At 66.6% G+C, this 57,671-nt stretch carries 39 protein-coding genes, 1 tRNA gene and 1 pseudogene (1 of these 41 only partly in view); 26 read left to right on the top strand and 15 right to left on the bottom strand.

Annotation, left to right across the window (positions count from 1 at the left end):
• The 3 genes in view from AB0J40_RS08355 to mdlC are tightly spaced (at most 7 nt apart) and all read right to left on the bottom strand, a layout consistent with a single transcriptional unit that may run on beyond the window.
• Positions 1–710: the 5' portion of an aromatic acid/H+ symport family MFS transporter gene (locus tag AB0J40_RS08355; RefSeq protein WP_364449328.1), read on the bottom strand. 514 nt of this gene lie to the left of the window's left edge; only the first 710 of its 1,224 coding nucleotides appear in the window; it begins with the start codon at positions 708–710; its stop codon lies beyond the left edge, outside the window.
• Between the two features lie 7 nt (positions 711–717).
• Positions 718–2,145 (bottom strand): aldehyde dehydrogenase family protein, encoded by a 1,428-nt coding sequence (locus tag AB0J40_RS08350; protein ID WP_364449325.1) that lies wholly within the window; start codon positions 2,143–2,145, stop codon positions 718–720.
• Positions 2,146–2,147: 2 nt separating this feature from the next.
• Positions 2,148–3,722, bottom strand: a complete 1,575-nt coding sequence (gene mdlC, locus AB0J40_RS08345) for a benzoylformate decarboxylase (RefSeq protein ID WP_364449322.1) — start codon at positions 3,720–3,722, stop codon at positions 2,148–2,150.
• Positions 3,723–3,819: 97 nt separating this feature from the next.
• Between mdlC and AB0J40_RS08340 the strand changes: the two genes are divergently transcribed.
• The 3 genes from AB0J40_RS08340 to AB0J40_RS08330 are packed head-to-tail and all read left to right on the top strand — an operon-like array spanning position 3,820 to position 6,032.
• On the top strand, positions 3,820–4,710 hold the full coding sequence (locus tag AB0J40_RS08340; RefSeq protein WP_364449319.1) for a LysR family transcriptional regulator: 891 nt from the start codon (positions 3,820–3,822) through the stop codon (positions 4,708–4,710).
• 59 nt (positions 4,711–4,769) lie between these two features.
• The gene (locus tag AB0J40_RS08335) at positions 4,770–4,922 is read left to right on the top strand and encodes a tryptorubin family RiPP precursor (protein WP_364450059.1); all 153 of its coding nucleotides are present in this window, start codon (positions 4,770–4,772) and stop codon (positions 4,920–4,922) included.
• Between the two features lie 57 nt (positions 4,923–4,979).
• On the top strand, positions 4,980–6,032 hold the full coding sequence (locus tag AB0J40_RS08330; protein WP_364449316.1) for a cytochrome P450: 1,053 nt from the start codon (positions 4,980–4,982) through the stop codon (positions 6,030–6,032).
• On the opposite strand, the gene AB0J40_RS08325 is transcribed toward AB0J40_RS08330, so the two are convergent.
• The gene (locus tag AB0J40_RS08325) at positions 6,004–6,777 is read right to left on the bottom strand and encodes a cellulose-binding domain-containing protein (RefSeq protein WP_364449314.1); all 774 of its coding nucleotides are present in this window, start codon (positions 6,775–6,777) and stop codon (positions 6,004–6,006) included. The two genes, AB0J40_RS08330 and AB0J40_RS08325, sit on opposite strands and share 29 nt — an antisense overlap.
• A 462-nt stretch (positions 6,778–7,239) precedes the next feature.
• Between AB0J40_RS08325 and AB0J40_RS08320 the strand changes: the two genes are divergently transcribed.
• Positions 7,240–7,323: transfer RNA gene (locus AB0J40_RS08320), tRNA-Leu, on the top strand.
• Here AB0J40_RS08320 and AB0J40_RS08315 read toward each other — a convergent pair.
• The 7 genes and pseudogenes from AB0J40_RS08315 to AB0J40_RS08285 all read right to left on the bottom strand — a co-directional run bounded on the left by AB0J40_RS08315 (position 7,305) and on the right by AB0J40_RS08285 (position 12,860).
• Positions 7,305–9,059 carry a recombinase family protein gene (locus tag AB0J40_RS08315; protein ID WP_364449312.1) on the bottom strand — a complete coding sequence of 585 codons (1,755 nt, stop codon included), beginning with the start codon at positions 9,057–9,059 and terminating at the stop codon, positions 7,305–7,307. The two genes, AB0J40_RS08320 and AB0J40_RS08315, sit on opposite strands and share 19 nt — an antisense overlap.
• Positions 9,049–9,213: a hypothetical protein gene (locus AB0J40_RS08310; protein ID WP_364449309.1), complete on the bottom strand. Its 165-nt coding sequence runs from the start codon at positions 9,211–9,213 to the stop codon at positions 9,049–9,051. The genes AB0J40_RS08315 and AB0J40_RS08310 overlap by 11 nt, the downstream gene beginning before the upstream one ends.
• Positions 9,210–11,345 (bottom strand): cell division protein FtsK, encoded by a 2,136-nt coding sequence (locus AB0J40_RS08305; protein ID WP_364449306.1) that lies wholly within the window; start codon positions 11,343–11,345, stop codon positions 9,210–9,212. The genes AB0J40_RS08310 and AB0J40_RS08305 overlap by 4 nt, the downstream gene beginning before the upstream one ends.
• Positions 11,338–12,029 (bottom strand): annotated as a pseudogene (locus tag AB0J40_RS08300) (hypothetical protein). The gene AB0J40_RS08305 and the pseudogene AB0J40_RS08300 overlap by 8 nt, the downstream one beginning before the upstream one ends.
• Positions 12,026–12,355, bottom strand: coding sequence for a hypothetical protein (locus tag AB0J40_RS08295; RefSeq protein ID WP_326952242.1), 330 nt, complete (start codon positions 12,353–12,355; stop codon positions 12,026–12,028). The pseudogene AB0J40_RS08300 and the gene AB0J40_RS08295 overlap by 4 nt, the downstream one beginning before the upstream one ends.
• Positions 12,352–12,684 carry a WhiB family transcriptional regulator gene (locus AB0J40_RS08290; RefSeq protein WP_364449303.1) on the bottom strand — a complete coding sequence of 111 codons (333 nt, stop codon included), beginning with the start codon at positions 12,682–12,684 and terminating at the stop codon, positions 12,352–12,354. Before AB0J40_RS08290 ends, AB0J40_RS08295 begins: the two co-directional genes overlap by 4 nt.
• Positions 12,660–12,860: a helix-turn-helix domain-containing protein gene (locus AB0J40_RS08285; protein WP_326952244.1), complete on the bottom strand. Its 201-nt coding sequence runs from the start codon at positions 12,858–12,860 to the stop codon at positions 12,660–12,662. The genes AB0J40_RS08290 and AB0J40_RS08285 overlap by 25 nt, the downstream gene beginning before the upstream one ends.
• 155 nt (positions 12,861–13,015) lie before the next feature.
• Between AB0J40_RS08285 and AB0J40_RS08280 the strand changes: the two genes are divergently transcribed.
• From AB0J40_RS08280 to AB0J40_RS08270, 3 genes are all read left to right on the top strand, one after another.
• Positions 13,016–13,396, top strand: a complete 381-nt coding sequence (locus AB0J40_RS08280; RefSeq protein WP_364449300.1) for a helix-turn-helix transcriptional regulator — start codon at positions 13,016–13,018, stop codon at positions 13,394–13,396.
• A gap of 123 nt (positions 13,397–13,519) precedes the next feature.
• Positions 13,520–15,067 (top strand): transcriptional regulator, encoded by a 1,548-nt coding sequence (locus AB0J40_RS08275; RefSeq protein ID WP_364449298.1) that lies wholly within the window; start codon positions 13,520–13,522, stop codon positions 15,065–15,067.
• Positions 15,064–15,414: a signal peptidase I gene (locus AB0J40_RS08270; protein ID WP_020640047.1), complete on the top strand. Its 351-nt coding sequence runs from the start codon at positions 15,064–15,066 to the stop codon at positions 15,412–15,414. Before AB0J40_RS08275 ends, AB0J40_RS08270 begins: the two co-directional genes overlap by 4 nt.
• Here the strand turns inward: AB0J40_RS08270 and AB0J40_RS08265 are convergent.
• Complete coding sequence (locus tag AB0J40_RS08265; protein WP_364449296.1) at positions 15,403–16,503, bottom strand: transcriptional regulator; 1,101 nt, start codon at positions 16,501–16,503, stop codon at positions 15,403–15,405. The two genes, AB0J40_RS08270 and AB0J40_RS08265, sit on opposite strands and share 12 nt — an antisense overlap.
• On the bottom strand, positions 16,422–16,871 hold the full coding sequence (locus AB0J40_RS08260) for a helix-turn-helix domain-containing protein (protein ID WP_364449293.1): 450 nt from the start codon (positions 16,869–16,871) through the stop codon (positions 16,422–16,424). The genes AB0J40_RS08265 and AB0J40_RS08260 overlap by 82 nt, the downstream gene beginning before the upstream one ends.
• Before the next feature lie 169 nt (positions 16,872–17,040).
• Between AB0J40_RS08260 and AB0J40_RS08255 the strand changes: the two genes are divergently transcribed.
• The 3 genes from AB0J40_RS08255 to AB0J40_RS08245 are packed head-to-tail and all read left to right on the top strand — an operon-like array spanning position 17,041 to position 18,088.
• The gene (locus AB0J40_RS08255; RefSeq protein WP_364449290.1) at positions 17,041–17,490 is read left to right on the top strand and encodes a hypothetical protein; all 450 of its coding nucleotides are present in this window, start codon (positions 17,041–17,043) and stop codon (positions 17,488–17,490) included.
• Complete coding sequence (locus tag AB0J40_RS08250) at positions 17,487–17,732, top strand: hypothetical protein (protein WP_364449287.1); 246 nt, start codon at positions 17,487–17,489, stop codon at positions 17,730–17,732. Before AB0J40_RS08255 ends, AB0J40_RS08250 begins: the two co-directional genes overlap by 4 nt.
• Positions 17,729–18,088: a MarR family transcriptional regulator gene (locus AB0J40_RS08245; protein WP_364449285.1), complete on the top strand. Its 360-nt coding sequence runs from the start codon at positions 17,729–17,731 to the stop codon at positions 18,086–18,088. The genes AB0J40_RS08250 and AB0J40_RS08245 overlap by 4 nt, the downstream gene beginning before the upstream one ends.
• Before the next feature lie 464 nt (positions 18,089–18,552).
• On the opposite strand, the gene AB0J40_RS08240 is transcribed toward AB0J40_RS08245, so the two are convergent.
• A complete protein-coding gene (locus tag AB0J40_RS08240; RefSeq protein ID WP_364449283.1) occupies positions 18,553–21,588 on the bottom strand; it encodes a tetratricopeptide repeat protein in 3,036 nt (1,011 codons plus the stop codon).
• 1,264 nt (positions 21,589–22,852) lie between these two features.
• Here AB0J40_RS08240 and drmD point away from each other — a divergent pair.
• From drmD to drmC, 5 genes are read left to right on the top strand one after another with little or no spacing between them, the layout of a single operon-like run.
• The gene (drmD, locus tag AB0J40_RS08235; RefSeq protein ID WP_364449280.1) at positions 22,853–25,978 is read left to right on the top strand and encodes a DISARM system SNF2-like helicase DrmD; all 3,126 of its coding nucleotides are present in this window, start codon (positions 22,853–22,855) and stop codon (positions 25,976–25,978) included.
• Positions 25,975–30,009 carry a DNA methyltransferase gene (locus tag AB0J40_RS08230; protein WP_364449278.1) on the top strand — a complete coding sequence of 1,345 codons (4,035 nt, stop codon included), beginning with the start codon at positions 25,975–25,977 and terminating at the stop codon, positions 30,007–30,009. The genes drmD and AB0J40_RS08230 overlap by 4 nt, the downstream gene beginning before the upstream one ends.
• Positions 30,009–33,830, top strand: a complete 3,822-nt coding sequence (gene drmA / locus AB0J40_RS08225; protein WP_364449276.1) for a DISARM system helicase DrmA — start codon at positions 30,009–30,011, stop codon at positions 33,828–33,830. Before AB0J40_RS08230 ends, drmA begins: the two co-directional genes overlap by 1 nt.
• The gene (locus AB0J40_RS08220; protein ID WP_364449274.1) at positions 33,830–35,728 is read left to right on the top strand and encodes a DUF1998 domain-containing protein; all 1,899 of its coding nucleotides are present in this window, start codon (positions 33,830–33,832) and stop codon (positions 35,726–35,728) included. The genes drmA and AB0J40_RS08220 overlap by 1 nt, the downstream gene beginning before the upstream one ends.
• Positions 35,725–36,486: a DISARM system phospholipase D-like protein DrmC gene (gene drmC, locus AB0J40_RS08215; protein ID WP_364449271.1), complete on the top strand. Its 762-nt coding sequence runs from the start codon at positions 35,725–35,727 to the stop codon at positions 36,484–36,486. The genes AB0J40_RS08220 and drmC overlap by 4 nt, the downstream gene beginning before the upstream one ends.
• Positions 36,487–36,802: 316 nt before the next feature.
• Here drmC and AB0J40_RS08210 read toward each other — a convergent pair whose 3' ends face one another.
• On the bottom strand, positions 36,803–38,122 hold the full coding sequence (locus AB0J40_RS08210; RefSeq protein ID WP_364449268.1) for a recombinase family protein: 1,320 nt from the start codon (positions 38,120–38,122) through the stop codon (positions 36,803–36,805).
• Positions 38,123–39,271: 1,149 nt separating this feature from the next.
• Between AB0J40_RS08210 and AB0J40_RS08205 the strand changes: the two genes are divergently transcribed.
• The 11 genes from AB0J40_RS08205 to AB0J40_RS08155 all read left to right on the top strand — a co-directional run bounded on the left by AB0J40_RS08205 (position 39,272) and on the right by AB0J40_RS08155 (position 57,614).
• Complete coding sequence (locus tag AB0J40_RS08205) at positions 39,272–40,801, top strand: hypothetical protein (protein ID WP_364449265.1); 1,530 nt, start codon at positions 39,272–39,274, stop codon at positions 40,799–40,801.
• Positions 40,798–41,565: a hypothetical protein gene (locus AB0J40_RS08200; protein ID WP_364449262.1), complete on the top strand. Its 768-nt coding sequence runs from the start codon at positions 40,798–40,800 to the stop codon at positions 41,563–41,565. The genes AB0J40_RS08205 and AB0J40_RS08200 overlap by 4 nt, the downstream gene beginning before the upstream one ends.
• The gene (locus tag AB0J40_RS08195; protein ID WP_364449260.1) at positions 41,562–45,977 is read left to right on the top strand and encodes a hypothetical protein; all 4,416 of its coding nucleotides are present in this window, start codon (positions 41,562–41,564) and stop codon (positions 45,975–45,977) included. The genes AB0J40_RS08200 and AB0J40_RS08195 overlap by 4 nt, the downstream gene beginning before the upstream one ends.
• Positions 45,974–47,032: a hypothetical protein gene (locus AB0J40_RS08190; RefSeq protein WP_364449257.1), complete on the top strand. Its 1,059-nt coding sequence runs from the start codon at positions 45,974–45,976 to the stop codon at positions 47,030–47,032. The genes AB0J40_RS08195 and AB0J40_RS08190 overlap by 4 nt, the downstream gene beginning before the upstream one ends.
• Before the next feature lie 40 nt (positions 47,033–47,072).
• A complete protein-coding gene (locus tag AB0J40_RS08185) occupies positions 47,073–48,767 on the top strand; it encodes a hypothetical protein (protein WP_364449254.1) in 1,695 nt (564 codons plus the stop codon).
• 793 nt (positions 48,768–49,560) lie between these two features.
• On the top strand, positions 49,561–50,058 hold the full coding sequence (locus tag AB0J40_RS08180) for a hypothetical protein (RefSeq protein WP_364449251.1): 498 nt from the start codon (positions 49,561–49,563) through the stop codon (positions 50,056–50,058).
• The gene (locus tag AB0J40_RS08175; protein WP_364449249.1) at positions 50,055–52,382 is read left to right on the top strand and encodes a hypothetical protein; all 2,328 of its coding nucleotides are present in this window, start codon (positions 50,055–50,057) and stop codon (positions 52,380–52,382) included. The genes AB0J40_RS08180 and AB0J40_RS08175 overlap by 4 nt, the downstream gene beginning before the upstream one ends.
• Positions 52,383–52,531: 149 nt before the next feature.
• A complete protein-coding gene (locus AB0J40_RS08170) occupies positions 52,532–53,185 on the top strand; it encodes a hypothetical protein (RefSeq protein ID WP_364449246.1) in 654 nt (217 codons plus the stop codon).
• Positions 53,186–53,363: 178 nt separating this feature from the next.
• Positions 53,364–53,765 carry a hypothetical protein gene (locus AB0J40_RS08165; protein WP_364449243.1) on the top strand — a complete coding sequence of 134 codons (402 nt, stop codon included), beginning with the start codon at positions 53,364–53,366 and terminating at the stop codon, positions 53,763–53,765.
• Between the two features lie 6 nt (positions 53,766–53,771).
• On the top strand, positions 53,772–56,399 hold the full coding sequence (gene fxsT / locus AB0J40_RS08160) for an FxSxx-COOH system tetratricopeptide repeat protein (RefSeq protein ID WP_364449240.1): 2,628 nt from the start codon (positions 53,772–53,774) through the stop codon (positions 56,397–56,399).
• A gap of 204 nt (positions 56,400–56,603) precedes the next feature.
• Positions 56,604–57,614 carry a hypothetical protein gene (locus tag AB0J40_RS08155; protein ID WP_364449238.1) on the top strand — a complete coding sequence of 337 codons (1,011 nt, stop codon included), beginning with the start codon at positions 56,604–56,606 and terminating at the stop codon, positions 57,612–57,614.
• Positions 57,615–57,671: the final 57 nt, after the last annotated feature.

The raw sequence follows: 57,671 nt of genomic DNA, 5'->3' as shown, positions 1-57,671 counted from the left end.
CACGTGTTGAGCCCGTAGACCAACAGCAGGCCCATGAACGACCCCGTCCACACCGCGATGCTGATCCGCCGGAACCGCGTGCCCAGCAGGTCGCGCAGCCCGACGCGCTCGGTCTCCGGCTGCTCGCGTGCCGCCAGGTACGCCGCGGATTCGGGCAGCTTCCACCACATCAGCGGCACGGCCAGCAGCCCGACGATCCCGCCGCCGTAGAACAGCACGTGCCAGTCTTCCTTCGCCGACAGGGCGAGGATCGACGTCAGCACCGCGCCGACGTGGTAGCCGGTCATCGTGAACGTGCTAGCGCTGGCGCGCCGCCGCGCGGACAGGTTCTCCGACATCACCGTCAGCGCCACCGGCATGCACGCGCCGAGCCCGAGGCCGGCGACGAACCGGAAGACCCCGAACGTCGCGACGTTCGGCGCGAGCGGCGTCAACAGGGTGAACAGCGAGAACAGCAGGACCGAGCCGATCAGCATCACGCGGCGGCCGAACCGGTCGGTGAGCGGGCCGAGGCAGGCCGCGCCGACGGCCACGCCGACCAGCGACACGGTGGCGACCGCGGTCGCGCCGGCCGCGGTGAAGCCGAGGTAGCCGCTCTTGAGCAGGGTCGGGATGGTGGCGCCGAGCGCGACCAGGTCGTAGCCCTCGAGCAGGACGGTCAGCCAGCAGAGCACCGCCGTCCACACGGGACGGGAAGACGTCGTTGTCATGGTTTCCTCAGAACGGGTAGCCGGCGATGTCCGCGCGGACGGTCAGCCACTGGGTTTCGGTGAAGGCCTCGATGTTGGCCTGGGCGCCGCCGAAGCGGGAACCGTTGCCGGAGTCGCCGACCCCGCCGAACGGCGCGGTGGGCTCGTCGCCGACGGTCTGCTCGTTGATGTGCACCTTGCCCGAGCGGACCTCGTCGGCGAGTGTCATCGCGGTGCCGACGTCGCCGAGGATGCCGACCGACAGGCCGTACTCGGAGGCGTTGACCAGCCGCGCGGCCTCGCCGAGGGTGCGGTAGGAGCGCACCGGCGCGACCGGGCCGAAGATCTCCTCGCGCCAGGCCGGGGTCTCGTCGTCGAGTCCGAAGAGGACGGTCGGAGGGTAGAACGGCGCGTCGGGCTTGCCGCCGGCGAGCACCCGGGCGCCGGCCGCGACGCTGCGGTCGACGACGTCGGTGACGTGCGCGAGCTGCCGGTCGTCGATGATCGGGCCGAGCGCGACGTCGCGCTCGGCCGGGTTGCCGACGGGCAGCCGGCGTGCTTTCTCCGCCAGTGCCTCGACGTATTCGTCCACTTGGGACTCGTGGACGAGGTGGCGGCCGGTGGTCATGCAGATCTGGCCCTGGTGCAGGAAGGAGCCGAACGCACCGGCGGACGCGGCCTTGGCGACGTCGGCGCCAGGCAGCACGACGAGCGCGTTGTTCCCGCCCAGTTCGAGGTGGACGCGCTTGAGCGAGCGCGCCGCGGCCTCGCCGACCTTGCGTCCGGCCGCCGTCGAGCCGGTGAACGACACGACCGACACCTCGGGCGCGTCGACGACCGCGGCGCCCACGGCGGCGTCCCCGGGGAGCAGGTGCAGCAGGCCTTCGGGCAGGCCGGCCTCCTCGAGGACGCGCAGGATGCTGACCCCGCCGGACACGGCGGTGCGCAGGTCCGGCTTGAGCAGCACGGCGTTGCCGAGCGCCAGTGCGGGCGCGACCGACCGGATCGCCAGGATCAGCGGGAAGTTGAACGGCGAGATCACCGAAACCACGCCGGCCGGGACGCGCCGGGCCAGCGACCAGCGCGGCTCGCCCGTGCTCAGCACCTCACCGCGCGGGTGGGTCGGCAACGCCGCGGCCTCGAAGCAGATCCCGGCGGCCATCTCCGTCTCGATCGCGGCCTTGGGCCGTGTCGAACCGGCTTCGCGGACGATCCAGTCCTGCACCTCGGCGGCGTGTGCCTCCCACAGCTCGCCGGCGCGGCGCAGCACGGCGGCGCGCTCGGCGGGCTTGCGCCGCGCCCAGTCGCGCTGGACCTGCGCCGCCGAGGCCGCGGCGCTCGCGACGTCCGCCGTCGTCGCGATGCCCACGCTGCCCAGCGTTTCCCCGGTCGCCGGTTCGACGACGGCGTGGGTCCCGCCGCTGCCGCGGCGGAACTCGGTGTCCAGCAAGGTCATGATCACTCCGGTGTGGTCGGTTCGGTGTCGACCTGGATCAGCCGGGGGCCGTCCGGGGTCGTCTTGAGCTGGGTGCGCAGGTGGTCTTCGTCGGCGACCGTGGTGGCTTCGACGCCGTACCCGGCGGCGATCGCGGTGAAGTCGAGGCCGGGGATCTCCGTGCCGGGGACGTCCGGGGTGCCGAGCAGCTCGCCGAACCACCGCAGCGCGCCGTAGACGCCGTTGCGCAGGATCACGAACGTGACGGGGACGCGGTAGTGCGCGGCGGTCCACAGCGCGGTGATGCCGTAGTTGGCCGAGCCGTCGCCGATGACGCCGACGACCGGGCGGTCCGGGCTGCCCATCGCGACGCCGACCGCGGCGGGCAGCCCGAACCCGAGCCCGCCGGCGGCGGGGAAGAAGTAGGAACCCTCGCGGCGCAGGTCCAGCTGCCGCCACCACGCCGAGTTCGTCGACGTCGATTCGACGACGTACCGGGTGCCGTCGGCCTGCGTTTCGCGCAGCGCCGCGAAAACCTGCTCGGGGTGCAGCGCCTTTTCGGCCGTCTTGGGCTCGGGACTCTCGACAAACTCGGCCTTCGACGTTTTCGCCGGCACCTTCGCCAGCAGCGCCTCGATCACCGGTGCCGGGTCGGCGACCAGCGCCTCGCCCATCGGCGCGCGGGCCGCGGCTCCGAAGTCGTCGGTCACCTGGACCAGCCGCGTGCCCTCGGGCAGGTAGGCGCCGGGCACGTGCTGGTGGTAGCGGAAGACGGGCGCGCCGAGCACGAGCACGAGGTCGTGCCCGGTCAGCGCGGCCGAGACCGGCGCGATGCCGGCCGGCAGCACGCCGCGGAAGAGCGCGTGCCGGTTGGGGAAGGGCAGCCGGTGCGGCGACGGCGCCACCCACGTCGGCAGGCCGAGGTGCTCGGCGAGGGCGACAGCGCGGTCGAACAGGCCGAGGGCGTCGATGTCCCCGCCGAGGACCAGCGCGGGGTTCTTCGCGGTCTTGACGCTCTCGGCGAGGTCGTCGAGCTGGGCTTCGCTCGGCGTGAGTCCTCTTTGGACGTTCCGGTCCAGTGTCACGGCGGCGTTGGCGTCCAGCTCGACGGCCCAGTCGTCGTAGGGCACCGAGAGGTAGCTCGGGCGCCGGTGCAGCTCGGCCTCGAACACGGCCTGGGCGAGCGAGCGCGGGACGTCCTCGGCGCAGCTCGGCTCGCCGGACCAGGCGGCCAGGGGGCGCATCAGCTGCGTGGCGTCGACGTTGGCGAGCATCGCCTCCAGCCCGATGGCCGCGCGGACCTGCTGGCCGGCGGTGAGCACCAGGGGAGAGCGCGAGTAGACGGCGTTGGTCAGCGCGCCCATGGCGTTGCCCGAGCCGGCGGCGGCGTGCAGGTTGACCAGCACGGGGCGCCCGGTCGCCTGGGCGTAGCCGTCGGCCATCCCGACGACGGCGCCTTCGTGCAGCCCGAGGACGTACCGGAAGTCACCGGGCAGCTCGGCGAGGAACGGCAGCTCGTTGGAGCCGGGGTTGCCGAAGATCGTGGTCAGGCCGCGGCGGTGCAGGAACTCGTGGGCGAGCCGGCGGGCGGTGGGCATGCGCTGTCCTCTCGGGCGGGTTGGACCAGGACCCTAGGGAGACCGCGGCACGTGTTCCAATAGATGTTGCCTCGGTGGTTCATAGAGGGGATCGATAATGCGGGACTTCGACCTCAACCTGGTGCGCACGTTCGTGCTGCTCTACGAGACCCGCAGCGTGACGGCGACGGCCGAGTCCCTGCACGTCACGCAGCCGACGATCAGCTACAGCCTGCAGAAGCTGCGGCGCCGCTTCTCCGACGAGCTGTTCCGCCGCACGGGCGGCGGCCTGGTCCCGACGACGACGGCCCGCGCGCTGTACGAGCCGCTGCACAGCGCGCTGTCCGGCATCGAGACGGCGGTCAGCGGCGCGTGGTCGTTCGACCCGGCGACCGCACGGGCGGCGTTCACGCTGTGCCTGTCGGACCTGGGGGAGATCTCGCTGCTGCCGCGCTTGATGGCGGCGTTGCCCTCGGCGGCCCCCGGCGTGACGCTGACGGTCCGCCCGCTGGACGTGGACCGCGCGGCCGACCAGCTGGGCCGCGGCGAGATCGACGCGTTCATCGCCTCCCCGCTGATCGGCTCCCAGCGCGTGGCGCGGGTCCCGCTGTTCTCGGAGGGGTACCTGGGCATGGTGGCCCGGGACCACCCGCGCCTGGGTGCTTCGGTGGACTTCGCCGCACTGGCGGCCGAGCGCCACGTGACGGTGTTCGGCCCCACCGGCCACGACGGCCCCCGCCGGGCGCTGGAGGCGCACGGGCTGCTGGACCGCGTGGTCCTGGAGGTGACCCGCTTCGCGGCGCTGCCGTATCTGGTCCAGGACGGTGAGCTGGTGGCGATGGTGCCTCGCCTGGTGGCGGAGATGTTCGCGGCCCAGCACGAGGTCCGGCTGTTCGAGCTGCCACTGGAGGTGGAGCCGGCCCAGGTGTCGGTGTACACGCGCCACACGCACGCCCGCAGCCCGGCGCAGCACTGGCTTGTGACATTCATGCGCGAAGTGCTCAGCTGATTTAACACGCATTTTTCTTGGCGCCCGTTTCCCGCCGAAAGGTCTGGACCGAACGTGTAGTGCTTGGTGCTGAACCGATCCCGCTGTGCCTAGTGTCGATCACGGTTCTGACAACCGCACTAGGGAGGAATCCGGTGAAGCTCGTCCGCCTGGTCAAGAAAGCGCTTCCCAAGAAGAGCCTGAAGGCTTACGCCTGGTACGGCTGGATCTGATCGCGCGGCCGGTCCCGGTCACCGGGACCGGCCCGTTCCCGTGGAGGAGTGCCGAACGTGGTCATCGCCCCCGCCCGCCGCACCGTCGTCTTCGCGCCCCGCCTGGCGGAACTGCTGCGCGAGCACCGCGACAGCGGGCTCTTCCGCCTCGAGCCGGACACGGTCGGGATCGCCGATCCCGGACTGATGGACGCCGTGCTGCGCGCCCGGCCGGCGGGCGCGCAGGAGCGCCCGACGTTCAAGCCGGTGCTGGGCCGTGAGGTCACCCGCGCCGAGTCCGCCAGCCTGATGCAGGCGCTGGGCGCCGACGTCCGCGCCGCGCTGAAGCGGCCCGCCGACCGGCCCGATCTCACCGGGGCGTGGCCGGCCGTGCCCCACGATTACCTGCGCCGATTCGTCTTCGGGCCGGAGACGCGCCGGTTCCGCGTGCTCGTCGACCGCCGCCTGGAGCTGACGCCGAAGCTGACGTGGTCGGCCGTCGCAGCCGGGGCCGCGCTGGCCCGCCGGCCGGGTCCGGCCGCGGAGCTGTCGACGCTCGCCCGCCAGGTCGTCGCGGCCGAAACCCTGGCCGAGCGGCGGTTCCGGATGTACCTCTACCGCCGGGTCGCCGCGCCGATCTGCTTCACCGTCGCCGCGCTGGTGACCAACGCGGTGTGGCTGGGGGCGCCGTTCGACGACGACGTCCCGAACGAGTACGTCATCAACGAGGCGCTGCGGCTGCTGCCGCCGTCGTGGAACATCCTGCGGGTGCGCTCGCCGCAGTTCACCGAGGTCGACGCTCGGATCACCCCCGGCGACGACGTGCTGCTGCTGCCGCTGCTGAGCCACCGTTCACCGAAGCTGTGGGAGGCCCCGGACGAGTGGCGGCCGCGGCGCTGGGCCGGGCTCGACGCCGACCGGCACCCGGGTTACCTGCCGTTCGGGCACGTCAGCGAGCGCTGCTGGGGCCGGCACCTGGTGCTGCCGCTGGCGAGCCGCCTGCTCGACGTCGTCCGCGCCGAGGGGTTGGTGCCCGACCCGCGCCGGACGTCCGCGCGCGTCGAGCTGGACGGCCTGCTGGAGCTGGCCGACGTGCGGATGGTCAGCCCGCGTCGCAGCGGGCGCCGTTGAGGGTGAACGCCGTCGGCGGCGGGTTCCCGTGGTCGAAGGCCCCGTTCAACCCGGTGCTGACCGTCGCCCCCGGCGCGAGGGTGGCGTTGTAGGACTCGGCGTGCACGGTCACCCGGCTGCCGCTCTGGCTGTACTTGCCGTCCCAGCCGTGGGTGACCTGCTGCCCGGCGGTGAAGGTCCAGGCGAGCGTCCACGGCAAGAGCGTCTGGCCGCTCTTGTTGGTGATGGCGACGCCCGCGGTGAAGCCGTCGTTCCACTGGTCGGTCACGGAAAAGCGCACAACGCACGTCGCGGGTTCGACTGGTGGAGGCTTGGCCGCGCTCGAAGTCGGCGTGGACGTCGGCGTCGGCGTCGCGGACTGCCGCAGCACGGTCGGGATGGGCGTCGGACTCGGCCGGGTCGACGCAGGAGCCGGCCGAGGAGTCGTCGCGGGCGCGAGCGGTTCCTGCGGCCTGGCCTCCCGCTGCTGCGCACTCCCGGAGGTCACGGCGATGAGGACGAGGCTGCCGAGCACCACGACAGCGCCGGCAAAGGCGGAGATCCACCGAATCCGCCGCCCGGCCCGCTGCTGAGCGGCGGCGGCCGCACGGGCCCGCTGCTCGAGCCGTTCACGGTATCCATCACCGGTGTCCTCGTCGCGGGGCACCGCAGCCACGGACGGCCCGCCGAGCGAGCGCGGCGTCGCTCCGGTCTCCCGGAGCAGCTCGGCGACGGAGATCTCGTCGTCGTCCCGCCGCCGACCCATCCAAAGTCCTCCTGTTCCGCGGCCCGAGCGGCGAATCCTAGGAAGCGCCGGCGACCTTGTAAACCACGTGCACGCGGCGTACACCGGCTGTGCACGAGACGCTGATACCCGACCCGAGGAGCATCGCCATCGTCGGCGGAGCTTCGGGAAGGCCCTCGAAGGCGCGTACGGCGGTTACCTTGTCAGGGCGTTTGGGAGTACAACTCCGTTGAGCGCGCAGCAAGCGCGATGCCGAGGCGGCGAAGGCGGCACGTGATCTGGTCGACGCTGCCGGACACCCGCCTGGACCTGCGTGACAGCCGCATCCCGACGCTGCACGAGCGGTACAAGGTCCCGTGCTGCTGGCTCGCTGAATCGATGCAGATAGGCTGAAACTTGCCGATCATGCCAGAGGGGCGGAGAGGCGGATCCAGACCCCCCTGAACGAGGCCGGGGAGGCGCCGTATACTCTTTCTTCAGCAGGTCCGAGTGGCGGAATGGCAGACGCGCTAGCTTGAGGTGCTAGTGCCCTTAACGGGCGTGGGGGTTCAAGTCCCCCCTCGGACACACGCACTATCTACACCCGGGCTGGTCGTCGCATAGACGGCCAGCTCTTTTGGTTCGTAGCGTAGCTCTAGGTTCAGCGCTCGGTACAGGCGGCTCAGGCCGGACGTCGTTGCGTCTGCCAGCGTTCCGCAGACGTCGCCGAGCTGATCGATCCTCGCGTAGACCTCGGCTGTCGACACGCTCGTGCCTGCCGGAAGGCTCTCGATCTGTGCTCTCGCGGTGGCTCGCTCGGCCTGTGCCTGGTTGATCGGGTCGACGAGTGCTTCGGGCTCCACTCCCGCCGCGATGGCGGCCTGATAACGCTGAAGCCTTGCCTCCGCGTCCGCCAGCCTGTTCCTCACCGCGTCCAACGCACCACCGCCGGCCTGATTGCCGTCCGACCCGAGTAGCGCGGCCGCCGTCCGGTCGCGGTTGTCCGGGTGGAACAGCTCGTGAAGCCATCCGCTGAGCGCCTCGACGACCACGCCTTCGCGCAAGTTGACCGTCTTCGGATGATCCGCCAGCGTCAGTGAGCCGGGCGCCATGGTCCGCGAGGTGCAGCGGTAGTAGGCGCCCTTCCGGATCGTGGCGCCTTGCATCTTCCGGCCGCAGATTCCACATCGGACCAGTCCGCGCAGGAGGTAGGACCGCGCGGTCTTCCGGGCGCCTCGCTCGGCCTTGCGTGCCGTCTTCAATCCGCCCGCCGACTTCGACCGACGCAGAAGCTGTACCTGCGTGAAGGTCTCCACGGATACGATCGCTGGATGCGCCTGCTCGCGCGAGCGTACGATCCGGTTCGGCGCCGCGCGCTTGTACCGCACCACGTGGCCCGCGGCGACGTCTTCCGGGTCGAGCAGCGTCTCCTGTTTCGTCCAGCGCCCGAAGATCGCGTAGCCGGTGTATCGCGGGTTGTCCAGGATCGCCCGCACCGAGCTGCCTTGCCAGCCGTCCGCGAGCCGGTGCCGGTTCTGGTCCGGCCGATGCGCGGAGGGACAGGGAATGCCGTCGCGGTTGAGCAGGTTGGCGATCGCGCGATCGCCGTTTCCGTCGAGGTACTCGGCGAAGATCCGGCGGACCACGTCCACTGTCGTCTCGTCGAGCGCCAGTACCCGCAGCTTGAACCCTTCCGCAGCTTTTCGCGGGTTCGGATGCGGACCGCTGTCGACGACGACGTAGCCGTACGGCGCCCGGCCACCCTGGTGCCGTCCTTCGTTGATCACCTGCGCGTCCATTGCCGCACGGACGCGAGCCTGAACGTGCTGGCGTTCGGACTCGCTCATCCCGCCGAGCACGCTCATCAGCATCTTGTGCGACGGGTTCCGCGCGTCGTACTTGCCGCCCAGTTCTGGGACCCACAGATCCACGCCGTACGCCGCGAACTTCGGCGCGATAAGCGAGAACTGATTGCCGAACCAACACCGCGTGCCCTCACCGACGACGATCCCATCCCATCCGCGGCGCGGATTCTTCAACTCGGCGAGCAGCCGCGCGCCCTCGGTTCGTCGTTCCCACGGGACAGACCGGGACTGCCCGACGTCGAAGAACTCCGCCACGATCTGCCCGCCGAGCGGCTCGACGAACTTGCGAGCGTTCCCGAACTGCCAGCCGCGCGAGGTCTCCGGGTCCTGATTGTCCTCGGTCGAGCACCGGCCGTAGCCCGCCAGGTTCCCGATCCCGTCGTCCGCCACGTCGGCGACCTCAAGGCCCAGAAGATCGTCCAGCGTTGCCCACGGGTCGCTGATGATTTCAGCTTTCACGGTTCATCCCCTCCGCCGGCATGTCCAGCATCGGCACCTCAGTAACCTCGATCAGAACAGCCAGCAGTGCGCGCGCGACGGCAGGCGTCAACTCGGGCAATCCCGCAGGTAGGATAACCCGGATCTGCGGTTCTTCGGAACGAGCGGCGCTCATGGCCGGTCGTCCTTGTCTGTCGCGCCGGTGTCAGTGGTTACGCGGCCGATGGCGCTCCTGATTTCAGCCGTCAAGTACCCGCGTACCTGCCGAACCTCGCCGTCTTCGCCGGTCACACGGTCGCGCGTAGGCCGGCATCCCAGGTTGGTCATCTCTTGCGCGAACGTCTTTCGGTCGATCTCCAGAGCGCCCAGCAGCTCAGCAGTGGGCACGAACTCCCTGCCATCCGGGCCCAGGTCGTCGCCCAGGTACTCGACGAGCGACGCGAGCAGTTCAGGCAGCTCACCTGGCGACGGAACCGCGTCAAGGGGATGACTTGCACCGATCGCCTTGACCGCCGCAGCGTGGTCGAGCACCGGCGTCGCGTCCTGGCCGGCCGCGTGCCCGGTGAGCGTCCCGGCCGCCTCGCGCAGTGCCCGGCCCTGCTCACAGATAGTCCGCCAGTCCTCGTTCGGCATGTAGTAGGTCCGGACCGTCATGGCCAGCACGTCCGCCCCGGCCGCCGTGTCGCCGTCCGGCCGCAGGACGCCCACGCCCTTGTGCGAGGGCAGAAGCCTGGATGAGTCGAACCCGCGCGTGTTCATCTGCTCGCCAAGGACGATGTTGGAGTCGCGCCAGTCCATCACCCGCAGCGCGAACCGCGAACCGAGCACCGCTCGCAGCCCGGACGGGATCGTCTTGGAGTCCGGCCGCTGAGTGGCGAGCACGAGCACGATCCCGGCCGCCGGTCCCTTCTTCGCCAGCCACGTCAGCAACTCGCCGACGTACTCACCCGCAGGAAGCTTCTTTCCCTGAACGTCAACGGGCGTGCGGTCCTCCAGCGGAACCTGTACCTCATCGATGAAGATCGCCGTAATCGGCATGTCCAGCGCCTTGTCGCGGGACATCTCCGGCGTGACCTTCGACTCCGGGCACGTCAGGTCGTCCAGGTCGCGCATCCGCCGGAACCGCGTCTGAACCTCGCCGACCAGCTCGATCAGCCAGTCCACCAGGGCCAAGACGTGTTCGGGTTCGTCGCCGGACATGAACCGGTGCGCCACCAGGCCAGCCGCGTCCCAGTCCTTTCCGGCCTTGAAGTCCGCGACGTACAGCCGTACCCACGCGTCAAGGATGAGTCCAGCCGCCGCGAGCCGGGCGGCAAACGTCTTGCCCTGCCGCGGAATCGCACCCACAAGCAGCGACGTCCACACCAGCGGCAGGTCGATCCGCCGGTTGCGTGCGTCCCGTCCGAACGGGATCGGCCGCCACGCGTCCCACTGCGTCACGCCGAGCAGCGGCGTCCGCAACGGTGGCGAGCTGTACGGGTCTTCGTCGGCTACCCACATCGATACCCGTCCGGCGTGTCCGCCGTTGCCGCGGACGCGCTCCACGATGAGCTGTACCTCATCGACGGCAAGCGCCGACGCGAGCGCGTCCCGGTTCTTCACCACGTCGGCCGCCTTGCGGGTGGCAGGGAGATCGACGGTGACGGCCCAGCCGTCTCCGACGCGCGTCGCACGTTCGACGAGCCGCAACGTCTCGTCCTTGCCGATCAGCTTCGCGTCCCGGAACGCGTCCACCAGGACCTGCGGGTCCATCGTCCATGTCAACGTTCGCGGACCGGCGAGCGCCGGCTTACGCCCAGGACTACCGTCCTTCCTTCGCCCGAGGATCGCGAGCGCCACTGAGGCAGCGCCGCCGCCGATCCACAAAGGATCGGTTCCGTACACGAGATCGACAATGGCGACCGCCACAGCCGTCACGACCACAACCGCACCGGTGACCTTCCACCGGAACAACGTCAGCGCCCGAATCTCGGTGAACTTGTCGGCAAGCTTCTCCGACTCCTCGGCGGCCGTCCGATAGTCCCGGACAGTCACCCAGCCGCGCCACCACCGCGCGCCGACCACGACACCGCGCACAACGGCACCGAGGAACCGCAACGGCGACAGCACCAGCCACACCACGGCATCCTTAAGTGCCTGCCTCGCCTGCGGCTTGCTTTTCAGCCACAGCGGCACGCGCGGCGAGTGCAGCCACCACAACACGAAGCGATTCCTCTTCGGCGCACGCGGGCGCGGCTGCGGCAACGTGTCGTCGATCAGCTCGCCGTCGAGCACGGGATCGGCCTTGACCGGCAACGAGTCAGTCATGACCCACCTCCGCCCGCAGCGCGCGCGCCAGCCGGGGTGACAGGCCACGTGAGCACCCGGTTGCCCGCCGCACCCACGCCGGCGTGATCTCGACGTCCGGCGTCCACATTTCCCGAGCGACGGCGAGATAGTCGGCGAACAGCACCCGCCGCCCGCCGGTCTCCTGCTGAACGGGAGGCCGTTCAGCAGCTACCAGCACGGCATCGGTCAGCTTGTCCCGCAGGTCGGTGATCGCCTCGACGGCGACGAACACGACGAGCGGCGGCACCGAATGCAGCACGATCGAGGCGGCCTCCCCGGCGGCAAACGACGTCCAGGTGTTCATCACGTAGGTAGCCGCGAGCGTGAACCACTTCGCCCGCCGCACCCACGCGCCCGTCTTGACCTGATACCGCGCGGTCACCTGCTCCGCTCGCAGGATCGCCAGCAGCACGAGCGAGACGGTCGGGTCCAGCACCCACGCGGCCAGCCACGGCAGTGACCCCGGCCGTGTCCCGGCTGACGCGAAGCCCTGAACATTGGTCATCGTGAACGCAGTCCGAGCACGATCCCGGACCAGCACATCCAGTCGACCTGCCGCCGCACGCGCTCGATCCGCAGCGCGACGACGTCCGGATCGGTCTGATAGGCGCGCACCTCGGCGGCCTCGGCCGCGTCCTGCGCGAGCCGTTGCGCCCGATTCATCGTCGACCACCCCGCTTCGAGGTGTCGACGGTGGTCACGGTCATGGCGCGAGTCAGCGCGTAGGACGCAAACAGCGCCGGCAACCCGAGCACGGCGAACAGCAGCCACGGGCTACCCGGGTGAGCGATCACCACCCACTGGACAGCGACGATCAAACCGGCATTGAACAGCACGCGCCCGGCCAACGATACGAGCCGCGCTCCAGACCGAGCAGCTTCGGCCGCGGCCTTCGCCCGGCGAGCACCGGCCCGCCAGACCCAGAACAGGACGATCAGCACGCCGACACCGGCGAGGATCTGCGTGGGCGTCACGGTGAGTCCGTTCATCGTGCACCTCGCTCGAAACGCTCGCCGCGACGCAGCCAGTGCGGGTGCAGCGCGCGCCGGTCGTCGTCGGTCATCGCGCCCCAGACTCCGACCGTCTGGACGCCGGCCGTCCGAAGTTCCAGTTCAAGGCACTCGTCCTGGACCGGGCAGCCGCCGCACAGCAGCTTGGCGAACTCCCGGTCATCGCGAGCGTCCGGCGGACCGGCCTCCGACGGCGTCATGCAGGCTCCATCGCTGGTCACGACGTCGCGCAGGACATCGGTAGGTACCCACCGCAGACGTTCGAGCCGCCACGCGATGCCGATCAGCCAGAGGTCGTCGGCTTCCATGCCGCACCTCCGTCCTGAAGGGCCCTGGTCAGCTCGGCAGACGACACGCGCAGCCCGGAGCGGCAGAGGGTGGCGCGCAGCATGCCGGTCCGGATCGCCCGGCTGACGGTGTTGCGGGAGACGCCGAGAATCCACGCGGACTCGGGAATGGTGTGAAAGGTCTTTTTGGCGTTCATGAGAGAACCAATCTGATGATTTCAAGACTATGTTGTTGATTTCAGCTCTTAGTCGGACGTGTTTGTCCGACGCGCCGCAGGCAATGCGCTAGGCGGCGCGGAGAAAGCTCGACGAACCGCTAATCTCGGCGCTGAGGCGGAGCGCGGAGGAATACGTGACGGAGGACTGGGCGGCAGTCGCCAAGGCGATCAACATGCGCGTGAACGAACTCGGCTGGCGACAACGCGAGCTGGCCGAGCGATCGCACGTGTCGCAGGCGATCGTGCGCGAGCTCCAGCACCACACGGTGGAGCGCCGTCGGAGCGCGCGAACGCTCGAAGCGCTGTCGACGACCTTGGGCTGGCACCCGCAACATCTGCTGGCTGTGCTGCAGAACCGCACGCCGCCGCACCCGGACGAGCCCGCCGACGACGGTCATGAACTGTGGTCCCGGCTGGACGCGCTCGAACAGCGCCTGGTCGAGATCACCGACCGGCTTGAGGACGTCCAAACGAGCCTTGCGACCGTGGTCGATCACGTGAAGCCGAAGCGTTAGTGACTTGGTGAGTGAGGTGTTTTCCATGCCTCTAATTGAAGGCTGGAACGGCGTCGCAACCCATGCACAAGCACCGCAGCACCACTGCACAACCACCGCAGATCAGCGACATTCGGGAGCGCGATGAGTCCGGCCGGGGGATGGACTGGGCGAACAGCGGTCGCATTGCAGTCGGCATTGCGACTCAGTCAAGAGCGGTTCGCCGAACATCTCGGAATCAGCGCGCGCACGGTGGCGTCCTGGCACAAGAAGCCGGATCTCAGACCGCAGTCGGAGATGCAACAGGTCCTGGACACCGCCCATGAACGGGCATCGGAGGCCGAGCGCGCCCGCTTCGCCGAGCTGATCGGCGAGGGGCTGGCCGTCGACACGACGGAGGCCGACCAGCGGCTTGCCGCGGACCCCCACATCGGCGCGGCTCTCGAATGGCTCGACCGGCACGCCCACTGGACGCCTGGGAGCGCGCGCCGCGCCGTCGCTGAGCGGGTCGCGACTGTCGACGTCCAAGACCTGCACGACCGCGGCATACGACGCGGTTGGGTCAGCCAACGTGACGTCGCGGAAGCGCTGGCCACCTACTACGGCAACCGGCTCGACGACCACGGCCTGTACACCGCTCAGTGTGGCGAGCTGGCCATGAACACGAGCGTTCTGACCTGCGCAGACTGGCTGGACCTGGACTGTGAACTGCGCCCGCCGCACGACCGGTTCCGTGTTCCGAGCGCGCAGCCTGAAGCTGACTTGGACCTGGACAACCACGCCGCCGGCCGCGCTGTTCAGCGGCTCGCCGAGACGCTGTCCATGAACACCCGGCTGACGGACAGCCCGATCTACCGGCTGACGAGCACGGACATCCGTGAACACCAGCTCGGCGGGACGTTCGGCATGTCCCAGTTCGTGCACTACGCGTTGACGGTCGACTTACTCGAAGGCGAGCTGGTGGACGCCGTGGCCACCGGCTCGAACGCCATGCCGCTCCGAGATCGCTACTTGCCGGACCTTCGGTCGGTGCTCGACGTCGGCGACCGCCTGTGTGCGGGTGGCGTACTCGCGCTTACCGCGATTGCCCGGCCCGCTGACCCGTACCGCGGTGAAGCGGATTACCTGCTCCTGGTCCAGGAGCGGTCCGGCCACGTACTTAACGCCGCGCGTCGGCTCGCGGTGATCCCGAAGGGCTTCCACCAGCCGCTCACCGACGTCCGCCGGGACGCGCAGGTCGGCATGACGCTCCGCCGTGAGATGGAGGAGGAGTTGTTCGGCCGCCCGGACATCGACAACACCCTGGGCGACATGCTGGCGGCCGACCCACTGCACCCGACCAAGCTCACCGAGCCGATGAGCTGGCTCATGGCGGAGGCAGGCCGCCTGCGGATGGAGTGCACCGGGTTCGGCCTGAACCTCGTGAGCGGGAACTACGAGTTCGCCAGCCTGATCGTCATCGACGACGAAGAATTCTGGGCACGCTACGGCGGAGTGGTGGAAGCAAACTGGGAATCTGCGACTCTTCGTCAGTATTCGACTACCGACGCGGAACTCGTCACCGAGTTGTTGGGTGATGTAGCGTGGAGCAACGAAGGATTGTTCGCCATGACGCAAGGACTCCGACGCCTTGCTGAAATCGGCGGAGAGCGTGTGAAACTGCCCGAGATTGAATGGGAGATCAGCCAGTGAGCGACGGTTGGACCGCCGGCAACGCCAACGACGACGCAGCCGACACCCGCGGCTGGCTGGTCGGCCACTTCATCGACCCGTCGCAAGGCGTCCGCGCCTCCAAGGACGTGGAAGTTAAGTGGGCCAACCACCCTGCAGGCGACAAACGTCCTGAGTGGACGTCCGACGACCAGCGAACCACCCTCGTGATGCTCGTCTCCGGAGAGTTCCGTGTCGAGGTCACCGGCGGCGGCAAGATTATGAATCGGCAGGGCGATTACGTGATGTGGGGTCCAGGAGTCGACCATTCCTGGGAAGCATTGGCGGATTCGGTGGTCCTCACCGTCCGCTGGCCGTCAGCAACATAACGCCACCGCGGGAATCTGCACTCGATCGCCGCCGATCTCGGCGAGCCGACGCAAGCCCTGGAGAAATGCGAACAACCCCTCATTACTCCAGGTTTCGTCGCCGATCAGCTCGCTGATCAAGTCGCCGTCGAGCGTCGAGTACTGCCGCAGCCCGGCGGCCTCCCAGTTCGCCTCGACGTCGCCCCCGAACCGCGGCCAGAACTCCTCATCCTCGATCACGACCAGGCTGGCGAACTCGTAGTTCCCGCTGACCAGGTTGAAACCGAACCCGGTGCACTCCATCCGCAGCCGGCCAGGCTGCTCGGTGAGCCACCGCATCGGAGCAGACAGCCTGCTCGGGTGCATCGGGTCGGCGGCCCGCTGCGTTCCGGTCGTCCGGTCGACGTCGACCCGCCCGAACAGCTCCTCTTCCAGCTCGCGTCGCAGCGTGGCGCCGATCCGCGCGTCGGCACGGTGGTTGGCAAGGGGTGCGTGGAAGCTCTTCGGGATCACGGCTAGCCTGCGCGCAGCGTTCAGCACATGTCCCGACCGCTCCTGGATCAGGAGCAGGTAGTCCGCCTCACCGCGGTACGGGTCGGCCGTCCGAGCAATCGCCGTCAAAGCGAGAACTCCACCGGCGCAAAGCCGTCCTTGAAGGTCGAGCACTGCAGGAAGATCGGGCAGGTACCGGTCCCGGAGCGGCATCTGGTCGCGACCGGCCGCCAGGCTCTCAAGTAGCTCGCGCTCGAGAAGGTCGACACTCAGCGCGTACTCGACGAACGGCACCACGCTGACCTTGCCGCCGACCGTCCCTGGCTGAACCTGCACGTCCGTGAGCCGGTAGAGCGGCACGTCGGCGATACGGACGTCATGGGTCGCGGCTTCAGTCAGCCTGCGAACCGCGGCGGCCGCGTCAACCTGCTCGCGCGACGTGTCGCCGTCGGCCGACAATGCCAACTGGTCGCTCTCAAACGTCAAGGGGCAAGCCAAATCCAGCCACGCCGTCCGTGTCAGGACACTGGTCGTGATCAAAACTGAACCGCATCGCGCGGCGTACAGCGCGTGACCTGGAACCGAATCGCCGTAGTAGCTCGCCAGGGTCTCAGCCACGAGACTCCGCCCGGTCGTAGCTCCAACATGCGACCCCGCCGTCGCGGCCGCTGCGACTCGCGTGCGCGTAGTTCCTGGGGGCCACCCGATGTGCCAATCCAGCCAGCCGAACGCAGGGTCAAGCCGCGACCGGAGCATCGGCGCTTCTTGGGCAGGCGCCGGCCGATCAGCTCGCGCAGCTCGTCGGCGGAGCGGCCGAGCACCTTGGCCAGCTTCGGCCACTGGTAGGGCAGGGGCGCGTACTCGCCGGCTTCCCACCGGATGACGGTTGATCGGTCGACGCACATCACTTCAGCGAGCTTCTCCTGAGTCAGCCCGGCCGCCTTGCGAGCTGAAACAAGCTCCTCGCGCCGACGAATGCTGACCATCCGAACACCTCGCTCTGCTGACAGTGATCACAGCCTAGCAGGCATATTTCCTGGTAGAGTCGATGACCGCCACATCTCCGCCACGAAACACCGACGTTTGCGCTCTGGGCGTGGGCGGGTCCTCCGGTTTGGATGATTTCAACACATCCGGCGACCAGGGGAGCGAAACGTGACCAGCGGCGAACGCGGCTCGCGGCCTTCGCGCTTGTACGTGACCTGGCACCGCAGCGTGGCCGACAACCTGGACCACGCCGTCACCGACGAAGACCTTGCCGACGGCATCGCACTCCAGACGGGCCGCTACGACTCGCTGTGCGATCGCGAAGTGCTGCTCGACTCCTGCCTGGTGCCTCCGGGCCGTCGGTGCGGCGTATGCAACGCGCTGGTCCGGCTTCGCTCGACCCCGCCGACGACTGAACGCGCGTGCCACGGGAAGCCGTCGCGCTGGCGTCGCCTGTTCGGCCGCCTCCAGACTCCGGCCGTCCTGCCGCCGCGCCCGCCTCAACGCGTGCGGCTCATTCCCGAGCAGGGCGGCCGGACCACGACGTCGGCGGGAACGGGCGGCGCCCCGACCGTGCCCGTTCCCGCCGATCACCACGACCGGCGAGGCGCCCGATGACCGTCCGCCTGGTCACCGCGCGCCCGCTACCCGGCACGGTTGGCGAGTCTCGCCGCGTCGTTCACGTGTTCCCGGTACCGGCGGAGGAGACCATGCCGGAGCGGCTGACCGCGTACTGCGGCGCTGCGTTCGGGCCCGGCGAGCTTGAGTTGCTGGAGCGTCCGGTCGGGATGCCCTGCGTGACCTGCCTCCACCGTGCACCCACTCCGGGAGGCGCGGAACAGCCGGCGATCGAGCAATGACGTCAAGTCCGCGGCCGATCGTGCCGGCCTTCCAACGCGAGCTGGACCCACTGCTGCTCCTGCCGGTGCGGCTGTTCATCGCGTGTCTGGTGGCCGACATGCGCTGGTGCGAAGACGCCGCTGTCCAGGGTGTGTTGGGTCTGAGCGAGCGGAAGTTCGCGCCACACGTCGAGCGGTTGCGCGTCTCGGGGTATCTGGAGACCCGAGCCGACGGACGTCGCGCAAAGCTCCGACTCACGACGCTTGGCCTCGACCGGCTGACCGAGCACGTGACCGCGCTCGACAGGGTCGCGGCCACGGCCGCCGAACTCGTCGCCGCACAGCGCGCAGCACTCCGGCTGCCCCGCAATCTGTGACGGGCGCTCCGCCGACGCCCAAAGCCTCTGCGCGGAGGCCGGTGGTGACGCCTGTGACCGGTTCGAGCAGGCCCGTCACAGCCGTCACAAGCAAGTGTTTCCGCAGGTCGAGCAGCATTCGTCGCTGTCACAGCGCGTGTGACGGTGTGACGGCTCACGAGACGAGTCCTGACGGCATCTGTGTCCTGGCAGACGCGTGCTACAAAGCGTCGTCATCCTTGACGTAGTCGACTACCGCACAGGGATCGGCACCTGCATCCGCTGCTCTCACACTGTTACCGAATCGATTGCCAAGATAGCCGAGAGGGTGCTGCCGAGAGATGGCAATCACACGCCGTCCGTGTTGTAAAAGTAGCGATCTAGCGCGACGCTAAAGGCTAGGCGGTACGTCCAGACCTGGCGTGCGTGGCGTCCGACGTAACCACCTTGCTAGTTCAGGTGTGGCTTGGAGTGACCCGCAACAGCTAACCGAGTTGATTTGGTTCTCGGCTCTGCCTGAGTGTTGTTCTCTTGAGGAGAAGCGCAGCCTCTTTACGAGCTTGCAGTGCTTCCGCGGGTCGGTGTAGTGTTTCAAGTAAATCAGAAATCTCAGTTAGTGTTTCGACAAGAGCTGCGCTGGAACCATATGGAGATTTGCGTAGTGCCTTTCGCTCAATAGTCGCCGACTCTAGTAGGAATTCAAGCCCTTCTTGTGGTTGATCAGTCTTTGTCATGAGGTTACCGATAAGCTCAAGTGCATTGGCGAGACCAGGGAGCATGATCTCAGCCTTGTCGACCAGTTGTCGGTACAAGGCCTCTGATTCTCTAGCTGCGTCTAAAGCGATATCGTAACAGCCCTGTTCGTAAAGTCGCCAGGCAAGGCTCTTTAATGAGTAGGCGAGGTCTGCGAGCTGGTCTGAGCTTTTTTCTGTGAGTTCGCGGCGTATCTCTACTGCTTCTTTGGCGTATGGTATGGCAGTGTTGGGTTGGTTCAATTTTCCTAAGGTGAACACTAGGTTTTGCAATGAGCTGCCCAGTGGGGCCTGCTTGCTGGGGTCGGCGGTCACGAGCTTCCTGTAGATTTCGGCTGCCTCTTTGGATGGAGCAACGGCGTTGTCGTACTGCTTAAACCCGGCATATTTTCGGCCGAGACTGCTCAATGAGAACGCTAGCCCTGCAAGATGTCCGGAGTCTGCCTCTGCGAGCTTGCGCCATACTTCAACTGCTTCTTTAGAGTAAGACAGTGCATCTTGGTCGCGACTGAAAGGTATCAATTGCGATACCTTTAATAGTTCATAGGCGAGTGTCGGCGAATAAGTGGAGTCAATCGCGGCCAACTCTCGGAGGATTACAACCTCTTCTTCGGAAAATGCAAGCTTGGCGACAAGGTGATCTGGTTCGACGAGTGCAAGGTAGACATTGCTTAGTGCTGAGGACAGTCTATGGTGCGAACCGGGGTAGGCGCCCGCGATTTCCTTGCGCAGAGCCGCGGCTTGCTCCAATGGCAATAGTCTCTCGGTGTACTGGGCTGCCACGCCTCGACTTTGATAGTGCAGGGCGCTCGCTAAACGAGTTCGATGCTCCGAATTGAATTCGGTGAGCTCGGCGAGATTTCGATAAACGGACGCGGCCTCCTTTGCCGGTTCCACTATTTCGGCACACCGTTCTGGTGTGTCCAGTCGAATGCACATGCCGTCAAAGGACTTCGCGAGCTGCTCCATCTCCTTTGCGCTGGGGGTACTATGTGTCAATTCCTGTTCAATCGACAGCCTCTCTTTTTCTGTGATGATCGCATCTGAAATGCGACCCATATTTTCGTATATAATTGTGAGATACGTCAGGCAGCCCTGTATTCCGCCCGTGAGTTGGCCGGGATATGAGTTGTTGATGCTGCGGAATATCGCTAGTGCCTCTTGGACTGCGTCGACTGCTTTGAGAAATTCTCCGGCGTAGTTGAGTGCCATTCCGTGTTGGCTAAGTGTCTTCGCTCGCTGAAGAGAATCGTCAGAAGGTAGCAAATCCAACAGTCGCTGCGTGATGATGACGTTGGCGTCGCTTAGTTCGCAGGGCGGCCACATTATAGTGTTCGCAATTGCGTTCAAAGTATCTATATTTGGTTCAATCTCGCTTACCACGCGGCTAAGTAGTGGAAGTGTTTGCCTAAGGAAAGGTTTGGCGGCAGGTGATTCTGATGCGGCCCGGCCCAACACGGTTAAGGCGCGAAGCGCCTGTCGATCGTCGATATTGGATAAGCAGTTCTCGGCAAGTTCCGGGCTGAGCTTTAGTTGGTTGACGACATGGTACTCGGCGAGGCGGTCTGGCTGAAGAGTTCCAAGCCATTGGGGGTGGCCAGTAGTCGGCGTAGCGTCAGTGAGTGGCGGATAGAGATCTCGGAGCCACGAGGCGACTTTTGTTGAAGCTATCGATCCGGGAACCCGTTTCAGCAACTGTGTTACTTCATCCTCGGTGCTAGCGCCAAGCAGGCATGCGGCCGCTACAATTCGGCGCAGTGTTGCCACTGTGAGGCCTGTAGGGCCCTGTAACAGTTCGAAACGTTGTGCACTGCCTTGCCAAAATCGGTCTTCATGTGCCAATAGCTCGATGAGAATTCCATTGACACTGACATGCACGGTCGACGTACCAGTGCTTCCGGATTGCAGAGCAGCGACAAGAGCTGCTGCATGGAGATCCAGAATTCTGGCCCGCTTCTGTTGCGTTGTAACTTCAACATGTCTAGGTGCCCTGACGGCGAGTGCGGCTGCAAAAACTGGCACCGCCATGCGGACGATCTCGGCGTCGGAAATCGCAGCTTCAACGACAGTGGTCAAAGGGTTTCCTGCGTATGCTCTCCCGAGCATGTGACGGATGGCGGGATCTGTCGCGCCAAGTCGTTCCCACCACTCACCTGCACTTCGCGCGATGAGCAACGCCCGTAAAGCGTGGCCTTCATGGCGGGCGATGTCGTGTAGAAATCTGGTGAGTCCGGTCCTTGTCTCGGCGTAGTCAACGACGAGCAGGATTCGTCTATTTACGGCCTGGCGAACTCTTTCTACAGCTGTTGACTCGGCGTCATCAGCGATTCGCTCGCAGTGCCAGCCGATCGTGGTAAGTTGGCTAGCAAGTTCGACCGCCAGTCGGCTTTTACCGGTGCCGCCAGGGCCAGTTAATAATCGGATAGGTCCTGATTCGTCGTCCTCGCACCAAGCGATCAAATCACTTAGTTCTGCCTGTCGACCGATAAAGGTTACTAAGGCGCGACGCGGATCGAGTAGACCGGCGGGTCCTTGTTCGTGGACATTTTGGCGCTCAGGCTCTAATGCACGCTCAAGATCTTTCCTGGCCTGCCGTCTATCTTTCAGCTTGGTGAAGAGCGAAGGAGCGAAAGCACTAGTGACCGCGGCGATCATGACACCAAGCCAGGCGTCGTGGTGATCGGTTAGCCAGAGGCCTGCCAGTGCGCCAACGGCGGCCAGGCAGCAACCAGTCACAAGCGCTGTGCGTGCCTTTCGACGAGTGATCATGGATGCTACATATCTGTCAAGCCACTGTCACTGGAGAAGTCACCTTCGGCTGGCAGCATGAAGGAGCTAAGGAGCGTGATGGGGCGTCGAATGACCGCCGATGGCTCTACTTTGTCATATCGTGTGGTGACGGCGGTGATGCTCATATCGTGACCTCCGCGGTCGTCTTAGTCGTAGGTCGTAGTTCTCGGCTCTTTGTTACAGGACTCAGTTCGGCATCATCGCGGAGGTGCCCGTCGAGGGGGTGAGCGGTGGACCGATAGCCCCCAGGTCTGGCCACTCGGTGTCATGCCTAATTTGCTAAACGTAGTCAGTTTTGCCAGCGGGGTTGCGTCTAGGCGCAGCGGGTTGACCTGGTCCGAACCCGTTCCGGCCGAGTGGATCGCGCACGCCCGAAGTGCTGTCCGACCTCGACGTGGCCCGCTCCGGAGCCGCGGCAGCCGTTGACCGAGGGCCGGCTGGACATGGCGCTGGAGGCGCTGGCCGACTGGGCGCAACCAGTCATCGGAAGGGCATCCGGCCGATGTGGTTGCTGACTCTGTGTTCGATGTCTGCCTCGGCCGCCGACCACTCGGGCGGGCGGCGGGACTGATCCATGCTTCTAGGGAGCTGGCGGGCATGCGGTCGCGGCTTATCAAAGCGCTCCCTCCCGGCGGCCGAGATCGTCGACGTCCGGCAACAGGCTGGCTCCTGCTGTCCGCGCCTCGCACCCGGGGTGAGTTGAAGTAGAGCGGCGTGCTGCCTCTGCAGGCAAGGTGAGGACTCTATCCTTCGGGAACATCTGCCGGACCCATCAAAGAGCAGAGCTGCCAGTCCTACCCGGAGGGTGATCACATCAGCGACCTCCGCGCGCCTTGAGTTCCAGCGACAAGCAACCCGACGGTCCTGGCAGCAGCCGCTGTCGCGTGGTGCGCGGATCTGTTACGCGTCACGCTCTAATTATTCGCAGGTTCACTCAATCGTCGCATCCGAATCGGATATGTCGTCCTTAGTGACTGAGGCGCGAACATCAATGTTTGCGCGTTGCACTTGGTTTGGGATTTGCCAACACTAGAGATTGAGATGTTCAGGGATCCAAACTGCATTGGCCACGAGCCGTCCCGGAACTTCCGATGGTCGTACCACGCAAGCTGGTCTGTAACGGATCTCGAAGCCAACGCGACTGATCGCTGTCTGCTTCGGGCAAGCTGACCGTTCGCTCGATCGCGTTGTGTCTCGACCGCAGAACTCTAACGGCAGCAGGGTGATCACTGAGGGGGCCGTGATGTCGAGCAGTATCTCGACCGATGCAGAACTGACCACCGGCGCGCTTGTTTCCGTTCGTGGACAGAAATGGGTAGTCAGCGACGTCGATCCTGCCGATTCGAGCACGCTCGTAACGCTGCAGAGCGTCGATGAGGGCCGTTTCGGAGAGACACTTGAGGTCATTTGGGAGGTCGAGCCCGGTCGGCAAGTACTCCCGAGCGGCTCGCTTCCCGCAGTCACCACCAAGGGTTTCGATCCGCCGGAGCAGCTCGCCGCGTTCCTGGACGCTGTCCGTTGGTCTGCGGTGACCTCGGCTGACGTCGGGACCTTGCAGGCACCGTTCCGTTCCGGCGTCGCCATCGAGGACTACCAACTCGAGCCGGTTGCCCGTGCCATCCGCGCACCCCGGGTCAACCTCCTGCTCGCGGACGACGTTGGGCTAGGCAAGACAATCGAGGCCGGCCTTGTCGCGCAGGAACTTTTGCTGCGGCACCGCACGCAGCGGATCATGATTGTGTGCCCCGCCGGGCTTACGATGAAGTGGCGAGACGAGATGGCCGAGAAGTTCGGCCTCGACTTCACCATCATCGATTCCGAACGTTGTGCGCAGGTCCGCCGCGACTATGGCAGTGCGGCCAACCCGTTCAGCGTCTACCCGCTGAGCATCATCAGCCTGCCTTGGTTGCGCGGCGCGAAAGCCCAGCGGCTGCTCGACGAGGTGCTGCCCGTCGACGGGCCCACGTACCCGCGCACGTTCGACCTCCTGATCCTGGACGAAGCCCACCACGTCGCGCCGGCGGCACCGAAGCAGGTGTACGCGGTGGACTCGCAGCAGACCAAGCTGATCCGCCGGCTCGCGCCGCACTTCACGCACCGGCTGTTCCTGTCCGCTACCCCGCACAACGGCTACCAGGCCTCCTTCACCGCGCTGCTGGAGATCCTGGACGACCAGCGCTTCGCCCGCGGCGTCGAACCAGACCGTTCGGCGGTCAAAGCGACCGTGGTGCGACGTCTGAAGCGGGACATCACCAACGCTGATGGCACTCCCCGTTTCCTCGCGCGCAAGACCGAACCGCTTCTGGTCGAATACCCGGAGAGCGAGCGCGAGATCCACCAGTTGCTGACCCAGTTCGCCGAGCTGCGCCGCAAGAAGTTGACCACCCGGAGGGGCTGCAAAGCCACGGACCTCATCACCCTGCTACTGAAGAAGCGGCTGTTCTCCAGCCCGGCGGCGTTCGCCCATACCGTCGCGGTCTACCAGGAGACGATGCTGTCGAAGACCCGGGCGCTCAGCGTTGCAGGCGATGACATCCCGGCGTGGATGGAGGACTTCTTCGACGACATTGCCACCTACGACGATGAGCTCTTGGCCGAGGCTGAAGACGACGTGCTCGGCCGCTCACGGCCCATGCAGCCCGACGCGGACGAGGACGAACGGTCGCTGCTGGAGCGGATGCACCGGTGGGCACGCACGCACGACGCGGAGCCCGACGCTAAGGCACGCGTGCTGATCACCTACCTCAAAGGCGTGTGCAAACCCGACGGCAAGCGGTGGGCCGACGACCGGGTCGTGGTGTTCACCGAGTACCGCGACACCCAACATTGGCTAGTCGAGCTGCTTCGCCAGGAGGGCCTGGGCGGGGACGGCGTGTCTCAGTTGCACGGCGGGATGAGCACCGAGGAGCGCGAGCAGTTGCGGCTGGCGTTCCAGAAGGCCCCGTCCGAGCACCCTGTGCGGATCCTGGTGGCCACAGACGCCGCGAGCGAAGGGATCGACCTGCAGCGCCATTGCCACCGCCTGGTCAACTACGACATCCCGTTCAACCCCAACAAGCTCGAGCAGCGCATCGGCCGCATCGACCGCTATGGACAGAGCCATACGCCCGACATCCGGCACTTCGTCGGCACCGGCTGGGAGAGCAAGGTCGACTCCTACGAAGCCGACCTGGAGTTCCTCTCCCGCGTAGCCACCAAAGTCGCCCGGATGGAGGCCGACCTCGGGTCGGTCAACGCCGTGCTCGCCGACGCGGTGCAGCGCCGCATGCTCGGCCAGCTCAAGGACTTCGACGTCGACAAGGCCGGCGCGAAGAAGGATCAGCTACCCGCCGAACAGAACGTCCGCGAGCAGGTCCGCAAGCTGCGCGCCAACGTCGACGAGACGGTCGCGGAGCTGGGCATCACACCGTCACGCGTAAAGCGGGTCGTGGACACCGCGCTGACCCTGGCCAGGCAACAGCCGCTGCGCGCTGACGACGCCAACGGTGCGTTCGTGGTGCCGACCCTGACCGGCTCGTGGGTCCGCGCGAGCGAGGGACTGATCGAGAAGTTCCAGCCGGAGAAGCACAAACGCGACGAGGTCCCGAAGCAGCTGCCGGTCACCTTCGACGCTGCGGTCGCGCGCGGCCGCGACGACATCGTGCTCGCGCACCTGAACCACCCGCTGGTCGCGATGTCCACCCGGCTGCTGCGCGCGGCGGTGTCCAACAACGACATCGACCTGCACCGCATCACCGCCGTGGTCAGCGATGACCCACGATTAGAAGACGTGCTGGTCGGCGCGTACTCCCGTTTCCTGATCGTGGGTGCCGATGGCGTGCGACTGCACGAGGAGGTCCTGCACGCCGGCGGCTGGGCCCCGGAGCGAGGACGCTTCCGTCGAGTAGAGAACCTCGGGCTGCTCGCCGACATCCTGGACCGCGCCCTCGCGGACGGCACGCCCGGCGCCGAACCGGTCCGGCGCCGCATCGCCGGGCGCTGGACGAGGATCTCCGGCGGCCTGCTCCGCGCGATCGACTGGCGGACCACCACTCGTCTCGACTCGCTGCGCCGGGCGCTGAGCCAGCGTGAGGACGCCGAGCGCAAGCGCATCACCACGACCATCGATCAATTCGCAGCCACCCTGCGCTCCGCGCTCGCCGAGGACCAGGAGGACGCGCTGTTCAGCCGCCTCGACCTGGAGAAGACCCGGGACGAGCGTGAGCAGTACCGGCGCGACCGCAGGCGCTGGGAAACGCGGCTGACCGAGCTGGCCGCCGAGCGTCAACGCGAGCTCGACGCGATCGCCGCCCGCTACAGCCATCAGGAGCCGCACCGGTTCCCGGTCGCCGTGGTGTTCGTCGTGCCCAAGAGGGAGGCGATCCGATGAGACCCCGTCGTTCGCACGCGCCGGACAGCGCACAACAGCACCGGGACTGGCTCAGCCTCATCGAGGTCAGCGGACCATTCCTCTCCCTGCCGGTACTGCGCTCGATCTGGCCTACCCTCGACGCGCTGGACAAACCGACGAAGGAGAAGCTGCGGCTGGCGCACGCCACGTGGCAGGAGAACACCGAGTCCGGGCAGCGCGGCTGGATCGACTACATCCTCGGCGAGCTGCTCGAATGGGGCGACGCGCTGCGCTGGGCCGAGGACGACGACTTCGACGCCCTGTCCATGGACCTGGCTGAGCACGACACCCAAGTCACCCCGGCGTTCGCGCTGGTCGACCCGGGCGAGGACGCCAAACCCCGCACCACGCAAGTGCTCGGGCTGATCTGCGCACCAGGCACCCAGCCGACAGCCCGGCTTAAGGGCGAGGCATGGGCAGCCACCCCTGTGGACCGGCTCGCGCAATTGTGCCGGCACCACGAGGTGCAGCTCGGCTTGGCCACCGACGGCCGCTGGTGGGTGCTGGTGTCAGCGCCGCGCGGCAAGGTCACCACCACCGCCGTGTTTGACACCGTCGCTTGGAACGAGGCCGCCGAGCTGGATGTCGTGCGCGCGTTCGTGTCGCTGCTACGGCGCTCTCGGTTCTACGGCGTGCCGGACAACGAGAAGCTCGTCGAACTGCTGGACAAGAGCGAGGACTCCCAGGAGGAGGTCACCGAAGCGCTCGGTGTGCAGGTCCGCCAAGCCGTCGAACTGCTGGTCGCCGCGATCGGCCGCGCCGACACTGCCCAGCGCGACCGCGGCGAGAAGGGCATCGAGGTCGACGCCTGCGAGGTCTACCGCGGCGCGGTCACCGTGATGATGCGCATCGTTTTCCTACTCTTCGCGGAGGAGCGCAAACTGCTGCCCTCCGACAGCCCCCTGTACGCTAGCACCTACTCGGCCAGCCGGTTGTGCGCGCAGCTCGAACAGCAGGCGCGCGAGGGCAGCGAGGACGACCTGGAGTACAGCGACGTCGCCTGGCACCGGCTACTTGCCTTGTTCGACGCGGTCTACTACGGCATCAGCCACCCCAGACTACGGATGCATGCCCACAACGGCTCGCTGTTCGGCCCGTTCAAATACACCTGGCTGCCGACCAACATCGACGACCGCACCGTGCTGCACATGCTCCGCGCCGTGCAATACGTGGAGGTCGGCACCGGCCGCTCGAAGGAACGTCGCAAGCTGTCTTTCCGTGAGCTGGATGTCGAGCAGATCGGCTACGTCTACGAGGGCCTGCTCTCCTTCGACGGCTTCCGCGCCGACGACGTCACTCTCGGGCTGATCGGCAAAGCCGGGCTGGAGGAGGAAGTCCGGCTCCGTGACCTGACGAAACTGGCCGCTCAATGCCTAGATGTGCCTGCCCTCGCCGCCGCGCTTGCCGAGGAGTACAAGAAATCCTGGATCGGTTCCCCACGTGCTCTGGAGAAGAAGCTTGCGCCCCTGATCGGAGTAGAGAAGGAGGACGCCCGCCGCAAGCTGCTCGCTGTCACCCGTGGCGACGCGGCGCTGACCGATCAGCTGTTGGTTTTCTTCGATATCATCCGCCAGGACCTGCGCGAGCAACCCGTCGTAATTATGCCGGGCGAGCTGTTCGTCACCGAGTCACCGCTGCGCAAGAACACTGGCACCCACTACACCCCGCGCTTCCTGGCCGAGCAGATCGTCGATGGCACCCTCGAACCGCTGGTCTACGAGCCTGGGCCGCTGCAAACAGCGGACAAAAACGAGTGGAAACTCAAGTCGTCCAGCGAGATCCTCGCGCTCAACGTCGCCGACATCGCGATGGGTTCTGCTGCGTTCCTCGTCGCCGCCGCTCGCTATCTTGGCGAAAAACTTATCGAAGCCTGGACTCGCGAAGGCGACGACCGAGTACGGGACAACCGCGCCCCGGATACTGAGCGTGACGCCGACCAGGATCCGGTAGTGATCGAAGCCCGCAGGCAGATCATCGAACACTGCCTCTACGGCGTCGACATCAACCCCATGGCCGTCGAAATGGCCAAACTCTCCCTCTGGCTCGTCTCGATGGACCCACACCGGCCCTTCACTTTCCTCGACGACCGGCTCGTAGCGGGCGACTCCCTGCTCGGCATCACGTCGCTGGACCAGCTCGAGTGGATGCACATGGACCCGGAGAAGGGGCGCCGAATCCACCAGCGCGGGTTAGTCGACTTCACAGCCGAGAACCGGGAACTAGTCGCCGAAGTCGCTGCCACACGTCGCACGGTCGCCAACATCGACGGGACGACCCTCGCCGGCCTCGCACGCAAACGACAGGTGCTTGCGGATCTCGAACAGAAGTCGAGCCGCGCCCGCCTGCTCGCCGACCTCTGCGTGGGCGCTGCGCTCGTCCACGCCAAGCGCGGCGATAACGGACTGCGAATTGGCTCCGTCACCGCCGCCGACTACGCGCGCCGAATTGACACGGCGGAGATGGAGACACGTGAACAGGCAGAAGACTGGCTCAAGACTGAGCGCCCAGGCGGCGGATTTGATCGGGTACCGGTGCATTGGCCATTAATCTTTCCCGAGGTCTTCGAGCTGGGAGGTTTCGATGGGATAGTCGGTAATCCTCCGTACCTTGGTGGACCAAAGATATCCCCAACGCACGGCGAGGCCTACCGCAAATATCTGACTGAAGTAGTGGCACGGGGCGGCAACGGTCGAGCCGACCAAGTCGCCTATTTTACAATAGTTGCCCATACTTTGCTCCGCAAGTCAGGGCAAAGCGGCCTGCTGGCCACTGACACTTTAGCCCAGGGTGACACAATGGAAACCGGACTTGAATTGTTGGTCCGCGAGGGCGCGATCATTCGTCGGGCAATCAAGAGCAAGAAATGGCCTACAAAGAGCGCTGGAATACAGTACTGTGCTGTGTGGTCCAGTAGATCAGATCTTCCGAATTCTCTCGATCGAATATTGGACGGAGAGATCGTTTCGCGCATATCTCCAGCGCTGGAGCCAGCGAGCACAGTCTCCTCCATCCGTCACAAGCTCGACTCTAGCAAGGGAATTGCATTTGTCGGTCACGACATTAAAGGTGCGGGGTTTATCCTGTCAAGATCTGACGTGGCCAGGCTTATTGAGAGCGATCCGAGGAGCAGTGATGCGATCAGCCCTTATATCAAGGGTGACGAACTGAATCAGTCGACACAAATAGCTGCCACCTCTCATATAATAAACTTTCGAGATTGGTCGATTGAACAAAGCCAAGCGTATCCGGCATGTTTTCAAGTGGTGCAAACGCGCGTAAAACCTGAACGCGACATTAAGAATAGAAAATCCCATAGGGTCAATTGGTGGCGATACGCTGACTACAGGAAAGGGCTAGAGGCTGCCACCCAATATCTGGACACTGTCATCGCCATGACTCTACATAATAAACATATGATTCCTACCTTTGCTCCAGGTCACACGATTTATTCCCATGGCTGCGTCGTGTTCGCAACCTCCGACGCGGCCATATTATCCATTATCAGTAGTTCCGCGCATTATTTGTGGGCAACTACAGGTGGGGCATCGACATTATCCACGACTTCACGTTACGCTCCGTCAGATAAGTTTGAAACGTTCCCGCTTCCCGACTTCACGGTCGATCTGCGAGAGTCCGGCGAGCGTCTAGCTGCTTTCCGTCGTGAAGTGAGCCAAGCTAAGAATTCTGGACTGACAAAGATATACAATCAGGTCTTCGACCCAGCTTGTATAGACGCCGACATCGAAAACCTCCGTCGCATCCACCAGATGATAGACGAGGCAACGATCCGCGCATACGGGTGGGAGGACCGGATCGCGGCGGTTGGAGGGTTGGATCAGGGCTTCCACAAGCTCGGCCGGCAGACGCGATACACCATTGGCCCGGCCGCTCAACGGGTGGTTCTCGATAGCTTGCTGGACCTGAACCACGAGCGGTACGCCGAGGAGGTCGCGCAGGGTCTGCACGATAAGAAGGGTAAACTCAAGCGCCCTGACGGAACATTGTTCTGATGACCAGTGACAGCCTCTTCCCGAAACCGGACAGCGGGGCAACATCAGCCGTGTCGCCGTTGGACGTCGAGCAGTCCTTTTCCGACGCCAGTTCGTTCAAGGTGCGCGATGAGTTCCAGGATCTGGTGGAGCGGGATTTGCTCGGGCCATGGGATGGCGACGCCGAGAAGTTCAGACCGCGCGCGATGGGGCCGCGCGAGCGGTACCTAGTCGGGATGCTGGGGCCGAAGCGCGCACCGAGGTCCACTATGGACGAGGCCGACGCCACAACCGATGCCGAGTCTGGGGTACAGGGCGACGCACGGGGCGAGGAAGGCGGCGAGCTGCCCGACATTCTCACACCGCAGAACCTCGGGCGGATCTGGGCGTCATCGATGGGGCTGTCCTTTTGTGTAGGCGCGGACACTGACGTAGTGGTTGTCACCGCGAGCTGGGGGCGCTACTTCAAGCACGAGTCCGAGGATGCCGAGGGGCGCAAGCGCAGTGTGTGGGCGCGCGAGCCGATGGAGTTCCAATCAGAGCTCCGGCTCGACGGCGAGCGAGACTTCCGCGTGCCGCTGACCGTGGCCGATCCGAGTGATCCAGGTGTGTCGCTGGCGGTCGCGGTTCGCCCGGCGGGAAGCACCCGCACGGTTGAGGTGACGCTTATCAACGTGCAGGAAGAACCAGAGTCGAATCGGGACGCGGCGTGGATCTTCCAGACCAAACTGACTGTCACTGCGCTGGACGGCACCGCGCCGATCTTCGTGCCGATCGACGATCCGATGGCCGACGCGAACCCCGTCGTGGAGGACCAGGAGGAGCTGCACCTGCGGCTGCTGTATCGCGACCAGTTGAAGTTCGCGACTGGGCAGAACGTCGCAGTGTACGCGCACACGGAGCTGGCGATCCGGCGCGCGCATAAGCTGGAGACCCGGTGGTTACCGACCCATGAAGTGCCGGCCACCATCGCGCAGGTCGGCGCGGGCACGGCACTGGCTGGCGCGGAGTTGTCGATGGACACACTCGCGACGGCCGAGCCGCAGGCGTTGCGCACAGGGCTCTCACCACTGGCGGATGGCTACGCCACTTGGCTCGACAAGCGTGAGCGAGAGATCGTCGCATTGCCAGAAGCGCTGCGCGGTCCGGCCGAGGGTGCTGTGTTCAGGGCACGGATCGCGCACCAACGCATCAGCGCGGGCATCAGGCTGCTCACCGACCCGGAGTCACCACGCCACAAGGAGGCGTTGCGCGCGTTCGGGTTCGCCAACGAGACGATGGCGATGCAGCGGCGGCACACTGAGATCGCGCTGCGCCGTGCGGACCCGATGGTCTCCTACGCCGATGCCGAAGCGGACGTGAAGGGCCTGGGAGCCAAGGTGGCGTCGTGGCGGCCGTTCCAGCTCGCCTTCGTGCTGCTGAACCTGCCGGCCATCACCGACCCCGACCACATCGAGCGGGCGGCGAGCCCGGACGCGACTGTGGACTTACTGTTCTTCCCGACCGGTGGCGGCAAGACCGAGGCCTACCTGGGGTTGACCGCTTACACCTTCGCGATCCGTCGGCTGCAGGGCGTCGTCGGGACCGGGGAGGACGGTCGCAACGGGGCGGCGGGGGTGGCGGTGCTGATGCGCTATACGCTACGGCTGCTGACTGCGCAGCAGTTCCAGCGCGCGGCCGCGTTGATCTGCGCCGCCGAGGTGCTGCGGCGGGCGGACGAGTCCACGTGGGGCGGCGAGCCGTTCCGCATCGGGCTGTGGGTCGGCGGGACGGTGTCGCCGAACTGGTTCGACCAGGCCAGGGACCAGATCGCCGAGGCCCGCGAGGCCGGTCAGAGCAAGCGGGCGAACGTGCTGCAGACGCTGTCCTGCCCGTGGTGCGGCAGCAAGCTCGAGGCACACCGGGACCTGCATGTCGACACCGTCGCGCGGCGGCTCTTCCTGTACTGCCCGAACGCCGAGGGCGCGACCGCCTGCCCGTTCGCCCGCACCAAGTCTCCCGAAGGTCTACCGATCCTCACCGTGGACGAGGAGATCTACCGCTACGCTCCGAGCTTGGTCATCGCCACGGTGGACAAGCTCGCCCAGTTGCCGTGGCGGGGGTTCGCGGGGATGTTGTTCGGCCGCGTCTCCCAGTACTGCCCCCGGCACGGGTACCGGCACGAGGATCTGGACTCGCGCACTGGTTGTGGCGTCCGGCACAACGCGAAGGGAACGCTGCCGACGGTAGCCAGCCACCCGGTGGTGCGGCTGCGGCCACCGGATCTGATCATCCAGGACGAGCTGCACCTGATCTCCGGCGCGCTGGGCACCATAGTCGGGCTGTTCGAAGCCGCCGTGGACGAGCTGTGCACCTGGACCACCCCGTCCGGTGGCGAAGCTGGACCGAAGATCGTCGCCTCGACCGCCACCACCAAACGCGCCCGCGAGCAGGTGCGCGGAGTGTTCGGACGAGACTTGGAGATCTTCCCGCCGCAGGTCATCGACGTCGCGGACACGTTCTTCTCGAGGCAGGTTCCGGTGTCGGCGGCCAACCCCGGCCGGCGCTACCTTGGTATCTGCGCGCACGGTGTGCGTCTGAAGTCCGCCGAGATCCGGCTCGCTGAGATCTTGTTGATCGCGGGTCAGACCATGTTCGACGCGCACGGCGAAGCGGCCGATCCGTACATGACGCTGGTCGGTTACTTCAACGCCACCCGCGAGCTGGCCGGCATGCGGCGCTATCTCGACGACGACGTCGCCACCAGGGTCCGCCGCCACGGCCGCAGCAAGGGACTGTCCGACCGGATCATCGGTGCCACCGCGATGCTCACCATCCAGGAGTTGACCTCGCGGATCTCCTCGGGCGACATCAGCGACGTGCTCAAACGCCTGGAGATCGGCTTCGACGCCGACCTGGACACCAGCACCCGCCGCCGGGCGATCAATCAGAACTTCGGCGAGGTGCTCACAGTGAATAAGGGCAAGTCGGCGCAGAGCAAGGACCGCGCCGAGTTCCACCCGGTCGCCGAACGGCGGAGCGCTCGGCTGAAGGACGACCGTGTCCCGGTCGATGTGGTGCTGGCGACCTCGATGCTTCAGGTCGGAGTCGACGTGTCCCGGTTCGGGTTGATGGTCGTGACCGGTCAGCCGAAGAACACCGCCGAGTACATCCAGGCGTCCTCGCGTGTCGGCCGTGACCCGCGCCGTCCCGGTCTCGTGGTGACGCTCTACAACTGGACCCGGCCGCGTGATCTGGCGCACTACGAGGACTTCGAGCACTACCACGCCACCTTCTACCGCCAGGTCGAAGCGCTGTCCGTCACTCCGTACACCCGCCGGGCACTGGATCGCGGCACCACCGGCACCTTCGTCGCCGCGGTGCGCAACATTGTCGAGGGCAACTCGCGCAACGCCGACGCGTACGACGTCCAGCTGGACGATCCGCTGGTGCGCCGCCTCATCACGCGCCTCCTCGCCCGCGCCGAGGTAGTGGCCGGCGAGCGTGGACGGGGCTACCTTGAGGAGCGCATCAAGAGCCTCGTCGACATCTGGAACCAGGCCAAGAAAGGCTCCACCCGACTCGGGTACGAGGCCGGCTCGTTCAAGAAGCAACGGCTGATCGGACTGCTTACCAAGCCGGGCGAGGGCAAGTGGACCGACACCACGGTCGGCATGTCCATGCGCGAGACCGAGAACGAGATCAACCTGCTCCTGCCGGGTAGCGGCGAGTTCTTCCAGCCCACCTACAACGCGCCCGGCTGGTCCTTCACCCCGCCGGACGGCGCAACCGACGAGGAGGACTCACCCGAGGGCGACGAGATGGGCGAGTCGGACCTGACCAACACGAGGCAGGGATCCTGATGTGCGCCCAGTACCGCCGCCGAGTAGGCGCCGTCCGCCCCAGTCACCTGATGTTCACCAGCGGCATCGGCTCGCTCGTCGACCTGCCGAACTTCTCGGTCCTGGTGCAAGGCTTGGACGACTGGCGCTATGACAACATCCCGGAGTGGGAGCCGATCAAGGAAGAGCGGCTACTGGCGGCGGTGAAGACGTTGCACGGCAAGCGCCATGTCGAGCAGCTGCGCCCCGCGCCGTGGTTGGAAGGGCTGGATGGCGACCCGCGCGGCCCGGCGTCCCGCGTCGGTGTGCCGACCACTCCGTTCCCCGCGTGGCTCCGCTGCACGGTGTGCAACGAACTCGGCCCCATCGACTCGCAGGTGTTCGGCTTCGAGAACGAGAAGCCGACACGCCCGCACGAGGCCCGTTTCTTCCACGACTCATGCGGGCGCAAGCGCTCCGGGCGCAAGCCGCTGGCTGTCGCCGCCCGCTTCGTTCTGTCTTGCACGGCGGGCCACCTCGATGAGTTCCCATACAGTCACTATGTGCATCGCGGGGGCCCGTGCGTCAAAGCCAGCCACCCACGGCTGCAGATGGAGGACCGCGGCGGCAACATCGGAGCGAACGTCGAGATCCGCTGCATCGCATGCGGTGAGCGTCGCAACATGCGCGAGGCGATGGGCAAGCGCAACGAGCAGAATCTGCCTCGCTGTCGAGGCCGAAACGCCCACCTCGGCACCTTCGATCCAGAAGGGTGCGACCGCGACCCCAAGGTGTTGGTGGTCGGCGCCTCCAATCAATGGTTTTCGCAAACGCTGTCCGTGCTCGTTGTCCCCTGCGGCGGCGTCAACGAGCTGCAGGCCAAGGTCGAGAAGCACTGGGAGCAGATCTCCGGGCTCCCGAAGGCGATGTATGCATACGGCCGAGAGAACGTCACCGCATTCAAAGAGCTCGCGAAATGGACCGACGACGAGATCGACGCCGTAGTCACCACCGTCCGTGCGATCAAAGAAGGCCCCCAACAGGAACTCACGTCCGGCTACCCGGACCTGCGCACCCCGGAGTGGGAGATCTTCTCGGCGCAGCAGGTCCCCGAACCGAACGACGACTTCGCGCTGCGCCGCGACCCCGATGGTGTCCCGGAATCGCTGAAGGGCATCTTCGCCGACGTCATCCAGGTCGAGCGGCTGCGCGAGGTGCGCGCCTTGGTCGGCTTCACCCGGCTCGACTCCCCGGACCCCGATGACCCTGAACTTGTCACGCCCGCGCCACTGTCTCGCGACGACCCGAAATGGGTGCCCGCCAGCGAGGTCCGCGGCGAGGGCATCTTCCTGCGCGTCCCCGAACCGCTCCTGGCCGAGTGGGAGCAGCGCGTCGACGGGTCGACCGCGCTGTCTTGCCACAAGGCCGCCTACGCCGAGTTCCGCAAGAACCGCTACTCCGACCGTATCCCTGCGCAGTTCGACCCTATGATGCACTGGCCCGGCGCCCGCTACATCGCACTGCACACCCTGTCCCACCTGCTCATCCGAACCATCGCGCTGGACTGCGGTTACAACGCGGCGAGCCTGTCCGAGCGCATCTACGCCGGAAGCGAGGACGACCCCCGCAGCGGCATTCTGATCTACACCGCCGTACCGGACGCCGAAGGCAGCCTCGGTGGGCTGGTGTCCCAGGCTGGGCCCGAACGGCTTGTGCGGCTGACCCGACGCGCCCTGCGCGACGCGAAGCGGTGTTCGTCCGACCCGCTGTGCAAGGAAAGGCTGCCGCAGCCGCCCGCCGACTTCCTGCACGGCGCCGCCTGCCACGTCTGCCTGTTCGTCTCAGAAACCACCTGCGAGCGCGGCAACCACTTCCTCGACCGCCGCTTCGTAGTGTCCATTGACGACCCCAAACTCGCCCTGTTCCCCGACCTGCCATGAACCCGTTCGAGCGGGCCGCCGCCGCAGCAGCTCCTCATCTGGGAGCTGTCGCACTGCGTGGCTTGGCTGACCGCATCGGATCAGGCTGGCCGGACGCGGCGATCCTCAGCTGGATCGGCCACGCCCTGAGTGAGGCCGCAGCACCCGTCCTGGCCACGCGCGACGAGTCCGCCGGCGACGCGGAGGCCGCCGCCTACCTGCGCGGACTCGCGGCGGCCCACGAACAACTGACCGCCGCAGTGAGTGTGGAAACCGTGTGGAGCGGACCCAGCAGCCACTCCGTGCCCGTCCGAGCCACGGCACAAGCGCTGATCGAAGTCATCGCGCAGGCGCGGCATGAACTCTTGCTCATGACCTACTCGGCTAAGCCTCACCCCGACATCCGCACGGCCCTCGCCGCCGCCGGAGCACTCGGCGTCGAGATCACCGCCGTTGTCGAGACCCTGCAAGGTGCGGGCAGCGCGCTGGCCGGGGCGGAACCGGCTGCGGCGTTCGCCGCGATTCCCGGCGTCCAGCTCTGGCACTGGCCGGCCTCTCAGCGCACTGAACCTGGCTCCAAGATGCACGCCAAGCTCGCTGTCGCCGACCGCCGCGTTCTGCTGGTCTCCAGCGCCAATCTCACCCAGTCCGGCGTGGCCAAGAACATCGAAGCTGGGCTCCTTGTTCGCGGAGGACACACCCCACGCCGAGTCGCCGAGCACATCGCCGACCTGAAAGCTGTGAACGTGTTGACACGACTGCCGGTGACCAGCCAATGAGCATGAATGGAGCGGCGCGTGAGCCGTTCGGTACACGTTGTCGGGGCGGAACAGCTTGGCGAGCCACTCGTTGGCCACGGTGCGCCAACCCGTTCAGTCGCGCCTCGTTCAGGTCAGCTGCTCCTCATTGGGGCACTTCGCCGTGCGGTTGCGAAGGCGTTCCGTCCGTTGCCAGCCGACCACTACAGCCTTGACCTGCTGAAACGCGACCGATCAGCACAGCGAAAGCCGTGTAGATAGTGAGCAAGATCGTCCTCGGACACAGTATTACCCCACGGATCGCGAAACGCGATCGTGAATCTGGGGTGATCGTAGCCTAGCTCGAATCGATCTCCTGCAGTCGCCATCCTGCGCTGTCGCAGACGATGAACTGTCCCGAGCCTCGTATCGCTGTCGCGACGCGGCTGCTTCGTGTCCGAGCTGACTCCAGCGTGGCGTGGCCGTCACAGTCTTGAACGCCGAGCCGGACGTGGATCTCGTCGACGAGGCGGTCTTCGCGGATGTAGAGGGTCTTCGGTCGTGTCTGGTTCGCGCGTTGGGTGCTGGTGTGGCCGTGGCGGCAGCGGTATGTCGGTCTTCCGTGGTTCCAGTGCGAGTCCAGCCGCCGGTTGCAAACGCTGCAGTGGATGAGCCCGGCGAGGGCGAATCGACGAGTCTGACCGTCGCCGGCGGGGCGCGCTGCCCGGACTTGCTGCGCGGCGACGAAGTCCTGTTCGGTGACGAGCGCCGGATGGGCGGCCTTCGCCGACAGCGCGGGCGTTGAGGCTGGGCCTTCGGTGCCGGTGGCGCGGCGGTTCCAAGTCTGGCGCCCGGTGTAGCGCGGGTTGGCCAGGATGACGGCGACGGTGCGTAGGGTCCAGGCACTGCGGGTTCGATGCCGGTTGCGGTCTGGATCGGCGCTGGACGGGCAGGGGATACCGCGTTCGTTGAGGTGTCGGGCGATGCTGGCGACGCTGTGCCCTGTGAGACGCTGGCGGAACATCCATGCCACGTGCGGCGCGGTGCGCGGGTCAGGAGCGAGTCGTTGCAACCGCCGTCCCCAGCGGGCGTCGGCGGCGTTGGGGTGCGGGCCGGCGTCGACGAGCTGGTAGCCGTAGGGTGGTCGGCCGCCGAGGTAGCGGCCCTGTTGGGTGGCCTGGTTGTGCATCGCCGCCAGCACCCGATGGCGGGCACGGAGCACTTCGCGCTGTGACTGAGTGGCCAGCAGCGACATCAGCGCCCGATGGTCGCGGTTGCCGAGATCGACCGGACCTCCTGTTTCCGGCAGCCACAGCTGGACGCCGTGCCGGACGCACCAGGCGTACAGAGTGGCAAACTGGGAGCCGGTGAACGCGCGCTCGTACTCACCGACCACGATCGCATCGATTGTCTTGTCTGATCCAGCAATCTCAGCCATGAGCCGCGCGGCGTGCGGTCGTTGTGTCCATGGGACGCGGCGTGAGGTGCCGGCGTCGAAGTACGCGGCGACGATCTGACCATTGCCGGCGACGAGGCCGTTGGCCATGTCACGCTGCCAGCCTTGTGACGACACGCGGTCTTGATGGCGGGTAGTCGAGGTTCGGCCGTAGAAGGCGAACTGGAGTCCGTCGCTGTGGTCGGGTGGGGGAGAAGTGCGGGTGGGCTTGCCGGTGGCCATCCACTGCGCGAGCAGGTCTGCGGTCCCGGTTGGAGGCGGCGCCGGTTCTGCGAGTGGTCGATTCGGGATCACGATGACCGGATGCGTCTTCGGAGGACGTATGACGGTGAGTCCGGCAGCATTCGCTCATTCAGCGCAGTGAGTGCTCGCACGGGGGCGATGTATAACGTCCAGCGCCGGCAAGGGCCTCGTCGACGACCTGGCCCTGGTCACGACGAGTCACCTCGACCGCCAGTTCCTGGTGCAGTGTGCCCGTTGGCATCGTTTACTATGCTGGCGACTTCTGCAGCGAGCGCGACGTCCAGCCAGTGACCGACGCTAACGGGCGGTACCGGGCCACCCGACCCCGGTCCGGTCGGGCCACCACCGGGCCGACTGCGTGCCCGCCGACGGGACCCTCGCGCTGGCCAAAGCGAGTACAGCGGACGTCGTCGTGATCCAGCCTGCCGAGTTCACGTCGTTTACCGCCACCCAAGTCGCGGACGGCACCATCACAGCGAGCGGCACTCTGGGCTTTCCTCGCTTCACCCCGTCGGACATCCCAGTCCGGATCGAGTACCTGACCGCGGGGTCGTCGTGCTGGACGACGTCTCCACGCACGTCGGAGTGGGCCGGAAGCGCTTTCGGGTTCTCGGCCGCGGAACAGCTGGTCTACGGGTAGCGAACCCCCGTTCGACCGGACTCGTTGTGCAGGCCATCAATCATGGGGCGCGAGGCATCTGGCTCTCCAAGCAGTTGAGGGCCTCGGCTCAGCCGGGCAGGTGCGCTCCTCGTCCAGGAGTTCAGCCACCGCCAGCACAGTGTCGATCCGATGTGCTCCGAGCTCTGAAGTTACTCAGTGTCACCGACCTGCTTGGCGGCCGTAGGGCTCGCGGTCCGCTATCACCGTCGAGTGGAAGACAAGGCGTGTGTTCCGGTGGGCCGATTCGGCGAAAAGTTGAAACGATCCGGTCACGGCAGGCGCCCCGTACGTAACAGCGGAGCTCTGCTTGACGACAGCGCACACGCACCATGATCCAAAGGGGAATTGATGCGAATGAGAACTGTCGTCGTGATCATTGCTGCATTCGGCGGTCAAAGCTGTGTTCGTGGGGAAGCTTGATCCGGATTGCGTGACGGCCGCGAAGGGGCGTCGGACGGGGGAGACGGATGGAGGAACTCGCGGACCTGCCGCCATCGGATCCGACATTCCCGGCCAGGGTGGCTGCGCTGCTTCGCTCGCGGCCCATCGTCGAGGCGGTGCTGGCGGCCGGTCGGCAGGATTGGCCGGCTGACAGCTACGACGTCACGACCCTCGCGCTCGCCGCGATCGACCTGGTCATCGCGCGGCAGGGATTCGACGAGGAGGCGACCTACGACGATCTGGTCGGCGGCTTGACAATCCTCGCCCGCCGTGCAGCACCGGGGAGGTCTGGCGAGGAACACCGGCGGGTGGCCGAATTCACGATCGGCGGGCTGCTGAACCGGCCTGCGCAGGAAGCGCCGTTCACCTACCGGATCAGCGACCACACCGATCGCGGCGGACACCGGCAGCGTCAGGTGCAGTTCCGGCTGCTGGTGGAACGGGAGGATCCGGTCCGCGGGGAAGTGGTGGTCAACGCGACCCGGGACGCGATCAACGCGCTGGTCGGCGGTCTCGAATTCGATGTCGAAGACGAGCAGATCGCCAACGAACTCATGCTGGAGCGCCAGCTCGCGAAGGGTGCATTCGACGCTGCCGAGAAGGCGGCCGTGCGGGCTCGCCTGTTGTCAGTGTCGCTCGCGGAGGACCTGGCCCGGCTGATCAAGGACACGCGACGCGATCTGCGGTCGGTGCTCGACGAGTGGGCAAAGCAGGTGCCCGAGCGGCTCGAACTGGCGCGGGACCACATCGCGGGCAGGTTGGAATCCGAACACCGGTTGCTGACCAAGGTCAGGGAGTCACTTGAAGCGGAGGATGCGCAGGTGACCGCGGCCGCGGCACGGATCGCGCGGCTGCTCACCGAGTGCGCGCGCAGACACCAGGCGCTTCACGCCCGGGTGATCACGGCCCGCAGCGTGTTCCTCGACGAACAGGACAGGCAGGCGTTCCGTCCTCCGGCCCTCGGCTACCTGCCGGACCTGGCCGTCGAGGTACTGAACCCGTTGCTCGGACTTCCCACCGCCGTTGCGCTCGAGGTCACGGATCGGTGGTTGTCCGATATCACCGGCCCGCGACCACCGAAACTGCCGCGGCTCTATCGGCTGGTCGAAGACCTGTGGTCGGTGCGTGAGCCGGCCATGACTGATCCCGGCGCCGACACCGACGAGATCGGCGACGCTGACCCGCCGACGATCGTGCCCGAAGTCGTCGAGGCCGCCGCAGCCGTCGTGGGCAACGTCGGCCTGCCCGCCCGCCTCTCCGCGTTGCTGGCCGAAGCACTCACGGCGCCGGACGAAACAGCAGACCGGCAGGCTACGGCGGAGATCGTCGCACTGGCGGCGTTGTGGTGCTATGCACCGGAGGAAGCCGAGACCGGACGCCCGGAGTCGGCCGATCTCGCGGCGAGCATCTTCGGTCCGCGGGCCGCCGCCGATGCCGACGGGCTTCGCCTGGACCTGACCGGCTGGGACGGCGACGACCTCATCGTGGTGGCGCAGCCGGATGCCCTGCGCGATGCCGACCCGGCACCCGTGACCGAGCGAGGTGGACGACGATGACGCTCACCCAGGCCGACCACACCGATCTCGGGACATTGCTGGCTTTCGCCTTACAGCCGAACCAGCGCCCCGGCCGCAGTCCCGAGTACCGCCGGGTGCTCGGCCGGTACCGGACCGAGCCGGACTTCCGCCTCGCCACGGACGCGGTTCTGCAGGGCCTGGACACGCGGGTGCTGTCGGACGGTGACTTCGGGCTGGTGCTCGGCGTCAACCCGGAATCGCCGTTCGCGTTCCGGGTGGCCGATCTGCCGAACGCCGCCACGCGCGATGGCCGCCTGCTCGCCGGTCTCGTCCTGGTCGGCATCGCGGCCTATGCCTACCCCAGCCCGGCGGACCTGGACGAGGAGCGGGTCCGGCGCATCCCGGAAACCGAGTTCGAGCAGTGGCTGCGGGCCGCGTGTGACCGGCTTCGCGGGCGCGACGCGGCCGGTGAGCCGATCCCAGACGAAGGCTTGGACGAGGCGTGGCGTGCTTACCACGAGAAGCCGGCGCACCGGGTCGGTGAGCGCGGCCGTGGCGCCGGGCGGCTGTCACCGAAGTGCACGTTGTACTGGGTGCGCAACACCCTCGCCTGGCTCGCCGAGCAGGGCATGGCGCGGCCGGAAACCAGCGGCGGCGCTTGGGTCCTGACCGAGCGGTTCCGCATCCAGGTCAAGGACATGGCGAGCGAGCCCGCGTACACCGTCCTCGCCGCGATCGGGCGCGGCGAGCACTTGCGGCGGAACGAAGTAGCACCGGTGCCACTCGACGAGGAGGACGATTGACCTACCACCTCGCGGAACTCCGGTTGCATTCGGTCGGCGAGCGCTCGGCGAGGTTCACCGACCTCGCGCTCGACTTCACCGCGCCGGACGGCCCCGCGGTCACGCCAGCCGACAGTGTCGTGTGGCTGCGCAACGGCGGCGGCAAATCTTCCCTGCTCTCCCTGTTCTACGCACTCGTTCTGCCGAACGCCAACGACTTCCTCGGCCGCGTCGCCAAGCGCAGCCTCACCGACTACGTGGACACCGGCGACACGTCGCACACCATCGCGGTCTGGCACCCGGCGACCAGCGGAACGCTGGACGGCGCGGCGGAGGACGTGCTCGTCACCGGAGCGGTGTACGAGTGGGCGGATCTTCGCCGTCCTGCGGACGCGGACAAGGCCAGGGACAAGCTGAACATCTCATTTTACGCCTTCTACGCGGTGCCCGGAGTTCTGGAGCCCGGTCGTCTGCCTCTCTCCGACGAGTCCGGGACGCCACTCCGGCAGAACGCCTTCCTCGCCGCTGTCCGGGAAGCGGCTGCCGCCCACCCTCAGGCTGCCGATCTGGTCATCACCAGCCGGCAGCACGAATGGACGACGGCGCTGGTCAACCGCAGTCTGGATCCGGAGCTGTTCCGCACGCAGAAGCAGATGAACCACGTCGAGGGCGGCGTCGAGGACATGTTCAAGTTCGCCTCGGCCCGGCAGTTCATCGATCTGCTCATCGAGCTCACCGCCGCGCCCGAAGACGCCGACAACGTGGCTCAACGCCTTTCGTCCATCGCTTCCTTGCTACAGACGAAACCGGCGAAGAAGGCGGAGCGGGAATTCTGCCTCGAATCCGTGACAGGCCTTGGGCGCCTGGAGGTTGTGCATGCCGAAGTACTCGCGGCGCAGGACGCCCTCGACAGGGCGGAAGATGCGGCTCATGCTCTCGCCGCAGCGTTCGTGGCGAGCAGGTCCGAGGCGCAGATCAGGACCGATGCACTCGGAGAACGCGCCGGTGAAGTGGACCGGCGGAGGAGCGTCGCCGATCAGCAGCAAGGCGTTGCTTATGACCTGCTCTATCTGTACCAGCTCCGTGGCGCGAGGTTCCGGGTCGAAGAGGCCGACCAAGAGGAAGCTGCTTCACGAGACGCCGTCAATGCGGCCAACGAGACTGTGTCCGCTTGGGAAGTCGCCGGTCACCTCGCGGCGAAGCGGAAGCTCGAGACCGACCTCGACGCCAATGCCCGGGAAGCCGCCGAGGAACGGACCCGCACCGCACCGCAACGCCGGGAACACGACGACCACGCCGCTCGTCTGCGAACTCGCCTGCTGAGCCTCGCTGCCGAACACGCGGAGGCGGCCGGTCAAGCCCGCGACGATCAAGGAGAAGCCGAACAGAGCGCCCGAGAGCACAAGGCCGAAGCCGAACGCTTCCGCGTCGAAGCGCGGAAAGCCGATCAGGAAGCCGCCGGCGCACAGGCCAAGCTCGACACACTCGCCGCGGACATCGAAGCGGCCGTCCTGGCCGGTGCGCTGCCGGACGCCGCGACGGACCCGAGTGCTCACGACGCGGCCTTGGCCGATCGGTGGGAGGCCCAGGAAACCACCCTCGCGGACGTCCGGGCCAGTCGGCAGGAACGCCCGGTGGCCCGGCAGAGGCTGGCCGATCGGCGAACGGAGCTCTCGGGCGAGATCGCCAAGCTCGACGCCGACCGTGGCCGAGCGGCTGCTGAGCGTAGTGCACTCGCGGATCGATCGGCGGCGCTGTCCGGCGACCAGCGGGTCCTCGACCTCACCGAGGCAAGTGGCGATGTCCCAGCCGACATCTGGGCCGAAGCGGACACCTTGACAAGGCGCCTCACCGACGAGATCGTCGGCGCGGACCTGGCTCTGGTCCGCCATGAAGCCGAGCGAATGGAAGATCGCCGGGCCACGGAAACCCAGGCCCGCACGGGGCTCCTGCCCACCACGCTGGACGCTGATCGCGTGCGGACGATCCTGTCCGGTCAGGGCATCGCCTCAGAGACCGGCTGGACGCACCTGCTGTCCGTGGTGGCCGACGCCCGCCTGAGCGAGCTGCTGGGCGACCCCGATCTCGTGCGTGTCGGTCTCGGTGTCGTCGTCGCGACCGAGCAGGCGGAGGATGCTGCCCTCACCCTGCTGGAAGCCGATGCGTCGACAACCGCGCTCGTCGGCCTGTACACCGCTGCCGACGCGTCGCGGGTGGCCCGGGCGACCGGTTCGCCCGTCCCGGCGGTCACCCCTGTGTGGACGGGCCTGCACCGCGGTCTCGTGGACACGGCTGTCGCGGAGGCGGCGATCAACCGCATTCACGCACGCATCACCGACCACGAGCGCGAACGTACGGCGCTGATGACGGATCGTGACCGCGACCGGACGCTGCTTGCGGACCTGACGCAGTTCCTCGCGGACTGCCCGGCCGGCCACCTTGATGCGTTGGAGCGGCGGATCGCCGATCTCGATCGCACGCTAGGTGAACTGGGCGAGTCGGTGTCGGCGGTCCTTGTGGAACTCGAAGCGCTCGAGGTCGCCGAACGTGCGGATGCCCAGCTGGAGACGGACACGACCGCCGCGCTCTCCGAGATTGCCCAGCGGCGCGCGCAGCTCGCCACCCTGATACCCAAGGTGGCTGCCGCCGGCACCTGGCGTGAGGTCCTGGAAGAGGCCAACGGCAGATCGAGCCAGGCCATGGAACAAGCCGATCACCACGAGACCGAACGGGAGGCGGCCTCGGCGCGCGCCGTGACCGCAGCTGCGGCGGCCAACAGCGAGAACCTGGCCGCCGAGCAGCGCACAGCCGAGGCGGAATCGGTCAGGTTCCTCGACGCGGTGCTCGAGGTCCAGGACGACGAGACTGTGTTGCTGGATTCCTTGCGCGCGACGTACGAGGACGCCGAGCGTGCCTGGGCGGTGCAGGCGGCGCAATCCGTCCTCGCCGAGCGTGAACGCGTGATCCGAGGCCAGCTCGCCGACGTGAACGCCGCACTCGCCCAGGCAGACGGGAGCGTCGTCGAGCAGGCCGATTCCCTGCTTCTGACCAGACGTGGCCAGACAGCCGCGGACCGTGCCTCAGCGCTGGCGGACGCCCGCCAGAGGGGAAGCGATGCGCTGACAGCACTCGGGCGAGCCGAAGCCGAGGCGAAGAACCGGAAATCGGAACTGAAGGCCATCACACAGCGCCGTCTCGAACCGCCGAGACGGGCTTTGCCGACCGAACCGGATGATGCGGAGCACGCCGATTCCCTCGCGGCCGAGCAGGAACGGATCGGGCAGGCCGCCGTCGAACGGCGGATTGCCGCTGAAAAGGAGCTTGCCGCCATCCGGGAGCAGCAGAACGGGCTCAAAGAACGCGCAAACACGTTCCTCCTGCTAGCCGATGGCCTGCCGGAGGCGGGCGAACGCACCGCGCTGGCCTTCGATGGGGACGAAGACGCGGCACGTGCACGAAAAGCGGCCGTGGCGAAGGACGTGCTGGACACCCGGGAACGGCACAACGTCAAGGTTGGTGCCCGCACCAGGGCAGTCGGTGATCTCCGGGCGATCGGCAGCCGCTTCCAGACCGTCGCCACGCCCGCCAAGGACCGCTTGGTGCACGACCCCGAGGAGGTCGTTGCCGAGCAGGCAGGCGCGTTGATCAGGCAGTTGCGGCTGCGCGCGGAGATGATCGAGGGCGAGCTGGCCGGCATCGCCAAGGATCAGGCGATCATCGTCGACTCACTCACCCACCTGGTGTCGAGCACTCTGGAAACGCTGCGCAAGGCCGAGCGGTACTCCCGTGTCACCACTCACCTGGGCGGCTGGTCCGGCAAACAGGTCTTGCGGATCGGCTTCACAGTGCCGGCGAGTGAAGCGGACCTGCGCACCTACGTCGACCGCGTCATCGAGCGGCGGATCGAGGCCAAGGTCAAGGCCGAGGGCCTGCCGCTGCTGAAGGACGCAGTCCACGAAGCCGCGGGCCCGGCCGGATTCCGGGTGAAGGTCCTGAAGCCGACGCTCGATGTGGTATCCACCACCGAGGACATCACCCGCCTCGGCAAGTGGTCCGGTGGCGAGAAACTGACAGTGTGCGTCGCGTTGTACTGCACCATAGCCGCGCTCCGCGCAGCCAACGCCGGACGTCGTGACCGATCCGGCGGCGTCCTGCTGCTGGACAATCCCATCGGCCGCGCCTCACACGGCAGCCTCGTCACCCTGCAGCGGGCGGTTGCTGCGGCCCATCGGGTGCAACTGGTCTACACGACCGGGGTCAAAGACCCCGATGCGGTGTCCCGTTTCCCCACGGTGATCCGGCTGGACAACCGGCCGGGACGGACCCGGAACCGGCGTTACATCGTCGGGGAAGAGAACGGCGATGCCGGCACCCGGTCAGTGGAAGGCGTGCGAGTGGCCCACACGGAGCGACCGCCTGAGGCAGCCCGATGACGGTCGCATTGCCCGGCTTGCTCGCCACCTGGATTGCCGGGCAGACACAACAGCGGATCGAGATGTCCGACCTGATGCGCGCAGCGACTACCAGCTGTCCTTCGCTGGTCGGGGATCCCGCCGCACGCCACAAGATTGCCGACGCGGTGCAGCAGTTGGCCGACAATGGATTGATCGTGGTACCGAAAACGGCGGCTGGCTGGGACGACCGCGCCCGCCCGACCCTGCCGCGCTGGGTGCGAAAGCCAACCGCCGCAACCAAACCCCAACCAGCCGGCACCGAACGAGTGTGGCCGGAGGCCCTGGCCGCCGCGGCTGCGGTTGCCCAGCGACCTGACGAGTTCGACATACTTGACCGGGTTGCGAACTGGCTGCGGGAGAACCCGCATCCCGAACGTGTGCCGATCGAAGAACGCTCGCTGGAGCTGCTCGACGACGAGAAGATGCTGGGTTCCCTTCTGCCGAACCGGCTTTTCACGTCGGGAGCGCTCACCCTGGACCTGCTGGCCTGCTTCCCGCCACCGTTGCTGTTCCCGTCCCAGTTCGTTCCGGGCGTCGGACCTGTCCGGCTGCTGGTTGCCGAGAACAACGCGACATTCCAGTCTCTGCTCACCATCGCCCGCAGCCTAGACCCGGCGAGCCGACCGGCCCTGCACCTCGGCTGGGGAAGCGGAAACCAGATCCCGGTCGGGATCGCCGCGGTCGAGCTGTTGCAACCGCAGCCACACGAGCTGTACTACTTCGGCGATCTCGACGTCGCCGGCCTCAGAGCAGCTTGTGGCGCGGCGGCGACCGCGGCACGCCTGGGATTGCCCCCAGTGCGCCCGGCCGAGTCGCTCTACCGCCGGCTGCTTGACCACGGCACCGCCCGGCCGGACAAATCCAGCCGCGGGTCGATCGATGTACCCGCACTGACCGCCTGGCTCCCTGAAGACATGCACGAGGCCGTGACGGACTTGCTCCATCAGCGCGCGCGGATCCCCCAGGAAACGGTCGGGCTGAAAGAACTCCGCGGGGATCCCGGCCTGCTGAAAACGGCCGTCCGATTCGCCTGACCCGGTCTCCGGCGACTCGCTGATCAAGTATGTTGAGCCAATGCTGAGCCCGGTGACGCAGAACGCCTTGTTGGAGTCGATGCTCTCGACCCTCGCGGGCGCCGACATCGACATTGAGCCTGCGAGGATCGCGTTCGAGACGACACGGGGCGATTTCGCCGCCCGGTTCGCCACTGCGATCGAAGCGCAGCTTGCTGCTGTGGCCAAGCCCGAGGTGGTCATCGACATTCCTGAACACCCCGAGGAGCTGTCCAAGGCTGAGCTGGCTGAGCTGGTCCGCCCGGCGGCCACGGGGTTCCTGCGGTCGTACCCTACCAAGGGCGAACTGCTCGACGAGCTCGAGCGGATCAAGCGTCGGCACGAGCGCAGGCCATCTTGGATTCCCACCATCGACCGCGACGGCCGTCCGATGCCCTCGACCAGCGCCGAGGACGAGCCGCCATCGGTCTCGCTAACGATCGCCGGCTTCCCCGAGCTCGGTGAGGTCTCCATCCAGCTGCCCACCGACGGCGAAGATCGCCCCGATGTCCCGGTGCTCGCCGGTGGAATCGGCGAGCTGGAAATGGTGCTGCACGCTGTCCTAGGCACCGTTGGCGCCGAGGGAGTACTCGGTGAGCTGCCTCTTGACGCCGCAGCCAACGAAGCACTCGTTCCCGATGAGACGTGCTGGTGGTCCCGGCAACGAACCGGGCCCGTGCCGGCAACACACGATCCTGGGATCGCCAGCGAGCTGCTGGCCACGTGCGCGACCCTCGGCGGTGTCCGGGTGATTGATGACTCGCCCGAGGTGATAGCGCAAGCCCTCGTGGTGGCTGGGGACTGGCGGTTCAGCCGACGGTGGCGGCTCGACGCGTGGGATCCGACTTCGGACGCAGGAGTGTTGGTCACTGCCCGAGCCGCCCTCGCGGGCTGGGCGCACGAGAGCGCCAGCGGCTTGATTCTCTACGTTTCGGGTGGAGCGTTCCACGCTCACGAAGGGCTGTCGGGATATCCGGGTCCGCTCCACAGTCATCTGCTGTGCGTCACCCGGTCGCGAGCGGGGACGGATGTGATCGACGCTGCGCACCGTGTGACGCTTTCCTGCCCGGGGCCGGACTGGTGCCATCGCGGAGGCTGCGTGGAGACGGTTGAGCCGGAGCTCGACCCTCTGTTGTCGCCGTTGATCGAAGCCGGCCAGACGTCAGGCGCCTTGACCGACCAGAGTGAAGTTGCCGAGGCATACCTGCAGCTGTACGGGGCGACGGGGTTCGCCGAGTACGCGGACTCGGTCCTCGACGTCGTGGGCTCGACGCTGTCCGGCGCGGGCTGGGTCGAGCTGGAGCGATCGACGTGGGACGGTGGTTTGGAGGATCTGCTTTTGCGTCGGGCCGAGCACTGCGTGCGGGTGGAGTACGACCCGGTCACCCGGCGGGTGCGGCTGGGAGACGGGAAGCCGTGGCTGGAGTCCAGCCTGGATCTGCTTGCCGAGGACGGGCTGCTCACCGGAACCGAAGGGGCGGAGGAGATCGATACTGGTGACGAGGCGGTAGAGCGTTGGGGTACTGATCTCCTGGCCGCGGCCCAGGATCTCTTGCGCGGTGCGATCGAATCGGCGCCTCAGCAAGCCGAAGCCACGATACTCGGCCTCCACCCGCACGCGGACGGAGACCTGCGTGGTCCTGCGTCCATGACGCTCGCGACCGAACAGATCTCTGTCCTGCTGGGAAGGGCGGGTTTGCTCGGCTCTGCGAGCTGACTCGACGTTCGGCGCCGGCGCGCAGCTGTCGCAGGCCCGGGCGCGGCACCGTACGCGGAGGGGATGAGGCGGTGAACGAGTACGGTCCAAAGGAGGCCGCGGTCGTGGTGACCCTGTCATCGAGAGGCGAGGCCGGGGATCGCCGCCCCCAGGGCAGGACGCTTGGTGGCGGTCAGGCCCGGATGACGCTGTCAGGCACAGGTGCAGTGCCGCAATACTCCAACGCGAGGGGTGCGGGGCCGGCGCGGGGATGCGGTCGCAGCCGAGTGACCGGTATCCGACAGCGGCTCGTGCTGTCAGGCCAGACTTGCCGGCGCGGCCCCTGCTCGGCCACCGGACCTGCGAGGAAGTCATCGACTTGATCGACTTCCACCTGCAGTGTAGCCATCGGCCGCTGAACCGGCACCGATTCGTCCTTCCTATCGTCCGCGCCGAGCAGTTCGCCGCACCTGGCGCGGTCGACCGAGCTGCAGGTCAGAGGCGAACTTGCCTAGGCTCGGTTCAGGTAGTGCGGGTGGTCGAACAGGCTGGACGTCTGTGGCATTGGTTTTGCCTGGATGACCCCGACTCTGGGCGGCCGTGAACCTGCACGTGCAGGCCTGCGATTATTCGTCCTCCTGTCCACTTTTTGTCAAAGGTGGTCGGAGTCGGCTCGGTGGGCAATTTAAGGAAGAATTAGGGTTAAATGCGTTTTGTTGGGTGGTGATCGTCTGCAATGCTTGTCTTTCGTGTGATCCGGCGTCAGGCTGTTCGGGCTGGCTGTGCTGGTCGGTGAGGGATGGGGAGGGGCGGTATGTCGGACGCGGTGTCTCTGGCGACCATGACGGGGCCGATGATGGCGGCCGCATTTAAGTTTCTTTTCGATCGGGCAAGCACATTTTTGGATCGGCGTAATGCGACCAAGGATAACGTGGAGGACGGTGCGGAAGGGGCCAGCGGAACTGCAGTTGAGCGTGAGTCGGTGGAGAACCTGAGGCGTGCGATGAATGCACTCGAAGTCTACGACGAGCATGGCTTGCCGTTGCGGTCTGACGACGCAAAGCTAGTCGGGCATTTGGAGACTGTGCTGGGCGAACTGCAGCGTATCGAGGGCCGACCCATCGACATCGCCGCTGTGGCCCGCGCTGGTGTGGCGGTGGAGGTGGAAAGCGACGACGTTGAGGGAACGGTGACAGGGCTGGTCGCCGAGGAGATCGGCGAAACCGGGCGTGCCGATGTGCGAGTCCGTACGAGGACGGTCAAGGCTGGCGGCGAGGTTACCGGAATGCGGATCGAGCGGAGGCTGGGATGAGCCTGTTCCGCGACGATCGCCGGGTCCAGCCGGAGCCGGCGCGGCCGGATGGCCATCGCTCGGACGTCGTGGCATGGCACGGGGGTGCTGGTTCGGAACCGGGCGGCGCGGAACCGGCGGCCGCGGTCAGTGAGGCATCCGATGAAGCAGTTGCGGCTGCCCTGTCGGAGGTAGACGCGGTGTCACCAGCCGCGGCGGCAGCGACAGCGGACGCGCTGGCTACTGCAGGCAGGGCAGTGGCGATCGCGAACTCCAACGCGGGCGAAAACACTGCGATCAAAATTGTCAACCATCTGCAGGAGAGTCTTGAGCGGTTTGACGCGGACGGGGACTACCTGGCCGCCGTGCTGGAGCTGTTCGCGCCTCCGGCTGGGTTTGGCAACCGTGTCGCTGAGTGGATGGATTCTCATCTAATGGTCGTCGCCCTGGATCAGGATCGCGGTCGGTTCATTACGGCGCACGCGTCGTTGGCCACCATCCACAAGGAGCGCGGGGTCAAGGTCGGTGCCCTGAGCTTTGGTGGTGGGTCGACGTTCCCCGTCAGGCAGCTGCCACCACACCGTGACCGGGCTTATGTAGTCGAGGTTCCCGCCGAGGAGGCTGAGTTCAAGCTGCACTCGACGTTCGGCAGCAGCCTGCGTGCACTGCAGGAGAGGCTGCGCAACCAGTCCTGCTGGATGGTGATGGTGATGAGCGTCGAGCAGTGGAACCGCGCCGAAGCGCAGGTTCCCGGCCTTGTCACCATCCGGGACGGTCGGGTTGACCCGCAGGAGATCGCCCGCCGAGCCTTACGTGTGCGAGACAGCCAGATCCCGGTCGAGCAATGGCTTGCCGACCGGCGGGTAGCACGCTTGATCACCGGCCAGATCCCGGCAGAAGTACAGGAGATCGTCGAGCTCATCGTCGCCGCGCAGCAGATGCCAGAGTCGGCGTTGGAGGACGACGGCGCACGTAAAACGGACCGCGGCGCGGAGGGTGGACTGGTGCGCGGCGACGACTGGCTGTTCAACAAGCGCGTCGAGGTGGTCGTCGAAGCCCGCCTGAACTGGCACAAGCGGCTGCTGGAGTGGCATCGCGCGCAGGGGCGGACCGGCATCGAGCGCAACTTTCTGATCTCAGCGGCTGTCCAGAAGGGGGCACCTGTCGCCTACGTGTACACAGGAGCCACCGATCTGGGGCAGGCGCTGGGGGAGAAGCACAGACGAAGGACACCGACCGGGCAGGACGTGCCTGGCGTGATCGACTTGGTCGATGCGGTGGAGGCAGACCTCGCCAACGATGGCACGGTCGTGTTCGATCGCGTTGGCTGGGACGACGCGGCGTTGCAGTACTTCTGGGTCGACCGGCCATTGTCGCGCAAGTTGTTTCTCGACTGGCTGGCCGAGCGGGCTGTGCAGTCACACAAGCACGAGGCGCTCGAATCCCTTACCGAGGTACAGCGACGCGCGCTGGCGGGGCGTATCTCCCAGTTGGCGGTCGATTGGGCAGTCCGGCAGGGACGAGCCCAGCCGCTCACGCGGATCGCGGAAGAGTGGTACGACCAAGGGGTGGTGTGGTCGGAGTTTATCGACGTCCTGGATCACGCGGCGGTGCAGCCCAGCACCGCCCGCAGTATTCACCCGATGCTGCTGACCTGGGCGAACGCGTCACCGGGCAGCAAGCAGCCCTGCAAGCTGGCCGTGGCCGAGATCTGCTCCCGGCAGTTCGGCAGGAAATACACGGGCAAGGCCCTCATCCGGCTGAAGCATGCGGCGAACTCTGACGATGTGCGCGTTGTCGGCGCGGTGAAGGAGGCCGTGCAGACGTTATGGGACGACGAGACTGTCCGGCACGCGTTGTTCGCGGCTGTCATCGGATGGTGTGGCGACGACAAGACCGCTGCCGCCGGTCGGCAGTCGTTCTGCACGCTCGCTCTTATGAGTCCTCCGGTCGATTCGCGGCAGCCGTCGTTGTTGATCGAACCTGTCGAGCGCGAGGAGCCGGCGCCCACGGTCGAGGACCTCTCCCGCGGTTGGCGCAGCTTGCTGGCGCCGGGCAACAGTGACGACCACCTGGAAGAGGTGCTGCCGTTCTGGCTTGAGGCAGCGGTCGCGTTCCCGGAACATCGCGGGCGGATCGCCGATATCTTGTGCCGGGCGGTGCGGGGTCCGGAGATCGCCGGCGAGGAGTCACCGCGGAACCGCTTGACGGGGTTGGTACGCCAGTGGAGCAAACGTCCTTCGGCTGAGGTGGAGCAGCGCGAGCAGCTCTACACGCTCATCACCGGGAAGGTGGACGACGACTTCATGGCTTCTCACGGGGCGGCTTCGGGCAGCTCGGCATGACGCGACGGCGGAATCGAGGCCGTGAGCCGTATGAGAGGTGGGAGCACCAGGAGTATCTGCCGAGTCGGGATGACGGCCTCTACTTCGATGTCCAGATTCGGTTCTTTGGCGTCGCGATAGCCAACGCAGCGCAGAACGGGGAGGTTGGCATGGCTGGCGCCGACCATGTCCGAGCGGCGTTCGAGGATGTGACGAGCCAGTCTTCGCTGGTGCGGTGGCAATCGGTGCGGCAACTGCTGGCGAACCGGCTGATGGAGCGGGTTCCGTTCTCGGTGTCGGGTGCAGAGCTCCGGGAGGCGACCTTAGCCGTCCGAGTACGGCCGGAGGACCTGGAAGCGGCGATGCGAGTGGAACATGCTCGCCACGAACTCGAACTCGACGAGCTGGCACACCGGCAGATCAAAGCGCGCATGCGGTTCCTTCGGGAGGAGTGTCTGCGGGATCCAGCTGCGGCCGAGCTGTTCATGCTGCTGCCGCCTTCGCCGCGGCTCACCGGATCCTCACCTGCTGGAGACCCGGACCGGCTGGTGGAGCTGGTGCGAAAATGGGAGCCTGACAGTGGCTGGGTGCGGGCAGCGAAGACGCTCATCGATTTCAGTGACAAGCTGACACCGCCGCAGCTGGTCATGTTGGGCAACTTCGTTCGCGACGTCATGGCGAGATTCAGCGAGGCTGAACGAGGACAGCAGTTTGCTGATGCGCTGCTGACCGAGTCGCAGGAGCGGCAGGCATCCAAGAACGGATGGACCCATCCGGCCGATGAACCATCGGCCGAGTCGAATGCGGGTCGCTCGTCGAGCTGATGGCCGCTGAATCGTTGTGTTGCATCAGATGCCAGCGCGTGCCGTGAGGTCTTCAATTTGGAGCCGTGTGATCATACCGGTCGATAACGACCCGTGGACTCGACACTGTCCGGAGTGTCGTCCTGGCTGGGATGCGGCTGCGGTTCATACTGAGCTGGGAAAGTCAGGAGGGTAGGAATTGCTGGAATCGGTAGGGCTGGTGGTCGCCGCGTTGTCGGCTGGGGCAGCCGCGGGTGCGGGTGGTGCGGCCTCGGCTGCGGTGAGGGACGGGTACGAGGGATTGAAGTCGCTGACGCTCAGAGCGGTGCGACGCTCCCCTTCGACGTTCGAGGACAGACAAGCTGTACTGGAAGCAGAATTGGCAGCAGCCCCTGAAGCACACCAAGCCGAGCTGGCGGCGGCGTTATCCGCAGCCGCTGTCGAGCTGGACGACGAGCTCGTCGCCGCGGCGCGGCACGTCCTAGAGTTGACTGGCCTCGCGGGGGTTTCGGGCAGTAGGTATGGACAGGTGGAGGTGCGGGACAACCAGGGAGTCCAGGTAGGGGACCACAACACGCAGACCAACACCTTCAGTTCCTGAGCTACTGTGCCCCGACGCCGCTTTCCCCGCACGGGTCAGTCTGCGCATCCGCTCGGCGGGACGTTCGCCGTCGATCACAACCTCGGTGCCCAGGTCGGCGACAACAACGTCCAGCGCAACACCTTCTACGTGCCTGGCGTGAGGACCGCATGGCCGGTGCGCCTGGGTGTGCCCCCGCAAGTCGTCGACCACTACCAGCACCGCGACGCTCGCCGACAGCTGGCGGAAGCCCTGGCGCCAGGCGGAACCAGGGCGCGCGGCCGAAGTGTGGTGGTTTCCGGGTTGGGCGGAGTGGGCAAGTCGCAGCTCGCCGCCCACCACGCGTGGTCGGTATGGCCTGACAGCGCCATCGACCTGGCCGTTTGGATGCCGGCGTTGTCCCGCGACGCGGTGATCACCACCTACGCGGAAGCCGCTCGGCAGGTGCTGTCCGGAACAATACCCGACATTGCCCTGCGGGCCCCTGAGGAAGCCGCGCAACTGCTGAGGGACTGGCTTGCTGCGACCAGCCGACGTTGGCTGATGGTGCTCGACGACGTGCAGGATCCGCAGGATCTGCATGGACTCTGGCCTCCGCCCAACGACTCGGGCGAGATCTTGCTGACATCGCGGCGTCGGGACGCCGCGCTGAACACAGCCACCAGCATGTGGCACCGCGTCATCGAGCTCGGTGTCTACACGGAGGCCGAGGCGATCGACTTCCTGACCAAGGCGCTGGCCGGCCACGCGGTGGAGCGGGTGCAGCTTCAGGGGTTTGCCGAAGACCTCGGACGGCTACCGCTGGCGCTGTCGCAGGCGGTGGCCTTCTTGCACGACAAGCCGTTGCTCACCGTCGCCAGCTACCGGCGGCGGCTGGCCGACCGTCGGTATACGCTCGCAGATGTCCTGCCCAGCTCGGCCGAGCTACCTGACCAGTACGCAGCGACTGTGGACGCGACCTGGTCGCTGTCCATCGAACGCGCCGACCGGCTCCGGCCCCGGGGATTGGCCCGGCCGCTCCTCGAGGTGGCCAGCCTCTTGGATCCTCATGGTAGTCCGTTGGCGGTGTTCACCGGCACCGTCGTCCGGGATTGCCTGGGCGCGGCGGTAGGGCGTGAGGTGGATGAAGAAGCAGTCCAGGACGGCCTGGCGTGCCTGCACCGGCTCAACCTCCTCACCCTCGACCCCACTCGGCCGGGTCGCGCGGTGGCGGTGCACCCGCTGGTACAGCGTGCGGTCCGCGACGCTCTCACCCCGGCACACGTCGGCGACCTGGCCCGGCTCACGGCTGATGCGCTGCTCGACCTCTGGCCCGAGTTCGACACCGCCGACCGCGGTGTAGCCCGGACGCTGCGCAGTTGCAGCGAAGCCCTCGACGCCGTCACCGCCTCGGCCCTCTCCCAACCCGACTACCACCCGCTGCTGTTCCGCATCGGGCGGTCGTTGGCCGAATCAGGGCAGATCACCGCCGCCACCACCCACTTTCTGCGCCTTCATCGGGATGCGACCGGCCGGCTGGGGCCAGTCCATCCCCAGACTCTGGCCGCCCGCTGTCATCTCGCCCGTTTGCAGGGGATGGCTGGCGACGCATCAGGTGCTGTCACCGAGTTCGAAGCGCTGCGAGCCACGGCCGAAGATGCCGTTGGGGCGGACGACGATCTCGTGATGGCCATCTGCAACGATCTCGTCCATTGGCGCGACGAGTCCGGCGACTCGGCTGGCGCCATCGCCGGGTACGAGCAGCTCCTCGCCGACCATCAACGCGTACTAGGCCCCGACCACCTGGGCACTCTGTGCAATCGCGGCAACCTCGCTTCCTGCCGGGGTAATGCCGGTGACGCTGCTGGCGCCCTTGCCGATTTAGAAGCTTTGCTGGTCGACCAACTGCGTGTGCTGGGCCCTGACCACTACTCCATCCTGATCACACGCAGACACCTCGCGAGCTTCCGGGGCCAGACCGGTGACGTACCCGGCGCGATCGCCGAGTACGAGATGCTGCTGGCCGAGCAGCAGCGCGTACTGGGCCCCGACCACCCCAGCACTCTGACCACCCGAAACAACCTCATCTACTGGCGAAGCTCGGCCGGTGACGCGACCCGCGCCGTCGCCGAAGCCGAAGTGTTGCTGGCCGACCAGCGCCGCGTGCTCGAAGCCGACCACCCCGCCCTCCTGACCACCCGCGCCAACCTCGCCTCCTGGCGGGGTGAGGCCGGTGACACCGGGGGAGCCGTCGCCGAACTCGAGGCACTATTGGCCGACCAACAGCGCATCCTGGGTTCCGACCACCCCAGTGTCCTGTCCACCCGCGGCATGCTTGCTCGGTGGCGCGGCGAGGGCGGCGACCCGGCCTGCGCGGTGGCCGAATACGAGTCGGTACTGGCCGACCAGCGCCGCGTACTCGGCTCCGACCACCGCGACACCCTGATCACTCGCAACAACCTCGCTTCCTGGCGCGGCGATGCAGGCGACCTGGCCGGCGCCGTCGAGGACTTGCAAGCCCTCCTAGCGGATTTAGAGCGCGCACTGGGGGCCGGACACGAGTCCACGCTGACCATCCGCAACAACCTCATCTCGTGGCAGACGAGAGCAGATCTGCAGTCTTGGCCGGCCTGGTGGAAGATCCTGGCGATGCAGTGGTGGGCGCACGGAGCCTGAACGGCGGCTGATACGGTTCACAACTCGCAGCCTCCCGTGGTTGGTAAGAGCCACTAGCGGCTCGCGGCGAGGACTTGAGGCTGCCGAGTGCGTGGCACTTTGAAATCGGTGGTCAGCGCACCGTCGTGGGGCTGAAGCCGCACACGTGCCCCGGGCAGGGCCGGGAGGCGATCGCTCACCAGCTCTGTGCCATAGGCTGAGAAGATGACTCACGGTGATTCTCCCGGCCCGGCAGGCAAGGGGCCCCGGTCGGTGCCGAGGCCGAAGCGGCTCGAGCACCTTCGTGTCGACCCCCGTGGCTACCCGATCATCGCCACGACCAGCCAGGCGCCCGGCGACGTCGACTTCGGTGCGCTTTCGGAGCCACGAAAACTTGCTCTGGCCACCTTTGACTTGTGTGCGGTGTGTGCGCTTCCGTTCGGCGAGGAGCTGCGGTGGCAGGTTTCCTTCGACGAAGCGATGGCGAAGGCTGCGACGCTCGTCTCGAACGAGGCACCGGTGCACGGAATCTGCGCCCTCTACGCGGCTCAGGTTTGCCCGTTCGTCTCGTCCCCGTACGCCCGGCACGGTGACGAGCTCCGCAAGGGCATGAAACGTCCTGCAGTCACGTTCCTGACCGGTTTCCGTCGGACAGCGCGGGTCTTCGGTCGACGCTCGGGGCTGCAGACCTCCGAATCCGTTCTGCACTTCGAGACCACCGATGTCGAACAGCGGCTGACGCTGTCGACCTCAGCCGAAGCGATCGAGGCTTACCAGCGAGCTCTGGAGGCCGACACGGACGTCGTCGTCGATGACATCGAACGAGAGGTGGTCACTCGCCTCACCGAACCGACAATCGAGGAGGGGGAGGATTCCGGCAGTGTGATGGCGGGGGCGGCCTGGTTCGTCGGTGGAGCGTTCTGTCCGGGGATCAGCACCGTGCAGGGTATGCAGCGCTTCGCCGGTGACCCGATGTACACGACTCTCGCACGGCGGGTCCTGCTGGCACCTGGGTTCGCGAAGAAGTTCGAGGAGACCGAGGACCTGTACACCCGTGCCGCGGTGAAGTGGCTCAACAGCCGAGAACACCTGCCGGAAATCTTGGCGAACTGGCGCAGAACCGCGTTGAACCGGGCACAACGCGGCGAGGTGTCTGCGGGCAAAGGCAGCGGCGGTGATCTCAAGAAATCCAAGCGCAAGCTTCAAAGCGCGGCCCGGCGTAAGAACCGCCGGTGAGGTGGACAATGCGAGGCTTGCGCGTCCGGCCGACACCGGATTGAGGTCCACCTACCT

Source organism: Amycolatopsis sp. NPDC049691 (assembly GCF_040675005.1).
In the GTDB taxonomy this organism is placed as follows: Bacteria; Actinomycetota; Actinomycetes; order Mycobacteriales; family Pseudonocardiaceae; genus Amycolatopsis.
The sequence above is the reverse complement of the archived record's forward strand: the minus strand, read 5'-3'. Positions and strand labels throughout refer to the sequence as shown.

Coding starts and splice junctions, on each gene's coding strand:
- AB0J40_RS08350 (WP_364449325.1), bottom strand. CDS start 2,145: ATGACCTTGCTGGACACCGAGTTCCGCCGCGGCAGCGGCGGGACCCAC.
- mdlC (WP_364449322.1), bottom strand. CDS start 3,722: ATGCCCACCGCCCGCCGGCTCGCCCACGAGTTCCTGCACCGCCGCGGC.
- AB0J40_RS08340 (WP_364449319.1), top strand. CDS start 3,820: ATGCGGGACTTCGACCTCAACCTGGTGCGCACGTTCGTGCTGCTCTAC.
- AB0J40_RS08325 (WP_364449314.1), bottom strand. CDS start 6,777: ATGGGTCGGCGGCGGGACGACGACGAGATCTCCGTCGCCGAGCTGCTC.
- AB0J40_RS08310 (WP_364449309.1), bottom strand. CDS start 9,213: ATGAGCGCCGCTCGTTCCGAAGAACCGCAGATCCGGGTTATCCTACCT.
- AB0J40_RS08305 (WP_364449306.1), bottom strand. CDS start 11,345: ATGACTGACTCGTTGCCGGTCAAGGCCGATCCCGTGCTCGACGGCGAG.
- AB0J40_RS08295 (WP_326952242.1), bottom strand. CDS start 12,355: ATGAACGGACTCACCGTGACGCCCACGCAGATCCTCGCCGGTGTCGGC.
- AB0J40_RS08290 (WP_364449303.1), bottom strand. CDS start 12,684: ATGGAAGCCGACGACCTCTGGCTGATCGGCATCGCGTGGCGGCTCGAA.
- AB0J40_RS08285 (WP_326952244.1), bottom strand. CDS start 12,860: ATGAACGCCAAAAAGACCTTTCACACCATTCCCGAGTCCGCGTGGATT.
- AB0J40_RS08275 (WP_364449298.1), top strand. CDS start 13,520: ATGAGTCCGGCCGGGGGATGGACTGGGCGAACAGCGGTCGCATTGCAG.
- AB0J40_RS08260 (WP_364449293.1), bottom strand. CDS start 16,871: ATGGTCAGCATTCGTCGGCGCGAGGAGCTTGTTTCAGCTCGCAAGGCG.
- AB0J40_RS08250 (WP_364449287.1), top strand. CDS start 17,487: ATGACCGTCCGCCTGGTCACCGCGCGCCCGCTACCCGGCACGGTTGGC.
- AB0J40_RS08245 (WP_364449285.1), top strand. CDS start 17,729: ATGACGTCAAGTCCGCGGCCGATCGTGCCGGCCTTCCAACGCGAGCTG.
- AB0J40_RS08240 (WP_364449283.1), bottom strand. CDS start 21,588: ATGATCACTCGTCGAAAGGCACGCACAGCGCTTGTGACTGGTTGCTGC.
- drmD (WP_364449280.1), top strand. CDS start 22,853: ATGTCGAGCAGTATCTCGACCGATGCAGAACTGACCACCGGCGCGCTT.
- AB0J40_RS08230 (WP_364449278.1), top strand. CDS start 25,975: ATGAGACCCCGTCGTTCGCACGCGCCGGACAGCGCACAACAGCACCGG.
- drmA (WP_364449276.1), top strand. CDS start 30,009: ATGACCAGTGACAGCCTCTTCCCGAAACCGGACAGCGGGGCAACATCA.
- AB0J40_RS08220 (WP_364449274.1), top strand. CDS start 33,830: ATGTGCGCCCAGTACCGCCGCCGAGTAGGCGCCGTCCGCCCCAGTCAC.
- drmC (WP_364449271.1), top strand. CDS start 35,725: ATGAACCCGTTCGAGCGGGCCGCCGCCGCAGCAGCTCCTCATCTGGGA.
- AB0J40_RS08210 (WP_364449268.1), bottom strand. CDS start 38,122: ATGGCCACCGGCAAGCCCACCCGCACTTCTCCCCCACCCGACCACAGC.
- AB0J40_RS08205 (WP_364449265.1), top strand. CDS start 39,272: ATGGAGGAACTCGCGGACCTGCCGCCATCGGATCCGACATTCCCGGCC.
- AB0J40_RS08200 (WP_364449262.1), top strand. CDS start 40,798: ATGACGCTCACCCAGGCCGACCACACCGATCTCGGGACATTGCTGGCT.
- AB0J40_RS08190 (WP_364449257.1), top strand. CDS start 45,974: ATGACGGTCGCATTGCCCGGCTTGCTCGCCACCTGGATTGCCGGGCAG.
- AB0J40_RS08185 (WP_364449254.1), top strand. CDS start 47,073: ATGCTGAGCCCGGTGACGCAGAACGCCTTGTTGGAGTCGATGCTCTCG.
- AB0J40_RS08180 (WP_364449251.1), top strand. CDS start 49,561: ATGTCGGACGCGGTGTCTCTGGCGACCATGACGGGGCCGATGATGGCG.
- AB0J40_RS08175 (WP_364449249.1), top strand. CDS start 50,055: ATGAGCCTGTTCCGCGACGATCGCCGGGTCCAGCCGGAGCCGGCGCGG.
- AB0J40_RS08170 (WP_364449246.1), top strand. CDS start 52,532: ATGGCTGGCGCCGACCATGTCCGAGCGGCGTTCGAGGATGTGACGAGC.
- AB0J40_RS08155 (WP_364449238.1), top strand. CDS start 56,604: ATGACTCACGGTGATTCTCCCGGCCCGGCAGGCAAGGGGCCCCGGTCG.